Here is a 57,671-nt window from a genome sequence, read left to right as displayed (position 1 = left end):
CGGTATAGAAGTGGATGATTTTATTAATAAATTACAATTAGGGGCAATGAGCGGTGGCTCAAATGTTATGTTGGGTGGTGATGGACGTAATAATCAAATTTTAATTGCTTTATGGAAGGCACTGAGCGAATTTGAACACGATTCAAATGATGAAGTAGTGTTTTATGTTGTTGAGGAGCCAGAGGCACATTTACACCCACATCAACAAAGAAAATTAGCTAGTTATTTATCTTCAGAATTACAAAGTCAATGTTTAATAACAACACACTCTCCGCAAATAGCCTCAAGTTTTTCGCCAAGTTCTATTATTAGATTATTTAAGAAAGATTTCTCTACAATTGCGGCCAGTAATGGTTGTACAAAAGAACTAGAAAAAGCATGGGAAGAATTAGGTTATAGGATGAGCATTATCCCTGCAGAAGCATTTTTTTCAAGTGGTGTTTTTTTAGTTGAGGGCCCATCTGAAGAAATTCTATATAAGGAACTGTTGCTTAAAAATAAAGTTGATATTGATTACTACAATTTATCCGTTTTTGCAGTTGGAGGAATTCAATTTAAAGTATTTGCAGCCGTTTTAAGAGCTCTAGAAATACCTGTTTCATTAAGAACTGATAATGATATTAGTACTGTAGAAATGAATTGTAAGGTTTCTAGTTACACTAGAATTGATGGTGTAAATCCTTGCTATGTATATAAAAGGATTGAAATTAATTATAAAGAAGAAAAATGCAAAAAATGGCAGTATTTGGGGGTTAATAGATGCTATGGAGTTTTAAATGAAAATTCTGAAAAGTGGGAACATAGCCTTTATCCTTTAAATAGAGCTAAGATTCTAGGTGATAAAAGGTGGAAAGCTTTTGAAAAGATGATTAATTCTAAAGGCATATTTATGTCAAATAGGGATTTAGAGTTGGACTTAGTAAGTGTTGCTTCAGAAGAAATTAAAAAAGCTTTAAGTAAAAAAACTGATACTAGCTCGGTTGATTTTCTTAAAACCAATAAGGCACTAAATATGCAGATATTAGTATCAAAATTAGAAGATGAAGGGTTTAAGAAAATTTATGAAAGTTATTTTGGTGAGCCTATAAGATATTTAATAAAAATATTAATGAGTAAGCCTATATTAAAAACTGAATCGGAAATTGAATTAGAAACTGAATATGCTCAAGAAGAAGGTGCAGCATGAAACTTACTGATGATCAAATAAGAGCAATTCAAGATTTAGAAAATAATTCAGTAATCATGGCATGCCCTGGGAGTGGTAAGACCACCGTTCTTATCAATAAAATGAGTTTATGTTGTGAAAAGTTAAAAAGGCATAATGGAGTAATAGGATTATCTTTCACTAGGAAATCTAGTGCAGAGTTGAAAAGAAAATTTCAAAAAAAGATGCGAAATTCTAATCTTAACTTTCTAGGTACTATAGATAGTTTTTTAATCAATGAAATTATTCGACCATTTTTGCCAAAATTATGGGATATTGAAATAGATGATATTGAAATTATAAATATTTTGTCAGAAGAAGAATCTATTCCATTTGTTCAAGAGTATATTACAAGAGAAATATATTTAAGTGATATAGAAGGTGATATTGCTTTTCGAGGGTTATTTTTACAAGGAAAAGTTTGGCAAAAAACAGTAACACCTTTGGCTTTGTTTGTACTTAGAAATTCATCAATCTGTAGAAGATATATATCATCTAGATATAAATATTTATTTGTAGATGAATATCAAGATACTTCCTCAGGACATCATTTAATTTTTCTAGAAATTTTAAAACTAGGATTGAAATTTACAGCAGTAGGAGATATTGATCAGTCAATTTATAGATGGCGTGATGCTATTCCTGAAAATCTTACTTCACTCGTAAAAAATTACGAATTTAAAGAATATATTATTGATCAAAACCATAGGTGTGATCCATCTATTGATTTGTATGCGAGAGTTTTCTTAAAAGACCTAGATCTAGAAGAAAATGATGAAAAAAAAATATTTAGATTACATATAAATGATTCAGGAAAACACAGATATTCTAAATTAGATGATTTTATACAGAAAATTAAAGATGAGAATAATTTAGAATTCTCAGATTTTTTGATATTAGCAGCTAATAATGCAACACTTAAACATTATGCTATGAATACGCGGCATAGCTATAGAATTTATGAAGATGATCCTCTTGAGAGTATGAATCATTATATTGCACAATTATGTTCTGATTTGATTCAGTATAAATTTTGTAACAATTATTCAAGTTACTCAATATATGAAAATTATAAAGGTAAACTGATTAGTATTAAACTTAATGATTTCAAGGCTATAGCAAAAAAAATAAGGTGTCAAAATGATACTGATACGATTTGTGAAATAATTGAAGAGATGATTAGAAAAATTAAATATAAAGGTGACTATGAAAATTATATCTTAGCAGCAAGAAATATTTTGAATGATGAGTTTCTATTGAAAAAATATAAACCAAATAATAAGAATGAATTACAAATAATGTCAATCCATAAGTCAAAAGGTTTAGAGTTTAAAGCTGTTATCCATCTAGGTTTAGAAGCATGGGTATTCCCTAGAATGACTCGACGACACGGTCAATGGATTTTACAAGATTTAGATGGGGACAAAAATTTACATTATGTCGCGATCACAAGAGCTGAAAAATTATGCTATTTAGTAAACATGTCTATAAGAGTGAATTCACAATTTGAGGAAAGGACTGCGGAAAAGTCTGAGTTCTTATGCATCGAAAAACTAAACAAGCATATTGTTGATCTAGGAGTTATGTAGCTATTCTTAGATGTAATTTGGATTTAGAGATTTCTCTAGAACTATTAATCAGGAATCGGTGGACTATTCTTAATTGGAATCGGTGGACTACTCTTAATTGGAATTAGTGGACTACTATTGGTGATATATACAAACAAGCAAAAACACAGACTGATGCACTTGATGTAATTTCTTTCAAAGAAGTGAATAAGCCATGGGCTTTAGCAATGGCGCAACTTCAAAAAAAATCAGACTCTTTAAATCATTTAATTACATTGGCTGATATTGAAAGAATTCTGGAGCAAGAACCTCTACTAGACTATAACGGCTTTGGCCACTCTGACTCATACCATGAATCTTTTTATAAACGGTATACGTTTCAGGACTCTAAAGCTGAATATCTTCAAAATTTTAAAAAGAATAGAGAAAGTCTAAAAAAAGCGCTTGATGAATGCCAGCGATGTTGTATGTATCTACAACATCTGAAAAAAATAAAAGCTACTCGCTACAATCTAGGTAGTTATACATTTAAACATAGCGTTGAATACTATCACCGTCAATTGAACCACTTTGATAATGCATATGTGTCAAATGGAGCCTTTATTTGTGCAGCACTACATATGGGCTTTAAAGTAATTCGGAAAAATGACACTAGCCCTAATGCTTGGATCTGTGCCAGTATACAATCAGATATTGTTATGTGGGGTAGACTACTTGATCAACAAAATTCTTTAGAGCCTAAAGAACTAAAGCTTTTAGCAAAGTTGGAAAAGAAGATTGGTCTCTGATCAAGTAGGCATTTTTAGTTTACAACTATATTGTTAAATGGAAAATTAAAGTCTTAAACTTAGTTTAAGACTTTAATGTAAAAATTGAATGGTATAAAATTTTTAACTCATTGATTTTATTAAACCATAAGTTTACAACTTTATTGTTCAAACACAGTTTGTACGACCCTGACTATAAAAAAAGCGCCATAAAGAAATTCTTTATGGCGCTTTTTTTATGATTATGCTTGTTATGACTTCAGCCATTTCATAGGCTAGATCACATCTAGCGTCTCATGATCGATATAGCTTGTGTTCTGCAACAGTCAGGTTAATAGCAGAAATACGCATGCATCAAGCCACATAACGTGTGGTTTTATGATTTAATAAAATGATTGAATTCAAAATAATGACACCAAAAATCGAGATCAAAATCAGCTTCCAGTCCACAAACAACAATGAGGTTAATAAAATCACCACATCAATACCCATTTGCACTTTTCCTGCTGGAATTTTAAAGCGTTCCTGCAAATACAACGCCAGTAGGTTGATACCACCCAAGCTCGAACGATGTCTAAATAGAATCAAAAAACTCACACCCATCAAGACATTGGCAAAAATCGTAGCGTAGATTGGATTGACATCGGATAGATGAAAAAATTGTGGAATAATTTCAGTAAACCCTGCCAATAATGCAACGGCAATAAAGGTTTTCACCACCAGCGCGATGCCCATCTTTTTATAAGCAAAATAATAAAATGGAATATTGATCAGGAAAAATAACACGCCGAACTTCAGATCGGTAATGTAGTGAATCAGCAAAGATAGACCTGCTGTCCCTCCCGTCATAATGCCTGCCTGCTGCAATAAAGTCATTGCAAAAGACAGAATGAATGTTCCGATCAACATTGCCAATGCATCTTCAATTTTAGAGTGCTGCTCAATCACAGGCATGACTGGACTTACCAGAGATACATTTTGCTCGGTATTCATAACGGTACAACTCAAATAGGAGAACAGCTAAAGGGAGAGAGATCTTTCAAAGAAAGACATGGCATATTTGATCATTTTTATTAAAATTTCGCAATTTATTCTTATATTTTTGCCATAAATGCAATTTATATTCAAAATAATCCATTTCGAATAGTCTATGCGCTTCGATCAGCCTTGCTCTAACTTTGTCTCAGATCTAGTGACAATAAAAATCCTGTTTTTATTTAATCGCAATTCCATTTTCTTTTAATTTTTCCAGCACAATTGAAGTATTGAGATTACTGACACCAAAGTTCTTGGAAGACAAAATCCCAATGAGTTTGACCATCTCATCCAGATTCTTAACTGCCACTTTAAGAGCAAAATCATAACTGCCTGTCAGTTTATGAATATCTTTCACAGCAGGTTCGTGCATCAAGAATTCAACAAAACGATCATGGGTTGCATCACTATAGTTTTGCAGTTTCACTTCAATAATGCCCATGATTGGCGCAGGATCAGCACTCAATGCGATTTGGGCATAATAACCCGTGATAATTTTCTTCTGTTCAAGCTGAACCCGACGACGTGAACATTGCGAGGTCGATAAACCCACCAATTCAGCCAATTCCTGATTGGCCAAGCGTCCATTCATTTGTAAATGATGGATAATTTTTTGATCAAAATCATCAAGTTCGACGGTCATAAAACGCTCAGCTTAGGTTTAAGGCATAATTGAACTGATGCTGGTGCATCAACCTGAGAAGTGTAACGCCTTTAGATCAATCAGCTCAAGCTTATGCCAAAATTGCAGCAGACTGAATCCGCTGAATCCCATGTGCTGACATACTTTGCCATGCACTGTGTAATGAACCATTCAAATCAATCGCTTTACAGGCATCCTCAATCACATAGGTTTTAAAACCCATCTGCACGGCATCCAAGGCTGTCCATGCCACACAAAAATCAGTGGCAATGCCCACAATATAAACCGTATCAATTTGATGTTCTTGAAGATAGCCCTTTAATCCCGTCGGGGTTTTACGATCGGCTTCCATAAAGGCTGAATAGCTATCAATATTAACGTGAAAGCCTTTTCGAATAATCAATTGTGCCGTTGGAATATCCAAAGCAGGGTGAAATTCGGCATCCTGTGTCCCCTGTACACAATGCTTTGGCCACAATACCTGCGTGCCATAAGCTAACTCTATCGTTTCAAAAGGCACTTTATGCGCATGATTGTCAGCAAAAGAAATATGTTGATCAGGATGCCAGTCTTGAGTCAGCACCACCGTTTCGAACTGATGCGCCAATTGATTAATCACAGGAATAATCTGATCGGCACCTGTGACTGCCAAGTTTCCACCTGGGGTAAATCCATTTTGCACATCGACAACAATTAATGCGCTGTGTTTTGAATCGCTTTGCATCTCATCATTCAACCTAGATTGCTCCTTGTACAATACGCTGCCTCATTGTTTCTGACTAGCCAAACAGACACAAACTTTTCATAAGATGAAAATCATTCAAGTAAAAGATGAATTAAAGTTTTCGGCTGTTTGACTAAAGCATATTGTTCTTATGCCGCCGATCAGTCATAATTTGCATAATTGTCATTCAATCGAATTCATTATTGAACGACGAATCAAAATACTGCAACCATCCAATATTTCGTTTCAACTAATTCAATCTCGGATGGGAAAATAGGATAGTTTTTTAAAATGACTCAGCTAGCACAGAATATTCAAGGCTCAATTGTCGCACTCGTCACCCCTATGTTTGAAGATGGTCGCGTAGATTGGAAGAGTCTTGAGAAGCTCGTTGAGTGGCACATCCAACAAGGTACACATAGTATTGTTGCTGTTGGCACAACGGGCGAAGCGTCTACATTAAGCATGGAAGAACACACACAAGTCATCAAAGAAGTGATTCGTGTAGCCAATAAACGCATTCCAATTATCGCGGGTACAGGTGCAAACTCAACACGCGAAGCCATCGAATTAACCAAAGCCGCTAAAGAACTCGGTGCTGATGCGGCATTGCTCGTGACACCATATTATAATAAACCCACACAAGAAGGCTTATATCAACACTACAAAGCGATTGCTGAAGCAGTTGATATTCCACAAATTCTTTATAATGTCCCTGGTCGTACTGGCGTTGATATGCAAAACGAAACCGTGATTCGTCTTGCCGATGTTAAAAACATTGTTGGGATTAAAGATGCAACAGGCGATGTGCCACGTGGTCAAGCCCTCATCGAAGGTCTAAATGATAAAATCGCAGTTTATTCAGGCGATGATGAAACTGCTTGGGAATTAATTTTGCTTGGTGCAAAAGGTAATATTTCGGTTACTGCTAACGTTGCACCAAAACAAATGAGCGAAGTTTGTGAAGCAGCTTTAGCTGGCGATCAAGCCAAAGCACAAAGTTTGAATCAACAAATTGCAAATCTACACAATATTTTGTTTTGCGAATCAAACCCAATTCCTGTGAAATGGGCGTTGCATGAGATGGGATACATTAGTACAGGTCTACGCCTGCCTTTAACCGCTCTCGCAGAACAATATCGTGAACCGCTCCGCACAGATTTAAAAACTGCGGGCATTATTTAATACGAGCAATTTATGATGCAATTACGTCTTGGTGTTGTCCTTGTCATTTCAGCTTTAAGTTTGGCTGGTTGTGGTCGTTTTGCCCTCAATAATCATTCTTTAGATTATAAAAAAGCGCAAGCGCTTGAACCACTCAAATTCCCTGAGAATGCAACGGTAAGACCATTCACGCCATTGTATCCAGCACCGACGGTTGATCCACTAGCGATTCAACATGCGCCAACATTTGAGAACACAACTGGCAACCGTTATGCATTGCCTCGTCCAGAGTCAATGAAAACTGCAAGCAATACCACTGAAGCAGCAGCAACGACTTTAGGCCGTCCACAATTGGTGATGGATGGGAATAAAAACCCATTACTGAAAGTGGAAGGTCCAACAGCAACTGCTTGGCAATATGCCTTTGCAACCGTGAGCAGCCTCAACTACAAAGTCATCTCTCAAGCAGATCATGGCTACGAAGCAACGATTAAGGTCGGTGAACAAAACTACCTGTTGAAGCTTTCTGCGGTTGGCTCAAGCAATACCATTGCCCTCTTCAAACTCGACACGACTTTTGCAGAACCAGCAGTTGCAACTGAAGTGTTAGCCCAGATTTACCAAAATTGGCCAGCCTAGTCGTTTACTAGGCATTTTTTTCAAAAGGTTCCTCCATGTTAAAACAAACCTTGCTCTATACTGGTAAAGCTAAATCTGTATACGAGACAGATAACGCTGATCACCTGATTTTGGTCTTTCGTGATGATGCTTCGGCATTCAATGGCGAAAAAATCGAGCAACTCGATCGTAAGGGCAAGGTCAACAACCGTTTTAACGCCTTTATCATGGACAAATTAGCTGCTGCAGGTATCGAAACGCATTTTGAAAAATTGCTTTCTCCAACTGAAGTGCTGGTTAAAAAACTCCAGATGATTCCTGTTGAATGTGTGATTCGTAACTATGCAGCGGGTTCATTGTGCCGTCGTTTAGGTGTTGAAGAAGGTAAGGAATTAACGCCGCCAACATTCGAATTGTTCTTCAAAGATGATGCGCTTGGCGATCCAATGGTCAACGAATCTCAAGCGATTGCTTTAGGTTGGGCAACTGCAGAACAGCTTGAAAAAATGAAAGAACTCACTTACCAAGTGAATGATGTACTTAAAGCATTATTCGATGCAGGTAATATGATTCTGGTTGATTTCAAGCTTGAATTCGGTGTGTTCCATAACCGTATCGTATTGGGTGATGAATTCTCTCCAGACGGTTGCCGTTTATGGGATAAAGATACCAAGAAAAAACTGGATAAAGACCGTTTCCGCCAAGGTTTAGGTGGTGTGGTTGAAGCTTATGAAGAAGTTGCTTCTCGTTTAGGTATTAACTTAGATGACATCTAAGTCTGACTAAACTTTTGTTTCTAAAAAACCAGCCCAATCAGGCTGGTTTTTTATTTTCTATTCAAAAAAACGAACATCATTTTAAATATCAATACCATATAAATCATTTACTTAAAAAGCACTACATCAGCTTTGCAACTTTAATTCTAACCTTATGTTTTTATATTGTTTTTGAAAATATTTTGATCCTCCTACCATGTTCACAAAACTTGAGTTAGAAGATCAAAATGAATTCTCCCCTTGTAAAAACTTTTCCTTTAAGTCTAAGTACTAGCCTGATTTTGCTGGCCCTGTATAGCAATGTACATGCCGCTGAGAACAATCCCGTAGAGCCCGAACAAGTCAAAACGCTCGCAACCATTGTCGTTACCGGAACTCGCGCCAACAATCGTTCGCAAACAGAGTCCTTACAACCCATTGATGTGATCAGTGCCAAAGAACTGACCGAACGCACCGGCTCCAATGAACTTGGCACAGCGCTCTCTCGAATTATTCCTTCAATTAATTTTCCACGTCCAACCGTGGTGGATGGAACTGAACTGGTTCGCCCTGCCCAACTGAAAGGACTTGCACCTGACCAAGTACTGGTTTTGGTTAATGGGAAACGTCGCCACACAGGCGCCTTTATTAACCTTGGCGGGACCATTGGTCGTGGTTCCGCCCCAACCGATTTAAATGCGATTCCGATCTCAGCGATTAGCCGTGTCGAAGTACTGCGTGAAGGCGCATCGGCTCGCTATGGTTCCGATGCGATTGCAGGCGTGATTAATATTATTCTGAAATCCAACCCGACACATGGCGAAGCTGGGATTAAATACGGGATTTATAACAAGGGGGATGGTGAACAGAAGCAATCCTTTGCTTCGGGTGGGACCAAACTGAATAATTATGGCTATGCGATCTTTTCAGGGGAATGGCAGGATAGTCAAGCCACCAATCGAGCAGGTGCTGACTTACGTGATCCCAAATCAACCACTTATGGACAGCGCACTTTCCGTTTTGGTGATCCAGATTCCGATGAAGTCAAAGCAGCAGTGAATCTGGGTTATGACCTCAGTGATCATACCGAGCTGTATTCTTTTGCGACCTATAGCCATCGTAATGCAAAAACTGCTGGATTCTATCGTTTAAGCAATGCCTCCAATAATATTCCTGCCCTGTTTCCCAATGGCTATCTGCCGATCATTCAGGGCCAACTCGATGATTTTGGCGCAGTTGCAGGGATCAAAGGTGATTGGTCTGCATGGCATTATGATGCCTCGGTGAATTATGGTTTAAATCGTTATGATGTCGATACCAAGACCATTAATGTCGATCTCTATAAAGATACCGCTACCACGCCTTTCGGCTTTCAAAATGGCACACTGAAAAATGCACAAACGGTAGTGAATTTTGATGTTTCTCGAGAGTTTAATCTTGCAGCACTCGCCAGCCCACTGAATGTTGCCTTTGGTACGCAATATTTGAATCAGAAGTATCAAATCCAAGCGGGTGATCCAGCATCTTATTATAAAAGTGGTTCTTCTGGTTTAGCGGGCTTTCGCTCTGCCGATGCTGGTGAATGGTCACGCGACAGTTATGCGGCTTATCTGGATTTAGAGGCCAATTTAACTGAAAAACTCTCAGCATCTACAGCCTATCGCCATGAATACTACAATGATTTTGGTCACACCGATAATGCATCATTGTCTTTGCGTTATGCCATTCACCCAGCGATTGCGGTACGTGGTAGCGCCTCTACAGGTTTCCGTGCCCCAAGTCTTGCCCAACAATATTTTGCCCAGACCTCTTCTCAGCTGATCAATGGTCAATTTGCTGAAGCAGGAACCTTCCCCACCACGTCATACGTTGCTCAACTGCTTGGTGCCGAACAACTTAAACCAGAGAAATCTAAAAACTATAGCGTGGGTTTGGTCTTGACGCCTACAGATCAACTATATGTGACTCTGGATGCTTATCAAATCGACATTGACAATCGAATTAGTCTGTCTTCCAATATCAATGCCAGCAGTGCAACCGTTCGCCAGTACCTGAATTCAAAAGGGATCACCGACACCAACTTCAACACAATTCGTTATTTCAACAATGCCAGCGATACCCGCACGCGTGGCGTTGACTTAGTTGCGACCTATAAATGGACTGATTTGCCTTATGGCGAACTGAATACCTCACTGGCCTACAACTACAATAAAAATAAAGTGACCCATGTGGATGGCAATCCAGCCATCTTAGATGCGCTGGGCATTAACCTCACGCGTCTGGATCGTCGTGAGCAATACGGTTTATTGGCTGGTAGTACCCCTGAACATAAATTCAGTTTAGCGAATGACTATAAGCTTGGAAACTTCACTGTGAATACCAATCTCACACGTTATGGCAGCTTTAAAACCTTTAGTAATTCAGGCGAAGCCAAAGACCAAAAATTCTCAGCCAAATGGTTACTCGATTTAGCGTTGTCTTACCAATATCAAAACTGGAACTTCACGGTTGGTGGCGACAATATTACCGATGTATATCCTGATAAAGATGTCTACGATATCAACCAACCCACAGGTGGTAGCTTGCCTTATAGTCAGTTCTCACCTTTTGGCTTTAATGGCGCGTTCTATTACGGCAAGATCAATTATCGTTGGTAATATAAAAAACCGAGCCAGATGGCTCGGTTTTCAGTTTAATTCTGCGCGTTCTGATAAATCAGTTTGCCTTCTTTATAGGTTGCCAGCACTTTAATGTTTTTAATCTCACGACTCGGTACAGTCAGCGGGTTCTGATTCAGAATCACCAAATCAGCCAATTTACCATGGCTTAAAGTACCCTTGTTTTGATCTTCAAAGTACTGATACGCAGCCCAATCTGTCATCGACTTTAATGCCAGATATGGGCTAATACGCTCATCTGCACCCAAAACATAATTGCTCCGTGTTACTCGGTTCACGGTCGCATCCAGCATCATCATGCTACTCGGTGGGACCACAGGAGCATCATGATGCTCCGTAAAGATCAGATGCTTTTTTAAAGCGGTTGCAGTTGGCGAAATATGGGCAGCTCGAGTTTCGCCTAAGGTTTGTTGACGATGCCAATCGCCCCAATAAAAGGTATGCAACGAGAAGAACGAAGGAATAATATCTAAGGCCTTAAGCTGATCCAGCTGATCATCGCGAATAGTTTGTGAGTGGATCAATACGCTACGACGATCTGCTATTCCTTGTTTTGCTGTGGCATCTTTCACTGCCCCAATAAACTGATCAATCGCCGCATCCCCATTGGCATGGGCAAGCACCTGCCAACCATGCTTAAAGGCTAAATTGATATAGTCCTTGACCTGCTGATCATTACTCATGGCAGGATAGCCCTTATACGTCTTATCTTTACCTTCAGGCGGCACAAGATAAGGCTGGGTCAGCCAAGCCGTTTTCCCTTGAGGTGAACCATCTAAACTGATTTTCACTCCACCAATCCGAAAATGATGATCATACTGTCGCTGGCTGCCTTGCTTGAGCATATAGTCTTGGCTGGTGGTGATATCGGGATAAGAAACAACATCAATTGGCAGTCGATTTTGCTTGGCTAAAGCATGCCACATTTCAGTGGTCCCTTGATCCGCCCGCCCTTCTTGTACCGTGGTAAAACCATTTTTTACATAGGCATCAATGCCTTTTTCTGCAATTTGGAACATCACCGCAGGGGGTACATCTTTAAAAATTGAGCCAATTGCGGTAAATAAAGCAGATTCTTCTAACACACCGTTGGGCACATTTGAGCCTGCTTCACGGCGAATCACGCCACCTGCTGGATTCGGGGTATCTTGATTGATCTTCAGTAATTCCAGTGCCTTATGATTCACAGAGGCCAAATGCCCCGATTGATGCAAAATCATCACCGGTTGGTCTAGAGACACCCGATCTAGATCGGTTGCCGTCGGATGACGCTGCTCATTCAGTTGTGCGTCATCATAGCCATTTCCCAAAATCCAGCCGCCCATGGTTTTAATTACGGATGGATTTTGGACTTTCCAATTATTCAGCACGTTCACCAAAGAGTTAATATCTGAGACCTGACCATCAGGCATTGGGTAGAGATTGGCGACCATTTGATGGAAACCGACCATATTCACATGACTATGCGCGTCAATAAAACTTGGCAATAAGGTTCTATTTTTTAGATCAATCGATTGAACTTTTTTATCGGCCAAGCGTTCAGCCTGCTGCTTTGAGCCGACAAAAACAATTTTTCCATCCCTTACCAACAGGGCTTCTGCATATTCAGGACTGTTGCCTGACATGGTCAGAATCGGGCCACCATAAAACAGTTGTTCTGTTGCAGTGACAGGCACTGCCGTTGTTGCACAGCCCACTACAGCCAGTGAAATAGAAGTGAATAAGGCGCAACGTTTGAGATAAGTACGGTTCATGAATTAAAACCCATATTTTTATTATGTCTTTTTTGATTAAAGCGGATTCCGCTTGTAATAGAAAGCATTCACTGATTATTTTTGTAATGTTTGGTCAAGTTCCGAGCAGCCCTACATAGGCTCTGCACACGACCTAGTACGAGGTTCAAAACATTTTTGCCAGTTTATTGGAGATTTTAATCGCAAGATCATCGACATAATGACTATACGGCTGTGCCAAAATAATGCTCAGCAGCACAATCAGTAAACTTGCCAATAATCCTGCATTTAAATAGGAGAATCCCCATTGCACATGCAATAGATTAAACAATGGAATCCCCAAAGCATAAAGCACAGCAAGATGAATTAAATAAATGGAAAATGAGATTTTACCTAGAAATACCAAAACAGACCGATCAAAAAACTGTGCTAACCATTTGCCTTTGAGTACTGCATAAACAATGCAAAAGCCGCCAATAAAGTTGAGGTAGTCATATGTTTGTTCACCGAGGAACTGGCTAAAAATCTGATAGCTTGAGCTACTGTTATGTGCGCCACAAAAATACAATCCCAACAAAAATAGCAGTACTGAAACTGCTGTACTCAGTTCTGCGGCATAGAGAAATAGTCCCATCCCCAAAACAAAACTGAGAAGACCCAACAACACGGTTTGCGAGATCATATACCCTGTCACAATGCTGATGATGAGAAATAGACCACATAGAATTGGCAGCTTGCCATAGAGATAGCAAGCCAGATAAATCACCAGTGACCCAAGCAACTCAATTTGCATGGTCCACAGCACCCAGTTATAACTGGAATCGCCAAATAAGAATGCGCCAATACTGCCTTCATATAAGGCGGTGCCCAGTTGCGGATGTGGGTTGGCGAGTGCTGCTCCCCATTCGGAAACATGCGACACATCTACAGGTACAAAACACACCAGATAAGCAACAATACAAGAGACGAAGGCTGGAATGGCCAAGCGTGGGTAACGTTTGACCAAGGAATTTTTCAATTGCGTTGCGGTATTGTGCTTTTTAAAACTGGATAATGTCAGTACAAAGCCACTTAAAACAAAGAATACAAAAACCGCGCCTGTACCTGAATAAAAGAAGGCCAAGGGCGAGTGATGTAACTGCGCAAAAAAATCATATTGCGGTACAGCACTCACATCAAAATTATGCAGTTGCGGAAAAAAGGTCAGTGATAGATGTGACAACACAACGGCGAGACATGCCAAGCCTCGGATACTTTCCGCAGCATTAATTTTGTTTGTGGTCATGGTGGAGCTTGATCATCCTTGATAAGCGGGATGATGCGACCTTTTATCTGTAGTGTCTAGAGGTCGCTTACAAAAATACCGTGACTGTTCAGCGCATCAGCAAGACCCAGCAAAATCAGACAATTTTTTAGTGTTTTTTCTGCGTTGCTAGCCAGCATAGAATCGAGCCTAAACACACCATAAATGCGCCATACCAGAAAGAAAGGCCTAATGGCGTACTGAGTAAAATTGCCGAGAAAAAGGCAGATAAAACTGGAATAAAATAGGATGCACCTGCCAATAACGTCACATTGCCATGCAAAATCCCAACATTCCAAGCGGCATAACCAAAGCCCATCGCTGCTGCCGCAAAAAATAGTGAAATTGAAGAAGGCCAATCAAAATCAAAACTACCGCCCCCCATCAATGCATATTTAATCCATAGCACCACCGAGACGAGGATAAAAAATAGGGTGATGCCATTGGTTCCCTGCGCAATTCTCGCTGTGAGCGTGCAGTAGGCAGCCCACAATAATGTTCCAATAAAGGCAAGCCCATAACTGAATGGGTTGTGCTGGATGTTTTGCAGCATCCCTGCCAAATCCAAGCCCTGCTCTCCACCGAGCACCCAACAGATCCCCAATATTGAAATGATAAAGCCAGGAATAATCAGGACATTGGCTTTTTGCTGATTAAAAACAATGGCCGCCACCATGGTAAAGGTCGGCCATAAATAATTGACCATTCCCACTTCAATCGCCTGTCGATTATTATGGCTATAGCCAATCGAAAGCGATAAACAAATTTCATAAGCAACAAATAAAATGCTGCCCCAGATCAAATAGGCTTTGGGAAAGCTTTTGAGGCTGGTCCAACCAACCGAGAAAAACAGGAAAATTGAGGCCAGTGTATAAATCAGTGCTGCACCGCCCACTGCGCCAAAATGACTACTGACATCCTTAATTAAGGCAACGATCAAACTCCAGAGTAAGATCGCGACCAATCCAATCAGTGTTGCTTTTTTTGCGTTCATTTTTATACAAATAGAATATTGAGGCCAAAGCAAAATCTATCGATGCGATTCGGAATCTTGCTCTGGACAATTTTAAAATGATCAGTGAATTCACCGAGTTTTGATTACTGCTGCTGTTGTTCCTGCTGCCAACGACGTTGCTGCAAACGTTCGCCTTCGACCTCACGTTTATTTAAGGCTCGTTCGTACAGTTTGGTACCGCGTAATTCTGGAGGCAAATAGTCCTGTAACACGAAATGTTCAGGATAGTTGTGCGGATACAGATAATCCACCCCATAGCCTTGCTGCTTCATCAACTTGGTTGGCGCATTGCGTAAGTGCAAAGGCACAGGCAGGTTTGCGGTTTTTTCTGCCAACTCTAAGGCTTTGTTAATCGCGAGATAGGTGCTATTACTTTTCGGGCTAGTGGCCAGATACACGGCACATTGGCCTAGAATAATACGCGCTTCAGGCATCCCCACCGCTTGGACTGAACGGAAACACTCCCCCGCCAATAACAAGGCATTTGGATTGGAATTGCCGATATCTTCCGATGCCGCAATCAACATACGACGTGCAATAAAGACTGGATCTTCGCCACCTTTTAGCATGCGTGCCATCCAGTACAGGGTTGCATCTGGATCACTGCCGCGAATCGATTTGATAAATGCCGAAACCAGATCGTAATGCTGCTCACCCGATTTGTCGTAACGCGCAATATTTTGCTGCGCAACTTTAACGACGATGGCATTGGTTACGAGATTTTCAACATCAGGTTCAAAAGTACTGGCAATCAAATCAATCAGATTGAGTGCCTTACGTGCATCACCTGCCGCAAATTGAATCAGCGCATCATATTCTTCAATCTGGATAAAACGTTCTTTTAAGAACTTATCCGTTTGAATTGCTTTATTCAGTAGGGTTTGAATCGCTTCAGCACTCAGATTATTCAGGGTATACACCTGACAGCGGGACAACAAGGCACTATTCACTTCAAAGGAAGGATTCTCTGTAGTCGCCCCGATCAAGGTGATTTTGCCTTTCTCAACCGCATTGAGTAATGCATCTTGCTGCGATTTATTGAAGCGATGGATCTCGTCAATAAACACCACAGGGGTCAACAAGTCACCACTTTCCGCAATCACCTCACGGAGCTCTTTCACGCCTGTATTGAGTGCAGATAGGCTGATAAAAGGACGATCCACAGCCTGAGCCAATAACAATGCAATCGTGGTTTTTCCGACCCCTGGAGGCCCCCAGAAGATGATCGAAGGCAAATGCCCTTGATCAATCATCTGACGTAAAGGGGCATTTTCACCCAGCAAATGATCTTGTCCGATAATTTCGGACAAGTCACGAGGACGTAAACGTTCAGGTAAAGGAATATGCGTATCTGACATCATCACTGGCTTTATGATCTTTTACCCTAGTCTATTGTGTCTGGCTCAAATCTACAATTTGAATCTGCACTCACGCGACATTCTATTGCGCGCTGTTGTTCTGAACCAACTGTTGCATCACCCGATAGCTGGCTTTGATCCGCTCTTCATTGGGAAAATTGGTATTGGCTAACATCACGATTCCAATTTTTTGCTGCGGAATAAAGGCCACATAGGCACCAAAACCATTGGTTGCTCCTGTCTTATTAAAGAAGGTCGCAGGCGTGGCAAGCTTTGGTTGTTTAATCGCTGTGATTGCATGACTTTCTAACGCCATTTTGCTCGAGTTACCCTGTAACAGTGTTTCAAGTGATACTGGATAGGCATACTGTTCCCAGCCCAAGCCTTGGGTCATTGCACCCACTTTAAAATAGCCCACATGGGTATTTTCAATCGCTTGGCGAAGCGGTTGTTTGAACTGCTGCGGATTGATTTGCGCATCGAGGAATTTCAGCATATCCGCACTGCTACTTTTCAGCCCATAAGCTTCTGCATCAAACATACCTGGTGAAACACGCATGGCTTGATCGGCTTTGTATCCCCAAGCATATTGCGACATGTGCTGCTCAGGTACCCGAATAAAACTTTGTGTCATGCCTAGTTGTGGCAGTAAGGTTTTTTCAATCAATTCGCTATACGGTTTTTTCATTGCCAAGGCAGTGACATAGCCCATCAAACCAATACTTGGGTTGGAATATTGGCGGGCAGCACCGACTTTGGTTTTTGCTTGCCAAGTCTGAAAATACTTGATCATATCCTGTTGCTGCAGCACCTCATCAGGAAATTGCAGCGGAAAGCCACCTGCATTATAAGTTCCAAGATTCAATATCGTGGCACGATTGACCGCAGTATTTTTCAGTTCAGGGAAATATTTGGCAGGATGATCCGACAAAGACAGTTGCCCTTGTGCCTGTGCATAAGCCGCTAAAGTCGCATTAAAGGTCTTACTGACCGAACCAAGTTCAAATAAAGTACTATTGCTCACTGCTTGCTGGTTTTGCTTTGAAGCAAGCCCATAATTCACGAAATAATGTTGACCATTCAAGGTCACAGCAACAGCCATCCCCGGAATTTTATATTGCGCCAATAAAGGCTTAAATTGCTGGTCAACAATGGTTTGAACTTGTTGCTCGGTCAAATTTCCAGCCCAAAGCGCTGAACTGCAGGACAACAGTCCTGTCAATAAATATAGTTTTTTTAAAGTCATAGAAAAGGCTTTCGGTTGATTCATTATCTGTATCACTTGGAGTTAAAATTCAATTGGTATGCAGTTTAAGTAATTTGGCTCTTGGTCCATCTTCGATCACCCAGATTGAACCATCTTGCGCTTGATGTAGGCCACGAATTCGTTGTTTCATCTCAAGTCGTTGAACTTCTTGGACTGGTTTTGCAGCTAAATCCACCACCACAATAGCTTGAGAGGATAAACCACCAATCAACGCTTTGTGTTGCCACAGAGGAAACTGCTGAGCTGAATAAATGATTAAGCTAGACGGTGAGATCACAGGTGTCCAATCGATTTCAGGGGCTTTAAATTCTGGACGGGTCTCATGATCAGGAATCGGCAAGCCTGAATAATGGTCGCCATTCGAAACTGTTGGATAGCCATAGTTTTCTCCTTTCACAATACGGTTTAATTCATCACCACCTTTAGGGCCCATTTCAACCACCCACAGTTGCCCTTGCTGGTCGAAAGCCATACCCAATGGATTACGATGACCCAGTGACCAAATCTCTGCAGTGACACCGCCCTGCTGATAAAACGGATTATCTTCCGCAGCAGTTCCATCTGCATTTAAACGCAAAACCTTACCTAAATTACTTTTTAAATCCTGTGCAGGATCAAACTTCTGACGCTCACCTGAACTGACCCAAAGTTTGCCATCGGGACCAAACTGCATACGATGACCATAATGGCCTTGCCCTGACACTTTCGGCACTTGTTGCCAGATGGTTTTTAAATCCGTGAGCTTGGGTTGCTTGGGATCAGATAAATCCAGTTTTGCATGTGCAATCTCTGCACTATAGCCACCCTGACCTTTGCTGGCATAACTCAAATATAATTCATGATTTTGCTGAAAATCAGGATGCAAAATGACATCGCCTAAACCACCTTGCCCACCATAACTGACAGTAGGAACGCCAGCAATATTGATACTGCTCTTAGTTTTGGGATCAAATAATTTTAATTGCCCTTTGCGCTCAGTGATCAATAAACGTTGGTCTGGCAAACTTGCAATCGCCCACGGCTCATCAAATTCAGCAACGCTCTCAACCCGATACTTTTGTGCAATGCGCTGACTTGACGCTTGTTGTGCTGTATTTTGTTCTGGGGTTTTAGAGTTGCTTTCATTGGCACCACACGCAGCCAAAAATAAAATGCCACTGTAGAGCCAAGGTGTCATCAACAGTTTGTTCATGGCTTATCTCCCTCGTTTATTCTTCATCTTAGGGAACATCGCCAATAAAAATACTGCAAAAGTGTTGTTTTTATGATCATCATGTCTTATTGATTTGCTAGCCGCGATTACCGTATCCAACGCACAATATAATCTTCAATTTGTTCTTCATCGATTTCAGTTTCTGAAATACAACGCCCTGCAGCAGATTTCTTTGCCTTGATCACACTTTGACGTGAACCTGTATTGAGGTAATGCCATGAAGGTAAATTCTTACCTTCACTTAATCGACGGTAGGCACAGCTCGGTGGTAACCAAGAAATTGTGCTGAGTCGTTCAGGCGTCAGCTGGATACAATCCGGCACTTGCTGCTGACGGTTGGGATAATCAGAACAGCGTGCGGTTTTACAGTCCAGTAATTTGCATGCCACTTTGGTATAGGCAACCTCTGCGGTTTCTTCATCTTCTAACTTAACCAAACAACATAAACCACAGCCATCACACAATGCCTCCCACTCCGCATTGCTGAGCTGATCAAGCGGATAGTGTTTCCAAAAGTTGGGGCGCAGTTCGACGGACATACAGAGCTTTCAATATTAAAAAAAATGAACTTCTTATTATAGCATTCATCTTTGCTTTGCTGACTTCAACCTCTTTTAATTGATTGAGCACTTCTTTAAGTATTAAACATTTAAACCACATAAACACCACATTTTGTGCAAAAAACACACGTTATAGTGGACACATAACGAAAAATTAGGAGGACACGACATGTTCCGTTGGGCCATTATTTTTGCAGTCATCGCACTCATTGCCAGTTTATTAGGTTTTGGTGGTGTAGCAGGTTTATCCAAAGATTTCGCAGTAATCTTATTGGTTGTTGCCGTCATCTTAGCAATCGTTGGCTTCTTATCCAGAGGCAAAGTCTAGTCGTTTTGACCTACCCAAACATAAAAAGAAGAATCTTGGTATTCTTCTTTTTTCATTTTTGAGCATCGCTAAAACAAGCGTATTTATTATGTTTTTACGATGCCATCCATTTTCCTTTTTATGTTTTAATCAATGCATTCTAAAAATACAGATCAGGATTATAGAATGAGCTTCCCGATTAACACACGTGAAATTGAATATACCGCTCCCGATGGTCAACGCCTCATTGGTTATTTCGCTGCACCAGCAATTGATATGCCTGTTGCAGGTGTGATTGTGGCCCCTGAATGGTGGGGCCGCAATGCATACACAGAACAACGTGCACGTGAACTTGCAGAACATGGTTTTGCCGCTTTAGCCATTGATATGTATGGTGATAAGAAAGTTACAACCAATGTGCCCCAAGCCTCTGAATGGATGAATCAAACTTTTGAGCATGCCGATACCATTGTTGACCGTGCTCAAGCAGGCTTAAATGCTTTAGCAGCTCAAGCAGAAGTGAATGCCGACAAATTGGCAGCGGTTGGTTTCTGCTATGGCGGTAAAGTGGTGCTAGATTTGGCGCGTTCAGGTGCAGATATCAAAGCCGTTGCTACGTTCCATGCGATATTGAGTCCGAAAGCTCCTGCTGAGAAGGGCAAAGTTAAAGCCGAGATTTTAGTCCTGCATGGTGAACTCGACAGCATGGTGACCTTGGATAATGTGGCAAGCTTCCGTCAGGAAATGCATGATGCTGCTGTGGATCATGAGGTGATTATTTTTGAAGATGCCAAGCATGGTTTTAGTAACCCTCTTGCAGATGAGCGCGCCAAGGCCAACAATGTTGACTTAGGCTATAACGCGGAAGCAGAACGTCAAAGTCTTGACGCGATGTATGAGCTGTTAGATAAACATTTAAAGTGATTTGAAAAGACGATCTCTAAAAAAACCATCAACATGGAATTGAGCGAATATATCGTTTGTTTAAATCCTAGAAAATTTCTATTCGTGCAAGGCGACATGGATGTCGCCTTTGCAAAAGCCAATCTTAATCAGCATTTAATAACGAATTTGTTTGTATACATCAACTCCTCTCCCTATTTCCGCTATACTACGCCTCTGCTTTTTACTGTTCTGATTCATGTCTGACTTCTCATTTTCTGATGCACTACTTACATGGTTCGACCAACACGGTCGTCATGACCTACCATGGCAAGTGGCCGATGATCCGTACAAAGTTTGGGTCTCAGAAATCATGCTGCAACAGACGCAAGTCAAAACTGTACTGCAATATTTCGACCGTTTTATTGAACGCTTCCCGAGCGTAGAAACCCTAGGAACAGCCAGTTGGGATGATGTCGCTCCTTATTGGGCAGGCCTCGGCTACTATGCCCGCGCACGCAATCTGCATAAAGCGGCAGGCATCGTCAGTCAACAAGGGAAATTTCCAGAAACACTCGAACAATGGATTGAGCTGCCAGGCATTGGCCGCTCCACCGCTGGTGCGCTCATGTCACTCGGCTTACGTCAGTACGGCGTGATTATGGATGGTAACGTGAAACGTGTACTGGCACGTTTCCTCGCCATCGAAGATGATCTATCCAAGCCACAACATGAACGGGCACTCTGGCAAATTGCGGAAGATCTCTGCCCAGAAGAGCGCAATCATGATTATACCCAAGCAATCATGGATTTAGGGGCAACCGTTTGTACCCCGAAAAAACCGCTGTGCTTATACTGCCCAATGCAGCAGCATTGCCAAGCTTATCAACAAGGCATGGAACAGGAACTCCCTTTCAAAAAGGCTAAGAAACCCGTTCCAGTCAAAACAGCCAATGTGTTACTGATCCAATCTGGAGATGAATGGCTGTGGCAACAACGTGAAGCGCATGGCCTATGGGGAGGATTGTATTGTCTTCCAATCATTGAACAAGCAACCGAATTACAACAGATTGAGCAACACTTCAAACTACAAGCTCAAGTATCATCATTGCAGATTAGCCATAGCTTTACTCACTTTACTTGGTTACTGCATGAAAAACTGTTCCACGTGGAACACGATCAAAAAGAACAGTTGAGTATCGAATTAAATGGCATATGGCTAAGTCCAGAAAATGCGATTGCCAAAGGCATTCCAACAGCCATGAAAAAATTGATTACAGCCAAACAAAAGGCTTAACGCCCAAAACGCTGTATATCAAACGCAAGGAGTTTGTGTGCGTCATTCGATTTCCTATACGGTTCTAGGTATGCTGATGATTTTACTATCAGCATGTGCCACCACCCCAAAGAAACCTACCCCCTTACCCAATGCTCAGGTGAACAAGCTCAAGAGCATGCGTTTAGACAGCCGCCTCCCTGTGCCTGTCAAAGGTGTGAGTCGAAACGAATTACGGGATACTTGGGGCGCGGCACGAAGTCAGGGGCGTAGTCATGAAGGCATCGATATCATGGCAGAGCGTGGTACGAAAGTGTATAGTGCGACCGAAGGCTTAGTTGCTGATTTACGTAATAATAATTTAGGTGGCAAAGTGATCTGGATCATGGGTCCAGCAGGCTCTTGGCACTATTATGCGCATCTGGATGGTCATAAGCGCGGCCTCAATGTTGGCGACTATGTGCGTAAAGGTGATCTGATCGGTTATGTAGGAAATACCGGCAATGCTCGTTATACCTCTCCGCATTTACACTACGGAATTTATTTAAATGGCAAAGGGCGTGGTGCAGTCAATCCATACCCGTATTTACGTTAGGAATCTACAATGTCAGAAGCATTGATTGAACGTCTGGTTGAATTTGCAGAGTCTGGAAATCAGCAAAAAATCGTCATGGGTGGTACCAGCTATCAAGGTTGGATCATGGAAATTACCGAAGATGCTTTGTTAATTAGTACCGGCTTTGCCGATAAATCAGGTAAAGACTTTTGGCTTAAGTTTACTGATTTAAATAACGCAGAACTGTATTATTGGGATACTCGCCCAAATGAATGGGTGGCATTCCAACTTTAAATTATACTGTTCAAATAACAACAAGGAGCATCAAATATGTCGACTCAACGCTGTGGCTGGTGCTCCGATGATCCTCTCTATATTGCCTACCATGATCAGGAATGGGGCAAGCCGCAACATGATGAAACCCATTTGTTTGAGATGCTCTGTCTGGAAGGACAACAAGCAGGACTTTCTTGGATCACAGTACTGAAAAAACGCGAACACTACCGCTCACATTTCTTTCAACATTCCATCGCAGACGTCGCAGCACTCACAGATGATCAACTGGAACTCAAGCTCAGTGATGCAGGTTTAATTCGTCATATCGGTAAGCTGAAAGCCATCCGCGACAATGCAATTGCTTGGCTCAAGCTTAAGGATGAAGTCGAAGATGTCCCTGCTTGGTTATGGAGTTTTGTCGATCATCAAACCGAAAATAATGATGTGGCGAATTACCGCGAAGCACCTGCACAAACTGAACTTAGCCAAAAACTATCCAAAACCCTAAAAAAGCGTGGCTTTAAATTTGTGGGCCCGACCACCTGTTATGCTTTTATGCAAGCGGTTGGTATGGTCAATGATCACGAAAATCATTGCCAATTTAAATAACAAATCATCATCGATTTTCCTTGAATGGGAGTTCCAATGAGCAATAATCAAATTCGCGCTTATGCTGCAATGCAAGCAGGCGAGCAAGTGGTGCCATACCAATTTGATGCGGGAGAATTACAAGCCCATCAAGTTGAAGTCAAAGTTGAATATTGTGGTCTGTGCCACTCCGATCTATCCGTGATTAATAATGAGTGGCAATCATCGGTTTATCCTGCGGTGGCTGGACATGAAATCATTGGTACTATCATTGCATTGGGATCAGAAGCCAAAGGACTACGCGTCGGTCAACGTGTTGGCATTGGCTGGACAGCTGAAACCTGTCAAGCCTGTGATCCATGTATTGGGGGTAATCAGGTCCTATGTACTGGTGAAAAAAAAGCAACCATCATTGGCCATGCAGGCGGTTTTGCCGATAAAGTCCGTGCAGGTTGGCAATGGGTCATTCCCCTTCCAGACGATTTAGATCCTGAAAGTGCTGGCCCGCTACTGTGTGGTGGCATCACGGTATTTGATCCCTTACTGAAACACAAAATCCAAGCCACACATCATGTGGGTGTGATTGGTATTGGCGGTTTAGGTCATATCGCGATTAAATTACTCAAAGCATGGGGCTGTGAAATTACGGCTTTCAGTTCTAATCCAGATAAAACTGAAGAACTCAAAGCCATGGGAGCCGATCACGTGGTCAATAGCCGTGATGCTCAAGCCATCAAAGCACAACGTGGCAAGTTTGATTTATTACTCAGTACGGTCAATGTGACCCTAAACTGGCAAGCCTATCTCAATACTTTGGCGCCCAAAGGTAGTCTACATTTCCTAGGCGTGACTTTGGAACCCATCCCTGTTTCTGTCGGTGCCATCATGGGTGGTGCCAAATCTGTCACCTCATCACCAACGGGCTCACCGTTAGCCCTGCGCCAACTTTTACAATTCGCTGCGCGCAAAAATATCGCACCACAAGTTGAGTTATTTCCAATGTCACAGCTAAATGAGGCGATTGAACGACTGCATTCAGGCCAAGCACGTTATCGCATCGTACTCAAAGCAGACTTCGACTAATTCATACTCTGCCGTACCCAATCCGCCAACTGTTGAATCGCTTGGCGGATTTCTTCTGTTAAAGCATGACCTGCATTTAAACGCAAAAAGTGTTGATAACGGCGGTCTTCACCGAATACTTCCCCTGGTACGATGTTGATCCCTTTACCTTGCGCCAAATAATAGAGCTCCAAACCGGTAATACTATTGGGTAGTTGCATCCATAAAGCATAGCCACCTTGTAACTGACTTAATCCAATTGGAATCCCCTGAAACACGTCGAGAATATAAGCCCGATACTGTTCAACTTGCTGCATCAGTTTAGGTCTTAATTGATCCAAATGTTCTCGATAACCACGACTGTAAATAAAATCGGCTAAACCAAGTTGCAAAGGCGTATTCACCCCCACATTGTTGGCCAATAATTGTGGTCTTAAATATTGCAGCTGTTGACCTAAGCAAAACCAACCGACGCGATAGGCGGTTGATAATGACTTGGAGACCGAGCCACACCAAATCACATAGCCTTCCTGATCCCAATAGCGAATGGGTAAAGGTCGTTCCTTTTGAAAGCTACATTCGCCATAAATATCATCTTCCAAAATAAAACATTGATATTTTTGTGCCAGTTGAGCAATGTGCTGTTTCTGTTCATTGCTGAGACAATAGCCCAAAGGATTCTGAAAATTGGCAGTGAGCAAACACAGTTTGGCATCACCCTGTTGCATAAAAAATTCTAAACGCTCTAGATCAATGCCACGATGATCCGCTGGGATCTCAATAATTTTACGTTTCAGGCTAGCCAGCATTTGCAGCTGACCATTAAAAGTGGGCGTCGGCACTAGAATACTATCCCCCTCTTTGCTGATCTGTTGAATTAGTAGCGATAAGGCAGGCATACAGCCGTTGGTAATAAAAATATCATCGGTCGCAACATAGATACCATCCTCACGCCAATGATCAGATAAGGCTTTACGAAGTTGCTGATGTCCCTGTTTATTACAATATAAAAAATCTTCAGGCTGGCAATGTTTCAAAGCACGTTGTAAAGAACGACGCAATCCATCGACAGGAATCAAATGAGGAGACAGTTGGATTGCTCCCAACGGCGTTAAATGATGCTGAATTGAGGCCGTCTGAATCTGGTTTTGCAGGTCTAAATTTGAAACCTGCCGGGCTTTGGACTCAAAGTTCGGACTGTCTGGTACGGCACTTTGATATTGTCTTGAATTGACAAAATAGCCCGATTTAGCTTTTACATAGATCAGCCCTTTTGCTTCCAGCAATTCATAACATTGCTGTGCCGTACTTAAACTAATACTTTGCTGACGTGCAAATTCCCTTAAAGAACTCAACTTCTGTTGGGGCTGTAACTCATGCTGATAAATCTTGTGAGCCAATTGTTCTGCCAAGCGCTGATAGTGAAAAGTCATATCTGTACTGCTTTTTTATAAATTTCTGTATCTGTATTGGTTTATACAACACCTTTAAGCTATAAAAATCAACAGCCAAAGGATAAGACCATGAAAAATAATATCTTATTTATATTAAGCGCCGTTTTATTTACAGGCTGCAATCTGACTGACCAAGCCACCTACCAGCAACAACAAGTGTGTAAATCGCTTTCTCAGGGCTATCTGCAAATTCAGAACCAACCGACCTATGAGTTATGGAAAATGGAGAAAAGTGAGGCGCCAGAGCAGACTCGTATCATCAAAATGACCTATAAGAAACCCAATGAAAATGGTCTGATGCTCTCAAGCAACTTTCTGCCAACGGTCGAACTTGAATGCAAGTTACAACAGCAACATATTGTTGTTTCAGTGATACAAAAAACTGGACCATCAATTCCAGTGCTGAATGTACAACTGCAAAATGATGCTATTGGCAAACCGAGAAGCCCTGACTTAGTTGCTCAGTCAAAAACTCAATAAATAAACGGACACGTTTCGGCAAGTGCTCTTGTTGATAATAAACAGCATGGATGCTTTGATAAGAATGTTCTATCTGATCTTCAAATAGGGCTTCAAGACGCCCTTCTCGAATGTCCTGCCAGATTTCAAATTCAGAGAGCCGAGCAATACCCTGCCCACGTAAACACAGTTGTCGGACGGTTTCACCACTGGATGCTCTTACTTTAGGTTGTGCTTGAAAATACTCACCCTCAATTTTAATCGGCCAAGTATTGATATAGGTTGGACGGGTAAAACCAATCACATCATGTTCAGGCAATGCTTGAGGCTGTAAAGGCGTGCCCTTGCGTTTTAAATATTCAGGACTGGCAACAATATAGATACGACTTTTACACACCAATTTGGCGTGTAAGCTGGAATCATGTAATTCACCAAAACGAAACGCCACATCGGTTTTATGTTCGAGCAGGTCAATCACCAAATCATTACTATTCAACTCGATTTCAATATTGGGATAACACTGCCGAAACTTATGTACCAATGGCGTAATCACATGCAGAATAAAAGGTGTGGCTGAGTCAATCCGAATTACCCCTGAAGTATCTTGATCTGATTTTTGTAATGCTTCTTCGGCTGCATTCAAATCACTCAAAATTTTACGAGCCTGTTGTAAAAACTGCTGGCCTTCTTGGGTGAGCTTTAATTTTCGCGTGGTTCGTTCTAGTAAAGTTACTTCGAGCTTGGACTCTAAACGGCTAAGCGAGCGACTGAGCCCAGATGCCGTCTGTCCCAGTCGTTCAGCAGCGGCAATAAATGAACCTGTATCGACGATGGTCATAAAAGCAAGCAGTTCTTCTACCGTAGATTTCATTACCACCCTCTCAATTATTGATATTTAGTCAACTGTATTTTGCAAATTCATCTATGTTTTAGCAACAATAATCATCGCAAAATAACAGCCATCCACAAAACAGCTCTTTTGAGCATGAAAAAAGATTAGGTGAAAAATATGCGTATCCCACAATTTGGCTTAGGTACTTTCCGTCTTAAAGATCAAGCAGTCATTGACTCAGTTAAAACCGCCCTGGAAGTGGGTTATCGTGCCATTGATACCGCACAGGTTTATGAAAATGAAGCAGCAGTGGGTCAAGCCATTGCTGAAAGTGGTGTAGCTCGTCAAGACCTGTTCCTCACCACAAAAATCTGGGTCGACAATTTTGCTGAAGACAAATTCATTCCCAGCTTAAAAGACAGTCTGCAAAAACTACGTACTGATGCCGTTGATCTCACCTTGATCCACTGGCCAGCTCCAGCACTGGGTGTCTCCATCCCAAGCGTGATGCAATTGTTATTAGAGGCAAAACAACAGGGTTTGACTAAACAAATCGGGATTTCAAACTTTAATATCGCCTTGACCCAACAAGCGATTGATAGCATTGGTGTAGAACACATTGCCACCAACCAGATTGAACTCAGTCCTTATTTGCAGAACCGCACCTTGGTCAATTTTTTACGTGAGCAAAATATTGATGTGACTTCATACATGACTTTGGCTTATGGCAAAGTACTGCAGGATCCAACCTTAGTTGAGATTGCTGCACAACATCAGGCAACGACTGCACAAGTCGCTTTGGCTTGGGCCTTACAAAATGGTTTTGCGGTGATCCCATCATCAACCAAACGTGAAAACCTGATCAGCAACTTAAAAGCACAAGACTTAACTTTAAGTGCAGAGGAAATGCAGCTGATCGCTCAACTTGAACGTAATGGTCGAGAAGTGAGTCCTGAACCATTTGCGCCTGAATGGGACAAATAACATGAGCAGCCGCATCAACCTTCCTTTGCTGGCGCTGGCAATTGGTGCCTTTGCAATTGGCACAACAGAGTTCTCTCCAATGGGTCTGTTGCCCAATATTGCCAATGATCTTGGGGTGTCGATTCCAAGTGCGGGCATGTTGATTACAGGTTATGCACTGGGCGTGATGCTCGGTGCGCCAATCATGACCTTATGGTTTGGTGGCTTTGCCCGTCGTAATGCCCTGATTTTACTGATGGCTATTTTTACCATTGGTAACCTGATCGCAGCCTTTGCACCCAATTACATGAGTTTAATGGGTGCCCGATTAATTACCAGCTTAAACCACGGTGCTTTCTTCGGGATTGGTTCTGTGGTGGCAGCCAGTGTTGTTCCAGCAAATAAACAGGCCAGTGCGGTGGCCACCATGTTTATGGGCCTCACCATCGCCAATATTGGTGGTGTACCACTCGCAACATGGGTGGGACAAAACATTGGTTGGAGAATGTCTTTCCTCGCGATTTCAGCCCTCGGTGTCATCACCATGTTGTCACTTTGGAAGGCCCTTCCTGTCGGCTCTGTTGGACAAAAGCCAAATGTAAAAATGGAGTTAAGTGTTCTTACTCGCCTACCCGTGGTATTGGCATTGCTTACAACTGTGTTTGGTGCCTCAGCGATGTTTACCTTGTACACCTATATCGCACCAAGTCTGGTTGAGTTCACCCATGCCTCTCCGACCTTTATCACCATGATGCTGGTCTTGATCGGAATTGGTTTCTCAATCGGGAACCATTTCGGAGGGAAGTTTGCAGACTTATCGATTGATAAAACCTTGATTGGTTTCTTGGTCTTGTTGATCGCGTTGATGGTCATCTTCCCAATCCTTGCTCAAAGCCAATTGGGTGCAGCCATCGGTTTGGTGATCTGGGGTGCAGCAGCCTTTGCGATCGTTCCGCCATTACAAATGCGCGTGATGTCGGTGGCACATGAAGCCTCGGGCCTTGCTTCTTCCGTGAATATTGGCGCATTTAACTTAGGCAATGCCATTGGAGCTGCAGCAGGCGGTGCCGTCTTAAGCCTTGGCTTAAACTATGCGGCAGTCTCCATGATTGGTGCCGTACTGGCAGCTATTGGTTTAATCTTGGTTTTCATTCAAATGAAATTAGCAAGCAAACCAGAGACGCCATTACAACAATGTCCTCAAGCTTAAGCTCAAATAAAAAAGCCTGATTTAAATCAGGCTTTTTTATTATTTCAATAAATCTGGTAACTTCGGTTGCGCATATAAAGGATTATTCACTTCTTTTTTCATTTTCATCAGCATTTGATAAGGTTGTTGCTGCACAAACATATTCACAAAGCTCAATGGAATTGCCCCTGCTGGATCGGCATAGCCACTGGTCGTCACTTTAACTTTGTTATTTGCCAGTCGCTGGAACGTCCAATCACCCGCGTATTTACTTAACCGTACCACATCAGGCTGCTCAGGGTAATTATTTTGAATGGCATTGTTTTTAATACTGATGCTGCCATCCGCATTTTTAGTCATTTTGCCTTTAATCACCACATCACGGTCTTTTAAAGGAAATGGGAAATCCAAAACCATATACAGGGTGAATTCACCTTTCTTATCATCACGTGACAGCATTTGTGCCTTTCCCACATACGGCACCCATTGCGGTGTTCGTTCTACATCCAGTACTACTGCTACAGCACGTTCTAAAGGCACATCAAATGTGGTTTCAGCTTTATATTGGATAATCGGATTGTTTTCTGTTTGGTACGTCCAAACCTTAATATTGTTCCGATGCAAACTGAGTTTGGCTGTATCTGTTGCTGCAGTCACCGCAAAGCTGCTGAGACTGAGCAACGTGGCAAGAACGATATGTTTTTTATTCATGTCATGCTCAATTGTTGTAATAAGGGCGAGAGAGGTGGTCCCACATGTTTGAACAACTAAAAGCTTATTTATAAGTGATACTCTGCTCTAGTTAAGCTACCTTATTTTGTTGTGGTAGCTGGTCATAGTAAAACTCATCTGGAGTCATTTTGTCCAGACTCGAATGAGGTCGTTTCAAATTATAAAATTCAAAATATGCGTTTAATTGCTTCTTCGCATCCAAAACATTGCTGTAGGCTTTGAGATACACCTCTTCATATTTAACGCTCCGCCATAATCGTTCAACCATCACATTATCAACCCATCGACCTTTACCATCCATGCTGATTTGGATGTCATTTGATTTCAATACATCAATAAATGCATCACTGGTAAACTGACTGCCTTGGTCTGTATTAAATATTTCAGGTCGACCATATTTTTCAATAGCTTCATTTAATGTTTCTATGCAAAATGTAACCTCCATACTAATCGATACTCTATGCGCAAGTACCTTGCGGCTATGCCAATCAATCACAGCACATAAATAAACAAAGCCTTTTGCCATAGGGATATACGTTATATCCGTAGACCACACTTGATTACTGCGCTGAATAGCCAATCCTTTGAGCAGATATGGATATTTGCGGTGAGCTTGATTAGCCTGGCTTAAATTTGGTTTGCAATATAACGCATTAATGCCCATTTTCTTCATTAAAGTACGTGTATGACGTCGTCCTATATGATGTCCTTGACGATTCAACAAATCACGCATCATACGGCTACCTGCAAAAGGGTATTGCATATGTAACTCATCCATACACCGCATCAGCTTCAGATCTGATGCACTCACAGGTTTTGGGCGATAGTAATAACAACCACGGGAGACTTTCAGCAGCTGAGCTTGCTTAGATACTGAAATCTGAAGTGAGTCATCGATTAACTTTTGTGGTTGAAGCGGCCCAGTTTCTTCAACACACCTTCTAAAAAATCAATTTCTAATGCCTGCTCACCGATTTTTGCATGTAGTTTTTTTAGATCGATGGGTGGTTCTGTTGGAGCTTTTGATTGATCGAAAGCTTGCGAGGAAGCTGAAATCAGTTGATTTTTCCAGTCGATAATTTGGTTTTGATGAACATCAAATTCAGCACTCAATTCAGCAAGTGTTTTTTCTGCTTTAATCGCAGCAAGTGCTACCTTAGCTTTAAAATCATTTGAATGATTTCTTCTTGGTCTACGTGCCATAAAATACTCCATATATTGATGTTTATAACATCATTTGGGGAGCAAAATATCACTTATAAGTGTTGTTCAAATTTCCTGATCCACCTCTGAGAGCTTGTTTCACTCCTCTCGGAAAGAAAGCTCAACAAGCTCTTTTATAGTACAAAAAAAGAACGTTTTAAACTTCAATCTCGTTAAAGCCTAAAACATCTTTCATATCATATTTACGCGCTTCACGGCCAACCACCCACGCCGCGGCACGGACTGCACCTGAAGCGAAGTTCATACGGTTGGTGGCTTTGTGTGTCACTTCCACACGCTCACCTTCACCAATAAACATCACTGTATGTTCACCGACGATATCGCCACCACGAATGGTTTCAAAACCAATGGTCTGGCGATCACGAGGACCGGTATAACCTTCACGTCCATAAACCGCCACCTCTTTCAAGTTACGACCTAAGGTATCTGCAATCGCCTCACCCATCATAAAGGCAGTACCTGATGGTGCATCCACTTTATGGCGGTGATGCGCTTCAATGATTTCGATATCCACCGTATCGCCAAATACTTTCGCTGCGAGTTCCAGTAATTTGATCGAAACGTTCACCCCAACAGAATAATTGGCAGCGTACACCACAGGTGTCTGTGTTGCTGTTTCATCAAGGAATGCCTTTTGCTCATCTGACATTCCCGTGGTTCCAATCACCATGGCCACACCCGCTTCACGGCATAACTTTAAGTGCTGTTCAGTTGCAACCGGTGCAGTAAAATCAATCAGCACATCACAGTCTTTCAGCACTTCACTCAAACTTCCCACGATCTTGACACCGATGTTGCCAATGCCTGCAAGCTCCCCTGCATCTGCACCCACCAAACTGCTTTCAGGACGCTCAACAGCCGCTGCCAGTTGGTAGCCTGCTTGTTGTACCGCTTGAATCAGAATACGCCCCATGCGTCCGCCTGCACCCAAGATTCCAATGCGTGGAGAAGATGACATAATTTTTCCCAGTCTTTTATTTAAACAATTCAGCTACTATAGCAAAACTCTGTGCTTGCGCTAAAAATTTCCAATAAAAAAACCTGCCGCAGCAGGTTTTTTTATTGGTGTCTAATTAATCAAATAGACGATCAAAGAACGATTTTTTCTTTGGAGAGGCAGCATGTCCATCACCATCAAAAGACGCTTGTAATTCTTTCAATAATTCGCGCTGACGACTGTTTAAATTCACAGGTGTTTCAACCACAATACGGCAGAGTAAATCACCGACCATACTGCTACGTACAGGACGAACACCCTTAGCACGCAAGCGGAATAATTTACCGGTTTGTGTACCTTCTGGAATTTTTAAGCTGACACGACCATCAAGCGTCGGGATTTCAATTTCTTTACCTAAAGCTGCATCTGCAATGCTGACAGGTACATCCATATAAAGATCTGCGCCATCACGTTGGAAGATTTCGTGTTCACGAACCACGACTTCAACGTATAAATCGCCAGCTTGACCATCACGAATCGCTTCACCTTTACCAGTTAAGCGTACGCGATCACCATTGTCCACACCTGCTGGAATAGTAACTTCAAGGGTTTGCTGACGATCTGCAACACCTGAACCATGACAGCTATTACATGGATTCTTGATGATTTTACCTTGACCACGACAGGTGCTACAGGTTTGCTGAACGGAGAAGAAACCTTGTTGCATGCGCACTTGACCCGCACCATGACAGGTACGACAAGTTTCTACATCGTTTGGATTTTTTGATCCTTTTCCATCACAGGTTTCACATGGCGCTGGCGCAGTGAAGGTAATGGTTTTTTTCACGCCTTTTACAGCTTCTTCTAGTGTGAGTTCCATGACATAACGAAGGTCTGAACCACGGCGTTGACGTTGTTGACGGCCACCGCCACCAAACGCACCACCAAAGATATCGCCAAACTGACTAAAAATATCTTCTGCACTAAAGCCGCCGAAACCGCCACCTGCACCACCAAAGCCACCTTCAAAAGCACTATGTCCAGCACGATCATACATGCTGCGCTTTTCTTCATCAGAAAGGACTTCATAGGCTTCTGCAGCTTCTTTGAACTTTTCTTCTGCTTCAGCGTTGTCAGGGTTACGGTCTGGATGATACTTCATCGCCAACTTACGATAGGCTTTTTTGATCTCATCATCACTTGCGGTTTTCGAAACGCCTAAAACCTCATAATAATCACGTTTAGCCATGGTTGGCGATGCTCCTCACGGAATTTATTTAAATCTAAAAAAACAAATAGGCTCTGCCGACTTTCAAAATAAAAAGTCAACAGAGCCTTAATAGGGACTGTACGATAAATTTACAAGGGTTATTGCAATAAAAAAGCGATAATTTTAGAAAACGGCTTTATTCTTGAAGTACTTCGCAATACCTTTCAACCAAGCATTCAATAAAAATAACCATGCAATTGAACTAAATACCACACCTGCGACCGTCATTGCAGTCACCCAGAGTGCACTATCCCAAGCAAAAAAGAACAGTGGAATAAACCATAACGCTGCAAAGAAAGCCATCAGTACAAACAACATCACATTACGCATAATCCAGAGCGCATGCGCATGTATCCATACTTCGGCATTATCCACAATCGCAACTTTTCGTGCTAATAGGTACGCAAATACAGCAAACACTATCGTAAATAATGCAAGAAACATGAACACATAAGAAATCGCCACATAGCGGCGATGCTGCTCAATACCGTCTTGCCCCATGCTCTCTATCACCTCATTCACAGCATTATGCAAAATTTGTCATGCTATGAAATTCAATTATTTTTTGGTCTTAAAATATAGGTGCTACTATATTGAAATTTTCAATCTTTCGCACCTTTATTCACAAAATAATTACGATAGTTGTGTTGTTTTCTTCACCTTAAACCATGCCGCATACAGTGCAGGCAGGAAAAATAAGGTTAATAAGGTGGCAACAATCAAGCCACCCATGATCGCAACCGCCATCGGACCAAAGAAAATACTGCGTGATAAAGGGATCATCGCCAGCACCGCCGCCAGTGCGGTCAACACAATTGGACGGAAACGACGCATGGTTGCACCAATCACTGCATCCCAAGGTGTATGCCCCGCATCAATATCTTGCTCAATCTGATCAATCAGAATCAGCGAGTTACGCATAATCATCCCAGACAGGGCAATGGTGCCAAGCATCGCCACAAAACCGAAGGGTTTATTGAATAACAGTAGGAACGCAACGACACCAATCAAACCCAATGGTGCTGTCAGTAACACAATGGTTGCCCGTGACATGCTACGCAGCTGGATCATCAATAAGGTCATCACCACAGCCAAGAACAATGGCATACCTGCATTCACCGAATTTTGCCCCTTAGCCGATTCCTCAACCGTACCCCCTACTTCCAGTAGATAACCACTTGGTAGATCTGCGCGTAAGCTCTGCATCTGATCAGCCAGCTGTTGCACCACAGTTGCAGGTTGTAAGTGTGTGCGGATATCGGCACGAACGGTAATGGTAGGTAAACGATTACGATGCCAAATTAAACCTTCTTCAAAGCGGGATTCAATATTGGCAATTTGCGCCAACGGAACTGTTGTCCCTTTACTGGTTGGCACCGCCAAACTTGCTAAAGATGCGACTTCAACACGTTCAGATTTATCACCACGTAACCGAATTTCAATCAATTCACGTTTTTCGCGATATTGATTCATGACCGCACCCGTTACAGAAGCATTCAGGAAATTGGCTAAATCCACACTGGAAACGCCCATTTGACGTGCGCGATCTTGGTCAATTTCGATTGCAATGATTTTACTCGGTTCGCCCCAATCCAAATGCACATTGGTGGTATTTGGATCTTCGCTCAGGACTTTGGCCACTTTCTGTGCCCATTGACGTACTGTGCCGAGGTCTTCACCCGATACACGATACTGCAATGGATAACCCACAGGTGGACCATTTTCCAATAACGATACCCTTGTGCGCACTTGAGGCAATAACTGCTTAATCTGCTTGTCTAAAGAGCGACGGATTTCATCCCGATCATCAAGGGAGGAAGCCAACACAACGAATTGAGCAAAACTGGCTTGCGGTAATTGTTGATCTAGCGGTAAGTAGAAACGCGGTGAACCTGTTCCCACATAGGCCACATAGTTATCAATGCCCTTTTGCTTGGACAGGAACTGCTCCACCTTGTGTACCGCCTGTTCAGTTGCGGTCAGTGACGCCCCTTCTTCAAGTTTTAAATCCACCAGAATTTCTGCACGATTCGATGGCGGGAAGAATTGTTGCGGCACTAACTTAAACATCGCCACCGACAACACAAAGATGCCTACCGTCACCGCAATCACGGTTTTACGATAGGTAATACAGATTTCAACCACACGACCGAAGGCCTGATAAAACTTAGATTGGTATGGATCGTGATGCTGACCATGTGCTTCTACCACAGGTGCAGGTTGCTTACGCAGTCGCGCCCATAAACGTAGGTACCATGCCGCCTGCTGATTCTGTTTGCTAAAATCGGGTAATAGCTTTTCACCTAAATAAGGCACAAACAACACTGCTGCGATCCATGACACAATCAGCGCAATAGTCACCACTTGGAAAATAGAACGGGTGTATTCACCTGTTCCTGATTGAGCGGTCGCAATCGGCAAAAAGCCTGCTGCGGTAATCAAGGTTCCCGTCAACATTGGAAAGGCTGTGGTTTGCCACGCAAAACCTGCCGCTTTCAATCTGCTATAGCCCTGCTCCATTTTAATCGCCATCATTTCAACGGCGATAATCGCATCATCGACCAGCAACCCTAAAGCCAGAATCAATGCCCCCAAGGAAATCTTATGCAGTCCCACATCAAATAGATTCATACCTGCAAAAGTCATTGCCAATACCAGTGGAATAGACAGCGCCACCACCAAACCGGTACGGAAACCCAGCGAGAAGAAGCTCACCAATAATACGATGATCACGGCTTCGGCCAAGACTTTTAAAAACTCTTGAATACTGCGTTGTACCGCCACAGGCTGATCAGAAACTTTTTGCAGTTTCATCCCCAAAGGTAAGGTTTTTTGTAGACGATTGAATTCAGTTTCCAGATTTTTACCCAGCGCAATGATGTCGCCACCTTTACGCATCGAAACCGAAATACCAATACCATTTTCGCCCATAAAACGCATACGTGGCTGGGCAGGTTCACTAAAGCCTCGATAGACCTCAGCCACATCACCCAGTTGAATGGTTTTATCACCGACCAACAACGGCATTTTTTTCAGGTCTTCGACACTATGCAAATGCCCACTGACACGAATTTGAATACGGTCTGTACCGGTTTCAAAGAACCCCGCACCGGCCATGTCATTTTGTTTTTGAATGGCTTCCTGAATGGCTGTGACAGGGACACCCAGTTGTACCGCTTTGGTATTTGATAATTCAATCCAGATTTTTTGATCTTGCAGACCCACCAGATTGACCTTGTTGACATCTTTGACCCGTTGCAACTGCAGCTGCAGGCGGTCGGCATATTCTTTCATTACCGCATAGTCAAAGTCTTTGCCTGTCAGTACATAGATATTGCCGAAAGTGTCCCCAAACTCATCATTGAAAAAGGGTCCTTGTACACCGCTCGGCAACTGCGAACGGATGTCGTTGACCTTCTTACGCACGTTATACCAAACATCAGGAATAGCGCTGGATGGCAAACTGTCTTTCGCCACAAAGGTCACCAAAGACTCACCTGGCCGTGAATAGGCCATGATGCGGTCATACTGCCCCGTGGTCATCAATTCCTTTTCGATTCGGTCCGTCACCAGAGTCGACACTTCTTTCGCCGTTGCCCCAGGCCAATAAGTCTGTACCACCATCACCTTAAAGGTAAACGGCGGATCTTCACTTTGCGAAAGTTTGGAATAAGACATGATGCCGACGATGCCGAGCAACAGCATAAAATAAAGGATAATCCCTTTATTTTTGAGTGCCCATTCTGAAAGGTTAAATTTCATGTTTAACCTCCCGCTTTTACAGTGACTTCACGATTATCACAATCAACTGGATGAATTTTTTGCTGGTCACGCAGTAAATGTACACCACCGACCACAACCCAATCCGTTGCTTTTAAACCTGACACAACTGGCACACTATCTCGACCATAAGTGCCTAAAGTCACAGGGACTTTACGAATGCTTTGATTGGCATTCACCACCCAAACATAGGCTTGTTGATCATTGGCGGTCACACTGGATAGCGGTACACTCAACACGTTATTTTCATTTGCGACAAAGAATACTCGTGCACTCTGCCCGAGTTGAATCGTCGACTGCCCTTCAAGTAAAGAAACTTTCACAGTAAAGGTTCGAGATTGGTCAGCCGCAGGTGAAACTTCGCGGACTTTGGCTGCAAAACGCGCATCTGGTTGCGACCATAAAGTGACCCATACCGGTTGCCCGACCTTGATAGTACTGACTGCCTGTTCTGGTACACCAAATACCACTTCACGTTCACCATCAATCGCCAACTGATAAACAGCTTGCCCTGCTGCAATCACCTGTCCAATCTCAATTTGACGTTGGGTAATCACCCCATTTTTATTGGAAACTAACTGGTTATAGCCTGTTTGATTAGATGACACCTCATAGTTTGAACGGGCTTGTTGCAGGCTTGCTTGTGCAGATTCATATTGATTCTTCACTGCATCAAATTGCGAACGGCTCACTGCATTGACTGGTAAAAGTTGCTGATAACGCTGATATTCTTCAGCCGCAATCTTTGCTGCTGCCTGTGCGCTGTCTAATTGGGCCTTGGCTGCATTCATCTGCAATTGCGCATCTTTAACATCCAATTTCGCCAGTACCTGTCCCACTTTGACCCGATCACCAACATCAACATAACGTTCGGTAATCTGTCCCCCGACACGGAAGGCCAAAGCAGTTTGCTGTCTCGCCTGCACATCCCCTGCATAGCTTTTTTGATCGACATGATTACTGCTCGGTTGCGTCACCATGACATAGGGAATTTCCTCAGTCTTTGGCACCTCTTTTTGACATGCGCTGAGGAGTACACTACTGACAATGAGTAACCCCAATATGATACGATTGATCTGATTCATCTCTTTGCGCTCTTATTCAAATTGATTTTTAAGGCGTGATATGAGCATTATCATAGATTGTTTATTTTTTAATTAATATACCCATGAGTACACTAATTAAAAATTAAAGCTAGAATTTTGATTTTTAAATTAATTAAAAGAGAACGGTAACGTGCAAATCAATAGTGGTCGCCCTAAAGATTTAGAAAAAAGAGCCAAGATTTTACAGGCTGCAAAATCTATATTTTTAAAAATGGGCTATCACGCCACCAATATGAATCAGATTGCCAAAGAAGCAGGTGTGACCAAACTCACGCTGTATAACCACTTCCAAGATAAGGGCAATCTGTTTATCTGCGCGATTGAAGAAAGCTGTGAAGAATCAATTCGAACCAAACAGATTGAACTGACCGCAGACGCTGATTTTAAACAGGCATTGGTGCTCATGTGTCAGCGTGCATTAAGTATTATTTATCTGCCTGAAGCACTGAAATTAGATTGTCTGCTATTTGAATTAGCCGCAGAACAAAGTCCCTTAACCAAGCAATTTTTTGATGCATCACATACCCGCATGTGCAATGTCTGGTGTGATTTTTTTGAACAGGCCATCGCCTTTAAATTTATTCAGGCAGATGCGCCACTCAAGCAAACGGAGCTGATCATCTCGCTGATGTTGGGTATCCGTCATCAACAAGTGTTACTGGGTTTAGCCCCTGTGCCCAGCGCAACTGAAATCAATCAGATGATTGAACAGGCAATCGAAATTTTTATGCTTAAATATCAACCAATAATTTAGAGAATATTCACATTTTTTTACGTTCTGCTCTTGGAATGTCTCTCAATCGCGCTATAGTCGAGTGAGAACAACAGGAGAATTAGAATGATTCAGCAAATCACTGCTCCACTACGTGAAGATGTCCGCTTACTCGGCAATTTACTTGGAGAGACCTTAAAGCAACATGCTGGGCAAGATTTGTTTAATCAGATTGAGCAAATTCGCGCATTAGCCAAAGGTGCACGTGACGGCCAGATCGAAGCAGAAAAACAGCTCGAACAATTGTTTCTCGGTTTAAAAGATGAAGAGATTTTGCCGCTGACCCGCGCATTCTCACATTTTCTCAATTTCGCCAATATTGCTGAACAATATCATGTGGTGCGTAGCCGTCGTCAGGCCGAGTTCGATGAACAAGCCCCAAGCCCAAACCCGCTGCCACATTTATTCGAAAAATTCAAAACCCAACAAATCAATGCACAGCAATTATTCCAACAGATCTGTGATTTAAAAATTGAATTGGTGCTGACTGCACATCCAACCGAGGTCAGCCGCCGTACCCTGATTCAAAAATATGATGATATTACCGACTGTCTTTCACAGTTAGATCAACAAAAACTGACACCAAGAGAACGCCAACAGACCATCGCGACACTGAAGCAATTGGTCAGCTCAGCATGGCAAACCGATGAGATTCGTCAACATCGCCCAACTCCTGTCGATGAAGCCAAATGGGGCTTTGCCACCATCGAGCAGTCGCTCTGGAATGCAGTACCGAAATTCGTACGTGAACTGAATGAACTCACGCAGCAGCATTGTGAGCATGCCTTACCTTTGAGCATTGCACCGATCCGTTTTGCGTCATGGATGGGCGGTGACCGCGATGGCAATCCGAATGTCACCCATCAAGTCACCCAAGAAGTGTTGTGGCTATCACGTTGGCAAGCTGCTGATTTATATTTGCGTGATATTGAAAATCTGCGTTGGGAACTGTCGATTCAAAGCTGCTCTGAGGAACTGACCCAAGCATTGGGCTATGAACACCCTGAACCCTATCGTGAATATCTACGAGACACCCGTGAACGTTTAAAAGCCACCCGTTATTGGTTGGGGCAACGCTTACAAGGTGCTGAAGCCGATGACAGCAATATCATCAAAGATAAAGATGAACTATTAGCGCCACTGCTCCTCTGCTATCGCTCGTTGATTGACAGTAACTTAGCCGAAATCGCCAATGGACAATTGCTGGATTTCATTTATCGGGTCAACTGTTTCGGCATTGAACTGCTCAAGCTGGATATTCGTCAAGAATCGGGCCGTCACCGTCAGGCCATTTCTGCGATTACCGAATATCTAGGTCTAGGCAATTTTGAATCGTGGACCGAACAGGCTCGTCAAAACTTCCTAATTCAAGAGCTGCAAAGCAAACGTCCATTATTACCAAAGTTCTTCAATGAACCTGAAGGCAGCCTGATTCAACACCCTGATGTACTTGAAGTATTTGCGACCATGCGTACTTTGGCAGAACAGCCGCCCGAGAGCTTGGGTGCCTATATCATTTCGATGGCAGAATATCCAAGTGATGTGCTCGCAGTTTTATTGCTGCAAAAGGAAGCTGGGATTCAACATCCGCTACGCGTGGTGCCGCTGTTTGAAACCTTGAAAGATCTGGATGGTGCAGCCAAAACCATGACGACCTTGTTCAATATGCATTGGTATAAACAGCATATTCAGGGCAAACATGAGGTGATGATTGGCTATTCAGATTCTGCCAAAGATGCAGGCTTTATGTCCGCCAACTGGGCACAATATCGCGCTCAAGAGGAATTGACTGCTATTGCCAAACAGCATGGTGTGCAATTGACCTTATTCCATGGTCGTGGTGGTTCAATCAGCCGTGGTGGTGCACCAACACAACAAGCCCTGTTCTCGCAGCCACCAGGTTCAATTTCAGGTGCGATTCGAGTCACTGAACAAGGTGAGATGATTCGCTTCAAATTCGGTTTAGAAGGTATTGCGCTGCAAAATCTGGAAATCTATACCGCTGCAACTTTAGAAGCGACCTTGCTACCACCACCTGAACCGAAAAAACAATGGCGTGACTTGATGAATCAAATGACCGATTTATCCGTCAAAGTCTATCGTCAAACGGTGCGTGAAAATCCAAATTTTGTCAGCTACCTACGGACGGTTACACCAGAACTGGAACTGCAAATGCTGCCATTGGGTTCACGCCCAGCCAAACGTAAAGTCAGTGGTGGTATTGAATCACTGCGTGCCATTCCATGGGTGTTTGCATGGACCCAAATCCGTTTGATGCTGCCTGCTTGGTTGGGTACAGGTACGGCGATTAATCAGGTGCATGAACAGCATAAAAACACCTTGAATGAGATGTTGGAACAATGGCCTTATTTCCAGACCCTGATTGATATGTTGGAAATGGTATTGTCTAAATCTGATGCCGATATTGCCCTGTACTATGAGTCACATCTGACCCAAGATCAGGACTTAAAGGTGCTTGGCGTGGAATTACGCCAGCGTCTGCAAAATGCGGTGGATACCCTGCTGAGTTTAAAGGGTGAATCTAAACTGCTCAGCAACAATGAGGTTTTAGATCAATCCATGCAGGTGCGTAAACCGTATTTATTGCCACTGCATTTATTACAAGCTGAGTTGATGAAACGTCGCCGTTTATATCTGGCTGAACACCAAACCGAACACAGCCCTGTCGATCATGCCTTAATGGTCAGTATTGCGGGGATTGCCGCAGGTCTGCGTAATACAGGTTAAGCACTAAACTCGACTTTGCCATCAATAGGAACTCTGCCTATTGATGGCAAGACTGGCAAAATATGCCATCTAAATTTTAAAAAGAGAAAAAATTCAAAAAATATTTTGAAAATAAAAGAGTTAACTTTTCAAAGCATCAGCACAAAAATAAATAATAAAACCGCTAGCTTATTTTGAAACAAATTTTACCAAAAGGTAAAAATACAAACCCGTAATGCCTGTTCTGGCAATATTCTCAATGGCTTATAGGTGAAAGCTCGTTTTAAGACAGGGTATCATACGCGCTGATATCACATAATGAGTCTAATTTATGTCAAGTTGGTTTCCAAAATGGCAGCCGTATCAGGGGAAGATCGATCATCGCCCTGTTGCGACAAATGAATATTTACCGCCCTTACAAAGTGCGGTGCTCGGGGTTCAACACGCATTTGCAATGTTTGGTGCAACGGTTCTTGCACCCTTATTAATGGGTTTTAGCCCAAACCTTGCCATCTTAATGTCAGGGATTTGTACCATTATTTTCTTCCTGATCACTGGTGGACGCGTACCAAGTTATTTAGGTTCAAGTTTTGCCTTTATCGGTGTAGTTGCTGCGGCAACAGGACATATCACGGGCTCTGGGGCCAATCCTAACCTTTCGGTTGCACTTGGCGGGATCGTCGCCTGTGGTATTTTTTATGCCTTGATCGGTTTTGTGGTCATGCTCACAGGTACACGCTGGATCGAAAAACTAATGCCACCCGTCGTCACCGGCGCGATCGTGATGATCATTGGTCTCAACCTTGCACCTGTCACCATTAAAGGGGTTGCCGGTCAACCGTTTGAGATGTGGATGGCTCTCATCACTGTACTGAGTATGGGCATCATTGCGGTCTTTACCAAAGGGCTATTACAGCGTTTATTGTTACTCGTTGGCCTACTGATTGCCTATGCGCTTTATGCCATTGCAACCAATGTTTTAGGCTATGGCAAACCGATTGATTTCTCCCAAATCGCTGCGGCACCATGGTTCGGTATTCCAAGCTTTTCACATCCAACTTTTGATTTAAATGCGATTCTGATCATTGCACCAGTTGCACTGATTTTAGTGGCAGAGAACTTAGGTCATATCAAAGCGGTGGGAGCAATGACAGGTGAAAACCTGACTCCGCAATTGGGCAAAGCTTTTGTTGCCGATGGTTTAGCCACCACGTTATCAGGTAGTGTTGGTGCACCGGGTATGACCACTTATGGTGAAAACATCGGGGTAATGGCAGTGACCCGCGTGTATTCCACCATTGTGTTTGTGATCGCAGGTGTGTTTGCTATTTTCTTGGGTCTTTCACCTAAGTTTGGTGCAGTGATTAGTACCATTCCAACCGCAGTTTTGACAGGTGCTTCGATTGTAGTGTTTGGCTTGATTACCATTGCCGGTGCAAAAATCTGGATCGAAAACAAAGTCGATTTCTCTAATAATAAAAATCTGATCATTGCCTCTGTCACCATTATTTTAGGTGCAGGCAACTTTGAATTGTTATTTGGTAGCTTTAATTTAGGTGGTATTGGAACCGCAACTTTTGCTGCGATTTTCCTGAACCTGTTATTCAGTTTAAAAGATAAAAACTAAAACATTGAAGGCAGCGTAAGCTGCCTTTTTTATTTTGGGAAAGATGCCACGACTAGATAATGCCACCATTGGCTCTAATCACCTGTGCATTGATCCAGTTACTGGCATCACTCACGGCAAAATCAAGCACCGCAGCAATATCTTCCACTGTGCCTAAACGTTCTAACGGGGCTGCTTTGGCCAACTGTGCAATCAATGCCTCACTCTTACCCTCAAAAAATAGCTCCGTCGCTGTTGGCCCAGGTGCAATTGCATTGACGGTAATATTTTTGCCTCTTAACTCCTTGGCAAGGATTGCGGTCAAAGCTTCGATGGCTGCTTTAGAAGCGGTATAAATGCCATACCCTTCCAGCTTCATACCAATCACGCTACTAGAGAGATTGATAATTTTCCCACCCTGTTCAAGTCGTTTCGCCGCCTCTCGCATACTATATAAGCTGCCTTTTAAATTAATCGCTAAAACCTTTTCAATGGTTTCATCATCTAAAGCTTCAATTTTTTGCAAGCACATGATGCCCGCATTATTAATCAGAATATCCACTCGCCCGTAGTGTTGAATGACATATTCAAATAGTTGCTTAACCTGATGCGACTGGCTGATATCTGCTTTAAAGGCACTTGCTGTCCCACCCGCAGCTTTAATTTTTTCGACCAACTGATTCGCTTCTAAATCATTGCGTGCATAATTAATCACGATTTGATGGCCTTGCTGTGCCAATAAAGCCGCGGTAAAAGCACCAATACCTCGGGATGCGCCTGTAATCAAAATCACTTTTTTATCATTTGCTGGCGTATTCATTTTTAACCTCGTCCAACTCAACTTATCACGGAATACGATCTATGATACTGTTCAGTGAGAACAAGATAATCCATCAAATTTCGGCTTCTTTATACGGATAGGCCGAACAAAAGAATCAAGCCTATGGACAAGTTAAATGCAATGTCGACATTTGTACATGTGGTTGAGCAGCGAAGTTTTACCAAAGCAGCACAGATCCTGAATTTACCGCGCTCGACCCTCACAGATGCGATTAAACAATTAGAAACGCAGCTGAATACCCGCCTACTGTTTCGGACCACACGACAAGTGAATCCGACCGACGAAGGCCACCTGTATTATCAACGCTGTAAATATATTCTGGCTTATATTGATGAATCAGATCATGATTTTTTACATGCTAAACCGCAAGGTAGCTTAAAGGTCGAAGTCCACGGTATCTTTGCTGCGCATTTTATTCTGCCCAAACTACATCAGTTTCTCGACGAATACCCACAAATCCAATTACAACTGACTGAAAGTGATCGCTATGTTGATCTGATTAAAGAAGGCATCGACTGTGTGATTCGGATTGGTCATTTAAATAATAGTGAACTGGTGGTCAGACCCTTGGGGCTGATCCCGCAAGTCACCCTCGCAAGTCCTGAATACCTCAAAAAATATGGTACTCCAAATACACTGAGTGAATTAAAACAGCATTTTATGGTGGGCTTTCATTCCACAGCACGGCAAAAAACGCTTCCCTTAGAGTTTCTGATTCACGATAAAGTTGAGTTTTATGACCTCACCTCCTTAATTCAAGTCAATGGGGCGCAGACCTACTCTGCTGCTGCAGAACAAGGCTTTGGTATTATTCAGGTGCCACGTTATGGTCATTTAAAGCAAATCGAAAATGGTCAGCTGTGCCCTGTGTTAACCCAATACGCCGTTCCTTCTTTACCCGTTTCTTTGCTTTACCCCTCAAAAACACGGGTTTCACCTCGACAACGGGTATTTATTGAATGGATGGTACAGTTGTTTAAAGATCATCCTTTGGATCAGGCTTAACCGTTTCGCTGCTCATCAAAAACAATTTTTGCTGCACTTAAGTCCACTATCTTTATTTAAGTGATGTTTAGTATGATGATTTTTTGCATTTCAATGCGTTGCCATCATGCGTTTTGATTTTTTTGATTTACAGCTATTTCTGCATATCGTCACTACAGGCAGTCTGACCAAAGGGGCGGAACGTTCTGCAATTTCCTTGCAAGCAGCCAGTGAACGCATCAAAAAACTTGAACAATATTTCGATACGCCTTTATTCATTCGACACACCACGGGTGTTGAGCTCACCAGTGCAGGCCATGCCTTAGCCGAACATGCACGACGTTTGCTCCGACAAAAAGACCAACTTGAACAAGAGATGCAACGCTTTCGGCAACAACAACCCGAATCCATAACCCTGTGGTGCAACTCCTCTGCACAAAGTGAATATCTGCCACCGCTGTTACCGCAATATCTGATGCGTCATCCTGACATCAATATCGATCTGCATGAAGCTGAAAGTTCAGAGATTATTGCGGCGCTCGGCAAAGGCATGGCCAAGCTCGGCTTGGTTTCCAGTTTCTTTGATATTCGCCCATTGCAAACCCAAGAATTTGCCAGTGATCCCTTGGTGCTAATTTGCCCAGCCTCACATGCTCTCACCCAACACACACAATTGAATTTGGTCGAGGCCCTAAACTATGGTTTTATTGGATTGATGCCGCATCATTCTTTGCAGCAATCCATCGAAACCCAAGCCAAGCAACTTGGCTTTAATATCCAATACCGTTTGCGTTTGCCCAATTTCGCTGCAATTGCTGAAGTGGTGGCAAAAGGCGTCGGCATCGCGATTATGCCTGCTCGTGCTGCACAGCGTTTAGAGCCAGACTATCATTTCAACACGGTACAGCTGCTGGGTGCATGGGCCAATCGGAAACTGCTGTTGGCAACGCAGGATTTCAGTCAACTGCCCGAGACTTATCAAAAGTTTGCAGATTTTTTATTGCAACATCGTCCTTAGTTCAGACCCAAATTAATGCGATAGCATATACGCACCTAATGCGACCAAGCCCATAAAAAACAGGCGGCGGAAGCGTTGCTCATTCAATTGATAGCGAATTTTTTTACCCAACCACATACCCATTAAAGCCGCAATCAAAGCCACGATGGATAGGCGATAATCCAGAGTGATGCCTGCCATCGGGTTATGCTGTAAAAATACGGCGAGGCAAATGGTGGACACGGTAAAGGTCAAACCCAAAGCCTGAACCAGCTCATCCCGTTTTAAATGCAAAGACTGTAAATAAGGCACTACGGGAATAATCACCACACCTGTTGCCACAGTCACCGCCCCACCGATATAACCGACCACAGGTGAGAGCCAACGCTCATATTTGCCCAAGTGAGGCAGATTCTTAACGCATAAACCATAAAGCCCGTACAGTATCAACATCGTACCCAATAAAATTTCACTGCTTTGGCCATGGCTTTGGCTTAAAGTGGGCAAAAAACTCCAGACCGATCCAACCACAATTCCAAGCAACAAAGACCAAAAGCGGCGTACAAAAGTCCAGACCCGCCCTTCAGCAAACAGCTGCCAGATATTGGTAATCATTGAGGGAACAATCAGTAAAGATGCAGCTTGAAAAGGACTCATGGCAATCGTGAGCAGTCCCATGGAGACCGCAGGTAAACCCAAGCCGATCATGCCTTTAATCATGCCCGCAAAGACAAATACCATCACAATAATTGCTAAAAAAGTCACGCCCGAATCTCCGATATTGCATCGGAATTATGCTACGAAAAAAAGCCAAGTTTGCCCTATTCTTATTTTTGGGAGCGGGCCTCAGGCAGAGCTTGAGGCGGTTCTATATTTGTCTTCCAACACATTGCTGATAATGCTTTCAATCATCCAGACCCGATACAGGCTGTTAAAGACATAACTTTGCCCGTCAATGCGCAATTCTAGGACTGGAAAATCAGGCTGATGCTTTTGCTGACACAGTTCATCATTCTGTTTCAGTAATGCCTCCACATCTTGCTCAGTGATTTGTCCAATCTCTAAACGCTTTTGCATGCGCTGAAAATGGGCCTTAAACGACAAGTCTTTACCACGCGTCCATACCCCTTCAAAAATCTGATGGATACAATCCACCTGCTGTTCTTCAGGCACACTATAAAACAGTCGTGCCATTTCATAAGTCGCTTCTTTGGTTGGACGGCAGAATGGGGTAAATGCCACTTGGGTACGCTTGGAAACACGAGTCGCCAAGCTCCAGTCAAACCAGTCTCGCCCGTGATAACTCAAGGGATAAACCTTCAACTGGATATTATAATAATTGGCCAGTTCTTCTTTGATATAGGCCAATAATAACCAGCTCATTGGATCTTCAAGCGCGATATATAAATCTAGCTCGGGATGCATGGCCTGCACTTCATTGAGCGCCTCACCATCATTAATCAAATGCTCGCGCCATTCGATATGATTGATCAGGAAAATAGGATTTCCCGTCAGCAATTTTTGCTGTTTTAGACGGCGGGTTAAACGTAATAAATCATCGACCGCTTGATATTTCCGCTCACCAAATTCGAAATAACTGGCAGCAACAGGCACATCTTTAAAAATGCGTTCAGGATAATCTTGAGGGCTTTGATGCCGACTGGCCATGGCATATAGGGTACGTAATTTGCCGTATTGTTGTTGCCACAGCATATGGAACACATCTTCCAGTAAATGTAAGAAGTTCTGTTCTCGTAAGGGGGTGTTTCGAAGAATGGTTTCAGCTTGTTGTAATGCTTCCGCGCTGGGAATTTCTGGGGTGTCATCAAAGCCAAAACGATGTTGCTTGGCAAGAATCTTGGCATCATTTAAACAGTAACTGAGCCATTCCTGCTTGGACATGCCATTCGGAGGCTCTGCGTCCTGCCTCGAAATAATCACTTTTAGAGGTTTCAACTCATCACTCAGGATTTCATTGAGCTGATCCAGTTGTTGTACCGCAAGATAGCTATAAACATCGTCTAGACGCAGGTAAATGCTTAAACCCTGTTCCGTGGGTAACACCGCCTGACGTGAAGGTTTCTGATAGAACCAACTCGATCGGATGGGATCAAACCAACGACGTAACAAAGACATGTCGATCGCCTCTAATGGTCATAAAGTGAAATATGAATCGATATACTCAAACTTGGGTTGGAACAAGTGAGTCAATAAGTCTGTTCAGTATCTTATAAAATAACAAAAAAGTCCCCCTTAATTGAAAGAGGGACTAAACGGGATTACAAAACTCGTACTGCGCCTTTGGCTGCGCTGGTCGAATGCATTGCGTAAATCTTCAATGACTTAGACACTTTACGTTTACGCTCTTCTGCAGGATGCCAACCCTTTGCTTCCTGAACGGTACGGCGATGTGCCATAGTCGCATCATCAACATTCAAATGAATGGTACGGTTTGGAATATCGATTTGAATGGTATCACCATCTTCAACCAGACCAATTGCACCACCTTCTGCTGCTTCAGGAGACACGTGACCAATCGACAAACCTGACGAACCACCGGAGAAACGACCATCGGTAATCAAGGCACAGTCCTTACCTAAGCCTTTCGACTTCAGGTAACTGGTTGGGTACAACATTTCCTGCATCCCTGGTCCACCACGTGGGCCTTCGTAACGAATCACTACGATATCGCCCGCAACGATTTTATGATCCAGAATCGCTTCAACCGCTGCGTCTTGGCTTTCAAAAACGCGTGCTGTACCGGTAAATTTAAGAATTGACTCATCCACACCCGCAGTTTTGACGATACAGCCATCTAGAGCGATGTTGCCGTAAAGAACTGCTAAACCGCCATCTTGAGAGAAGGCATGTTCAGCATTACGAATCACACCTTTTTCACGGTCACCATCAAGGGTTGAATAATAACGGTTTTGCGAGAATGCCACTTGGGTTGGAATGCCACCCGGAGATGAACGATAGAACTCATAAACGTCTGCATCTTCAGTACGGATAATATCCCACTTGTCTAATGCATCTTTCAACGTAGGCTCGTGCACGGTTGGACATGAGGTATTCAGTAAATTCGCACGATCCAGCTCGCCCAAGATCGCCATGATCCCACCCGCACGGTGCACATCTTCCATATGCACGTCTTGTTTTGCAGGTGCAACTTTTGACAATACTGGTACTTGGCGAGACAGACGGTCGATATCATCCATGGTGAAATCAACTTCAGCTTCATGTGCGGCCGCAAGTAAATGCAATACGGTATTGGTTGAACCACCCATTGCGATATCAAGCGTCATGGCATTTTCAAATGCAGCTTTAGTTGCAATTGAACGTGGCAAAATGCTGTCATCATTCTGTTCATAATAACGTTTCGCCAGTTCAACCACTAAACGACCTGCTCTTAAGAACAATTTTTCACGGTTGGCATGGGTTGCCACGATCGAACCGTTGCCCGGTAGAGACAAACCTAAAGCTTCGGTTAAGCAGTTCATTGAGTTGGCTGTGAACATCCCTGAACATGAACCACAGGTTGGACATGCCGAGCGTTCAAACGCAGCCACTTCTTCATCGGTATAGCTTTCGTCTGCTGCAACCACCATGGCATCAACTAGGTCAATTGCCTTTTCATCACCACGGAATTTGACTTTACCTGCTTCCATTGGACCACCAGACACGAATACCACGGGGATATTCAAGCGCATTGCCGCCATCAACATTCCCGGTGTGATCTTGTCACAGTTCGAGATACAGACCATGGCATCGGCACAATGGGCATTGACCATGTATTCCACAGAATCGGCAATCAAATCACGTGATGGCAGTGAATACAGCATCCCGTCATGGCCCATGGCAATCCCGTCATCGACGGCAATGGTATTAAATTCTTTTGCCACACCACCAGAAGCTTCAATTTCTCTCGCAACAAGTTGACCTAAATCTTTAAGATGCACGTGACCGGGAACAAATTGGGTAAATGAGTTGACCACCGCAATAATTGGTTTGCCAAAATCTTCATCTTTCATACCGGTCGCACGCCATAAACCACGCGCGCCCGCCATATTTCTTCCATGTGTTGATGTTTTCGAACGATAATCAGGCATTTTGTATTCCCAACAAGTGTGTGCTCGAGAAAAATAAGACTTTCTCTCTGGCGAAATGATACTGAGCTCTTTGCATCATACTACAAGTTATCGTTTAACAGATGACCAACAGGCCTATCTTTTTTGCACAAAAGCAATTCAGTCCGTGAATTAGGGACTCGCCGCGTTTTCGCTTATAATTTGAGATAAGTTTTATTTGGATTCCATTTGTGAAAATCATTTTTGCTGGTACGCCTGAATTTGCGGCAACCGCATTGGCGGCATTATTAAAAACATCCCACCAGATCATTGCGGTTTATACCCAACCTGACCGTAAATCAGGACGTGGGCAAAAATTAACGCCATCGCCTGTAAAACAATTAGCACTTGAGCACGGTTTAGCTGTTTATCAACCTTTAAATTTTAAAGCATCTACGGAAGAAGGCTTGGCCGCGCGACAAGAGCTTACTGCACTTGGCGCAGATGTGATGGTGGTTGCAGCCTATGGCTTGATTTTACCGCAAGCGGTTTTGGATACCCCGAAATATGGTTGTTTAAATATTCATGGTTCATTGCTACCACGCTGGCGTGGTGCTGCCCCGATTCAACGCGCCATTGCCACAGGGGATGCTGAAACGGGCATTACCATCATGCAAATGGCTGCAGGTTTAGATACTGGCGATATGATGTATAAAACCTATTGCCCAATTACTGCGGAAGATACCACGGCCAGCTTGCATGACAAATTGGCTGTTCAAGGTGCAGAAGCGATTTGTACCGTGCTTGAATCAGAACAAAGCTTGCAGGATTTTATTGAAAAACGTGAAGTACAAGATGAAGCACTGACCGTTTATGCGCACAAATTAGTGAAAGCAGAAGCGCGTATCGATTGGACTGTAAATGCAGTTCAAATCGATCGTAATATTCGTGCCTTTAACCCTTGGCCAGTCGCGTTTATTCAGCTCGATGAAAACAATGCCTTACGTGTTTGGGGTTCTACACTTTCACAACTGAGCAAAACCGATGCACAAGCTGGTGAAATCCTTGCCATTGATAAACAAGGTGTTCACGTTGCTTGTGGCGAAAATACTGCAGTGTGCTTAACCAGCTTACAATGGCCAGGTGCTAAAGCCCTCAATCCAGTACAAATTACTCAAACTCAAAAATTGCATATTGGACAAATTCTCCCATGAGCCAATCGAATCAATCATCTACAAAAAATTTGAATCTGCGTGCGCAAGTGGTCAAAACACTTTTGGCGGTTCAAAATGGGCAATCTTTGTCTTCCGTTTTGAATCAACATATCAATATCGTTTCTGAACGTGACCGTGGTTTATATCACGAGCTTACTTTAGGTTGTTTGCGCCAATGGTATTCGTTAAAAGCCATTACCTTACCCCTGCTCACAAAACCATTAGACAATGAAGCCCTAGAAAGTTGTTTATATCTAGGTTTATATCAAATTTTATGTACGCGTATTCCAGTACATGCTGCGATTTCAGAAACTGTAAATGCGGCTAAGCAACTCGGTTTCGAGCCAATGAGTGGTTTGGTGAATGCGATTCTGCGTCGTGTTTCACGTGAAACAGCTGAATTTGAAACAGCGTTGAATAATACCCATGGCTTACCAAGCTGGTTATTCAAACGACTCAAGAAAGATTGGCCTGAGCAAGCAGAGTCTCTATGCCAAGCCTTAAAACAAGTCGCACCACTGACGTTGCGCATCAATGAACGCCAAGTCAGTCGTAACGAATATTTAGAGATTTTGGACGAAGAGCAGATTGATGCTCGTCCTTGCACGCTTTCAGATGTTGGTATTGTTCTAGAGCAAACGGGCAATATTACCCATTTACCGGGTTTTGAAGAAGGTGGTTTTTCTGTTCAAGATGAACATGCACAATTGTGTGCGACGCTTTTACCAAACTTAGATAACAAAGTTGTTGTCGATGCATGTGCTGCACCAGGGGGTAAAACTGCACACATCCTTGAGCGCTTTGATCCTAAAAAGCTGATTGCGCTTGATCATGATGCAAAACGTTTACTACGTGTTTCTGAAAATTTAGAACGTCTTGCCTTAAATGAGAACAATGTTGAGATTATTACCGCTGATGCCACCACGTGGCAGGCACCTGAACCCGTCGATTGTATCTTGCTGGATGCGCCTTGTTCTGCAACAGGTGTGATTCGTCGCCACCCCGATATTCGCCTGCTCAGACAATCAACCGATATCGCACAAACCGTTGCGTTACAACAACAGATTTTGCAGCAGATGTGGCAACAGCTTAAAGTCGGCGGCACTTTGCTATATATCACCTGCTCGATTCTAAAAGCTGAAAACGAGCAGCAAATGGCGGCATTCTTTGCAGAACACACGGATGCAGAAGAAATCAAAATCGAAGCCGATTGGGGCATTGAACAGACCCATGGTCGTCAGCTGTTTCCTTCTGCCCACGCTGGTGATGGTTTCTATTATTGCCTGATTAAAAAATTGGCATAATAAAAAAGCAGGCTTAAAGCCTGCTTTTTTTAAATCTATTTTTAAAGCGTATGCTGATCTTTCACTTCTTCCAGAACCTCATCGAGTTCTTCTGGATGCTTCATTAAGTGCAGAATAGACAGCGCCAATCCACCCCATACAAATAGCATAGAAATAATCATCATGATGATTGCTGAAGTATTCATCTCTACTCTCCTAGCGATCTTTGATTCGGCTGAGTACAACAGCAACGACAGCACAGAAAATCACGCTGCCCCATCCAAAGATTCCTTGTAAGCTCATGCTATAACTATCGTAACCGTTTTTCACCAAGTTAAACACGGTCATGCTTAAGGTTGTTAACAAGATGAGTGAAGTAATCACGGTTAATGTAAATGACCAACCCTTGCCGAGCTGAATCGTCGAAATACGGTTGACATGATCCCGAAGCTCAATTAATGCAGAACGTTTTAGCCAAGCAATCGAGATAATCGAAACCAATGCACCACCAATAATACCGATGTTATTGATGAAATGGTCAATAATATCAACGAGCTTAATCGCATTTACACTTGAGAATAAAATCACTGAAACCAGTGCACTACCACCACCAATAATAGTTACAGCTTTGGTACGGCCCCATTTCAATTTATCTTGCATTGCCGCAATTGGCACTTCCAAAATACTCACCATTGAAGAAATACCGGCAACAAACAGTGAAGAGAAGAATAAGAGGCCAAATATGTCTGAACCAGTACCTAAACTTGAAATGATTTTCGGGAAGGCAATGAATGCCAAACCAATACCACCACTCACAACATCGTGTACTTCTTTACCAGCGGTATGTGCCATAAAGCCCAATGCCGCAAAGATTCCAATACCCGCTAAAATTTCAGTCGATGCATTGGCAAAACCAACAATCAAGCCTGAACCTGTTAAATCAGTTTTTGGTTTAAGATAAGAAGCATAGGTCACCATGATCCCGAAGCCAACCGACAATGAGAAGAAGGTGTGGCCGTACGCCGCTAACCAAACTTTATAATCCATCATTGCCGACCAGTTTGGGGTAAAGAATGCATTTAAGCCTTCAGCCGCACCAGGTAAACGTAATGACTGAACCACCAGAATCGTGAACAAGACGAATAATAATGGCATGAAAATCTTATTGGATAATTCAACGCCCTTTTTCACCCCACCATATAAAATGATTAAAGTCAGTGCCCAAATCCCAACGATAGGCCAGAACAAATGGCTGACGAAGTTCAGGTCAAAGCCAGTCGCTTTTGAGGTCTGCAAATAAGTATTGAAGAAGAAGCTTTCCGGGTCACTGCCCCACGCCTGACCAATCGAGAAGTAGACATAACTTCCCGCCCAAGTCAGTACACTGGCGTAGTACAAACCAATGATGATACAGACACAGACTTGCCACCAACCCAGTGTCTCACCGCCTTTAAATAGCGCCCGATACGCTTTTGGTGGTGAATTACGCGCACGATGACCGGTTGCATAATCCAAGAATAAAAGAGGTAAACCAGCGGTAATCAACGCAAGTAAATAAGGGATAAGAAACGCCCCGCCGCCATTTTCATAAGCAACATAAGGGAAACGCCAAATGTTACCTAAACCTACAGCTGAACCAACAGCTGCAATAATAAAACCAGATCGTGATGTCCAGTTTTCACGAGAATCTGCCATAAAACACCTAAGTTGTCCTGCTGGCTATTCCATGCTGTGTTAGGTTTTTATTATCCAACAGACATGAAAAGTGCCATAAAAAATCTTGTTTTGCTTGCATGAAATTTCAACCTTGTGGGTCTCCGTTTACATGGACAAACAAAGCAAAAACCAAACCATCTTCCTTAAAGATTGGGCTTTGTTTTTCTGCTTTTAATAGCCGAACAATACCTGTTTTTATTTCTTTTTACTGTAAATTCTGAAAGAAAAAGTCATCTTTTTTGAACAACTGATTATTTTTCAACAGACTGTAATTTTGACCTTGCAGTCAACTTATAAAAATCAAGTACATAAAACAATCAAGCGAAGCTAAAACTCCGCTTGGGCCACAATCTTTTTTATTGTTTGATGGCTAATAACCTTTCCTCTTGCATATCCCGAATTGCAGAATGAATCCCTTCCCGACCAAGGCCAGAATCCTTCACCCCGCCATAAGGCATATTATCGACACGGAAAGTTGGGACATCGTTAATAATCACACCTCCGACATGTAAATGATCCCATGCGTACAGCATCTTATTTAGATTCTGCGTATATACACCCGCCTGTAAGCCAAAACGACTTTGATTAATGGTGGCAATACCCTGCTCAAAATCCTTAAATTTTTCAAGGATCGCCACAGGACCAAAGGCTTCATCTTTATAGATTTCCAGCTTGGCATCTACATTTTCCAACAAAGCAGGTTCAAACAACATGCCTTGTAAACTTCCTCCTGTCAGTATTTTTGCTCCTTTTTTCTCAGCTTTATCTAGCCACTTTTTTAGGCGAACAGCCTCAGCTTCCTTAATCATGGGCCCAACCAATGTCGTTGCTAAAGCTGGATCATCCACTTTGATTTTTTTCAATTTTGCGACCAGTTTCTTTTTCACTTCTGCATAAATATCAGCATGAACTAAAATCCGCTGCACACTGATACAGACCTGCCCCGCATGCCCATAAGCGGCACTAATCAAACGATCTATAAGTGCCTCATCAATCACGGTATCTGCATCGATCAGAACCGCAGCATTACCGCCCAGTTCTAAGGTGACTTTCTTTCGGCCTGCACGCGCTTTCATATCCCAACCGACCTGATCTGAACCTGTAAAGCTGAGTAATTTAAAGCGATCATCGGTCACCAAAATATCTGCTGCTTGACGGTCACACGGCAAGATCGACCATGAACCTTTAGGTAGATCTGTTTCAGCTAATACCTTGGCTATCATTAATGCACTGATTGGAGTCAAACTGGCAGGTTTTAAAACAAAAGGACAGCCTGCTGCAATCGCAGGCGCAATCTTATGTGCCACCAGATTCAGAGGGAAATTAAACGGACTGATTAAGGAAATCGCACCAATTGGCACATGTTTAACCATACCTCGAAAACGGGCTGCTGCAGGTGTCACCGCCAAGGGCAACATGCGGCCATCGTCCAGCTGCGTCACTGCATCTGCTGCCAATTGGAAGGTATTAATCAGACGTTCAACTTCTGCACTTGCTGCACCTCGCGGCTTGCCCCCTTCGGCAATCAGGATTTCAGTCAATTCTTCACGCAGTTCATTAAAGCGCTTTACACAATGCAATAAGATCTGTTGTTTTTGAAAGGGCTTTAATGCTGCCATTTCCTGTTCTGCTTTTACTGAAGCAGAAATGGCTTTTTCAAGCACTTTGGCATCGGCCAGAGCAACACGAGCATAGACGGTATTTCGATACTTATCATGTACTTCAAGCCATTGCCCCGTGCTCACCGCTTTTCCCGCGACATACAGTGGATAATCCCGCACGCTTGTTGTATCTGTCATTATTCTTGATCCCGTTATAAAAATTTAAAATTAGACTACTGCATATTTTCCAAGATCACTATATGATTCGCCCATTCGCTGATGAATTCACAACAATTCATTACGGTTTTTGATACTGATTAGGACAATGCAATGAAAATATTAAAAATATCAATGCTTGCTTTAGGGACAAGCTTTTGTGGTCTGGCACAAGCAGATATGATTGGTGTAAAAGGTGATCTTAGCTATTGGAATTACAATGGTGAAGCCAATATGGCCGCACAAACTTCAGCACCAGATCAAGACCTTGATCGTAAAGGTTCTGCACAAGTCTCGCTTGCATTTGAACACCCGATTCCACTGATTCCAAATGCAAAAATTCGCTATGTGAATTTAAAATCACAAACTGAAAATGAAGTTGCAGGTCAGCCAGTTTATGATCTAAATATCGATCATACCGATTTCATTTTGTATTATGAAATTTTAGACACCATCGTAAATGCAGATGTTGGTCTAGGTGCCACTAACTTGAATGGTGATGTAAAAACACTAGGCTTAAGCAAAACTGATATCGATAAAACGGTTCCTGTGATTTATGGATCAGCTGGGGTAAAACTACCTTTCACAGGCTTAAGCGCTAAAGCTGAGTTGTTATATAGCAACTTTAACGACGCTAAAATCACCGATGCACAAGCCGAACTACAATACAACTTTATTGACAATCTCTTGGTCGATGTTGGCTTAAAAGCGGGCTATCGTATCCTCGATGTCAAACTAGATGATTACGAAAAAAATGACCTTAAATTTAACTTTAAAGGTCCTTATATCGGCTTAGATATCCATTTCTAAATCGTAATAACGTGAGAAACGGAATCTTTAGATTCCGTTTTTTATATCCAATCATTAAGCTCTCCTCCTTAATGTAAGCCAAAACCTACAACAATCGTAGTGATTAGCGAATACCCCAATACAAACTTTTCACCTATCATATAAATCATAGAGAGACAGGAAGTCTCATTGAGAATAAGAACACACACAGGACGTGGTCGTTAATAGGATATCAACGACATAAACTGAATATGAAGAAGCCCCGTCAGGATGATGGGGCTTCTTTTTATCTATCATTTTTATAGGTGATTTAAAGACTTTTAAGATACGCAACCACTTCGCTATGCTCTGCCATTTCAG

General features: G+C 42.7%; 51 protein-coding genes (1 of these 51 running past the window's edge). 25 read left to right on the top strand and 26 right to left on the bottom strand.

All coding sequences use genetic code 11. The annotated features are described in order from the left end of the window. From F885_RS09350 to F885_RS09360, 3 genes are all read left to right on the top strand, one after another. Positions 1-1,186, top strand: partial view of an ATP-dependent nuclease gene (locus F885_RS09350; protein ID WP_005317189.1) — the 3' portion only. The gene continues 680 nt to the left of window position 1, outside the view; only the last 1,186 of its 1,866 coding nucleotides appear in the window; its start codon lies off the left edge, out of view; its stop codon occupies positions 1,184-1,186. Beyond that, entirely contained in the window at positions 1,183-2,793 is a 1,611-nt protein-coding gene (locus F885_RS09355) for a UvrD-helicase domain-containing protein (protein ID WP_005142264.1), read from the top strand. The genes F885_RS09350 and F885_RS09355 overlap by 4 nt, the downstream gene beginning before the upstream one ends. A gap of 206 nt (positions 2,794-2,999) precedes the next feature. Beyond that, entirely contained in the window at positions 3,000-3,560 is a 561-nt protein-coding gene (locus F885_RS09360; RefSeq protein ID WP_005142271.1) for a hypothetical protein, read from the top strand. A 333-nt stretch (positions 3,561-3,893) separates the two neighbouring features. Here the strand turns inward: F885_RS09360 and F885_RS09365 are convergent, their stop codons facing one another. The 3 genes from F885_RS09365 to pncA all read right to left on the bottom strand — a co-directional run bounded on the left by F885_RS09365 (position 3,894) and on the right by pncA (position 5,941). Then, on the bottom strand, positions 3,894-4,532 hold the full coding sequence (locus tag F885_RS09365) for a YitT family protein (protein WP_004656984.1): 639 nt from the start codon (positions 4,530-4,532) through the stop codon (positions 3,894-3,896). Positions 4,533-4,752: 220 nt separating this feature from the next. Continuing rightward, the gene (locus F885_RS09370; RefSeq protein ID WP_004803451.1) at positions 4,753-5,217 is read right to left on the bottom strand and encodes an Lrp/AsnC family transcriptional regulator; all 465 of its coding nucleotides are present in this window, start codon (positions 5,215-5,217) and stop codon (positions 4,753-4,755) included. Positions 5,218-5,308: 91 nt separating this feature from the next. Next, positions 5,309-5,941, bottom strand: a complete 633-nt coding sequence (gene pncA, locus F885_RS09375) for a bifunctional nicotinamidase/pyrazinamidase (RefSeq protein ID WP_005317186.1) — start codon at positions 5,939-5,941, stop codon at positions 5,309-5,311. Positions 5,942-6,232: 291 nt separating this feature from the next. Between pncA and dapA the strand changes: the two genes are divergently transcribed. From dapA to F885_RS09395, 4 genes are all read left to right on the top strand, one after another. Further along, entirely contained in the window at positions 6,233-7,126 is an 894-nt protein-coding gene (gene dapA / locus F885_RS09380) for a 4-hydroxy-tetrahydrodipicolinate synthase (RefSeq protein WP_005317184.1), read from the top strand. 15 nt (positions 7,127-7,141) lie between these two features. Then, positions 7,142-7,744, top strand: coding sequence for a hypothetical protein (locus F885_RS09385; protein WP_005317183.1), 603 nt, complete (start codon positions 7,142-7,144; stop codon positions 7,742-7,744). 35 nt (positions 7,745-7,779) lie between these two features. Further along, entirely contained in the window at positions 7,780-8,499 is a 720-nt protein-coding gene (gene purC / locus F885_RS09390) for a phosphoribosylaminoimidazolesuccinocarboxamide synthase (protein WP_005317175.1), read from the top strand. A gap of 227 nt (positions 8,500-8,726) precedes the next feature. Next, positions 8,727-11,135, top strand: a complete 2,409-nt coding sequence (locus tag F885_RS09395; RefSeq protein ID WP_005317173.1) for a TonB-dependent receptor plug domain-containing protein — start codon at positions 8,727-8,729, stop codon at positions 11,133-11,135. A 35-nt stretch (positions 11,136-11,170) separates the two neighbouring features. On the opposite strand, the gene F885_RS09400 is transcribed toward F885_RS09395, so the two are convergent. The 7 genes from F885_RS09400 to F885_RS09430 all read right to left on the bottom strand — a co-directional run bounded on the left by F885_RS09400 (position 11,171) and on the right by F885_RS09430 (position 19,584). Further along, positions 11,171-12,910 (bottom strand): amidohydrolase, encoded by a 1,740-nt coding sequence (locus F885_RS09400; protein WP_005317171.1) that lies wholly within the window; start codon positions 12,908-12,910, stop codon positions 11,171-11,173. Between the two features lie 145 nt (positions 12,911-13,055). Then, entirely contained in the window at positions 13,056-14,174 is a 1,119-nt protein-coding gene (locus F885_RS09405) for an acyltransferase family protein (RefSeq protein ID WP_005317169.1), read from the bottom strand. A gap of 127 nt (positions 14,175-14,301) precedes the next feature. Beyond that, positions 14,302-15,186: an aromatic amino acid DMT transporter YddG gene (gene yddG / locus F885_RS09410; RefSeq protein ID WP_005317166.1), complete on the bottom strand. Its 885-nt coding sequence runs from the start codon at positions 15,184-15,186 to the stop codon at positions 14,302-14,304. Positions 15,187-15,290: 104 nt separating this feature from the next. Continuing rightward, the gene (locus F885_RS09415; protein ID WP_032859417.1) at positions 15,291-16,565 is read right to left on the bottom strand and encodes a replication-associated recombination protein A; all 1,275 of its coding nucleotides are present in this window, start codon (positions 16,563-16,565) and stop codon (positions 15,291-15,293) included. Positions 16,566-16,647: 82 nt separating this feature from the next. After that, complete coding sequence (gene ampC / locus F885_RS09420; RefSeq protein WP_005317155.1) at positions 16,648-17,835, bottom strand: class C beta-lactamase; 1,188 nt, start codon at positions 17,833-17,835, stop codon at positions 16,648-16,650. A 25-nt stretch (positions 17,836-17,860) separates the two neighbouring features. Beyond that, positions 17,861-19,024 (bottom strand): PQQ-dependent sugar dehydrogenase, encoded by a 1,164-nt coding sequence (locus tag F885_RS09425; RefSeq protein ID WP_005317153.1) that lies wholly within the window; start codon positions 19,022-19,024, stop codon positions 17,861-17,863. A 107-nt stretch (positions 19,025-19,131) separates the two neighbouring features. Then, positions 19,132-19,584, bottom strand: a complete 453-nt coding sequence (locus F885_RS09430) for a YcgN family cysteine cluster protein (RefSeq protein ID WP_005317151.1) — start codon at positions 19,582-19,584, stop codon at positions 19,132-19,134. 190 nt (positions 19,585-19,774) lie between these two features. Between F885_RS09430 and F885_RS20685 the strand changes: the two genes are divergently transcribed. From F885_RS20685 to ahr, 7 genes are all read left to right on the top strand, one after another. After that, positions 19,775-19,933, top strand: coding sequence for a DUF1328 domain-containing protein (locus F885_RS20685; protein ID WP_004656956.1), 159 nt, complete (start codon positions 19,775-19,777; stop codon positions 19,931-19,933). Positions 19,934-20,098: 165 nt separating this feature from the next. Next, positions 20,099-20,836 (top strand): dienelactone hydrolase family protein, encoded by a 738-nt coding sequence (locus F885_RS09440; protein WP_005317150.1) that lies wholly within the window; start codon positions 20,099-20,101, stop codon positions 20,834-20,836. Between the two features lie 217 nt (positions 20,837-21,053). Then, the gene (gene mutY, locus F885_RS09445; RefSeq protein ID WP_005317149.1) at positions 21,054-22,091 is read left to right on the top strand and encodes an A/G-specific adenine glycosylase; all 1,038 of its coding nucleotides are present in this window, start codon (positions 21,054-21,056) and stop codon (positions 22,089-22,091) included. A 70-nt stretch (positions 22,092-22,161) separates the two neighbouring features. Continuing rightward, a complete protein-coding gene (locus tag F885_RS09450; RefSeq protein WP_216077127.1) occupies positions 22,162-22,665 on the top strand; it encodes a M23 family metallopeptidase in 504 nt (167 codons plus the stop codon). Between the two features lie 9 nt (positions 22,666-22,674). Beyond that, complete coding sequence (locus F885_RS09455) at positions 22,675-22,920, top strand: hypothetical protein (RefSeq protein ID WP_005317147.1); 246 nt, start codon at positions 22,675-22,677, stop codon at positions 22,918-22,920. Between the two features lie 36 nt (positions 22,921-22,956). Next, positions 22,957-23,511, top strand: a complete 555-nt coding sequence (locus F885_RS09460) for a DNA-3-methyladenine glycosylase I (RefSeq protein ID WP_005317146.1) — start codon at positions 22,957-22,959, stop codon at positions 23,509-23,511. A 36-nt stretch (positions 23,512-23,547) separates the two neighbouring features. Beyond that, positions 23,548-24,573, top strand: coding sequence for an NADPH-dependent aldehyde reductase Ahr (ahr, locus tag F885_RS09465; protein WP_005186139.1), 1,026 nt, complete (start codon positions 23,548-23,550; stop codon positions 24,571-24,573). Here the strand turns inward: ahr and F885_RS09470 are convergent. Next, complete coding sequence (locus F885_RS09470) at positions 24,570-25,985, bottom strand: aminotransferase-like domain-containing protein (RefSeq protein WP_005317145.1); 1,416 nt, start codon at positions 25,983-25,985, stop codon at positions 24,570-24,572. The genes ahr and F885_RS09470 overlap by 4 nt on opposite strands. A gap of 90 nt (positions 25,986-26,075) precedes the next feature. On the opposite strand from F885_RS09470, the gene F885_RS09475 reads away from it, so the two are divergent. Then, positions 26,076-26,486 (top strand): hypothetical protein, encoded by a 411-nt coding sequence (locus tag F885_RS09475; RefSeq protein ID WP_005209633.1) that lies wholly within the window; start codon positions 26,076-26,078, stop codon positions 26,484-26,486. On the opposite strand, the gene F885_RS09480 is transcribed toward F885_RS09475, so the two are convergent. Beyond that, positions 26,434-27,336, bottom strand: a complete 903-nt coding sequence (locus tag F885_RS09480; protein WP_005317144.1) for a LysR family transcriptional regulator — start codon at positions 27,334-27,336, stop codon at positions 26,434-26,436. The genes F885_RS09475 and F885_RS09480 overlap by 53 nt on opposite strands. A gap of 138 nt (positions 27,337-27,474) precedes the next feature. On the opposite strand from F885_RS09480, the gene dkgB reads away from it, so the two are divergent. Then, positions 27,475-28,281 (top strand): 2,5-didehydrogluconate reductase DkgB, encoded by an 807-nt coding sequence (gene dkgB, locus F885_RS09485; protein ID WP_005209635.1) that lies wholly within the window; start codon positions 27,475-27,477, stop codon positions 28,279-28,281. Position 28,282: 1 nt separating this feature from the next. Beyond that, a complete protein-coding gene (locus F885_RS09490; RefSeq protein WP_005317132.1) occupies positions 28,283-29,470 on the top strand; it encodes an MFS transporter in 1,188 nt (395 codons plus the stop codon). A gap of 39 nt (positions 29,471-29,509) precedes the next feature. Here F885_RS09490 and F885_RS09495 read toward each other — a convergent pair whose 3' ends face one another. The 7 genes from F885_RS09495 to F885_RS09530 form a co-directional block, all read right to left on the bottom strand. Continuing rightward, entirely contained in the window at positions 29,510-30,160 is a 651-nt protein-coding gene (locus F885_RS09495; RefSeq protein ID WP_004803420.1) for an START domain-containing protein, read from the bottom strand. A gap of 91 nt (positions 30,161-30,251) precedes the next feature. Next, positions 30,252-31,396, bottom strand: a protein-coding gene (locus F885_RS20680) for an IS3 family transposase (RefSeq protein WP_085944219.1) whose coding sequence is annotated in 2 segments (ribosomal slippage) — positions 30,252-31,132 and positions 31,132-31,396 — 1,146 coding nt in all. Because the reading frame shifts where the segments join, the coding sequence is not laid out codon by codon here. Between the two features lie 145 nt (positions 31,397-31,541). Beyond that, the gene (dapB, locus tag F885_RS09510; RefSeq protein WP_005317127.1) at positions 31,542-32,363 is read right to left on the bottom strand and encodes a 4-hydroxy-tetrahydrodipicolinate reductase; all 822 of its coding nucleotides are present in this window, start codon (positions 32,361-32,363) and stop codon (positions 31,542-31,544) included. Positions 32,364-32,478: 115 nt separating this feature from the next. Then, on the bottom strand, positions 32,479-33,591 hold the full coding sequence (gene dnaJ / locus F885_RS09515; RefSeq protein WP_004803417.1) for a molecular chaperone DnaJ: 1,113 nt from the start codon (positions 33,589-33,591) through the stop codon (positions 32,479-32,481). 144 nt (positions 33,592-33,735) lie between these two features. Then, on the bottom strand, positions 33,736-34,113 hold the full coding sequence (locus F885_RS09520; RefSeq protein ID WP_004803416.1) for a hypothetical protein: 378 nt from the start codon (positions 34,111-34,113) through the stop codon (positions 33,736-33,738). A 132-nt stretch (positions 34,114-34,245) separates the two neighbouring features. Beyond that, positions 34,246-37,374 carry an efflux RND transporter permease subunit gene (locus tag F885_RS09525; protein WP_005186167.1) on the bottom strand — a complete coding sequence of 1,043 codons (3,129 nt, stop codon included), beginning with the start codon at positions 37,372-37,374 and terminating at the stop codon, positions 34,246-34,248. 2 nt (positions 37,375-37,376) lie between these two features. Beyond that, complete coding sequence (locus F885_RS09530; RefSeq protein WP_005317122.1) at positions 37,377-38,477, bottom strand: efflux RND transporter periplasmic adaptor subunit; 1,101 nt, start codon at positions 38,475-38,477, stop codon at positions 37,377-37,379. A 151-nt stretch (positions 38,478-38,628) separates the two neighbouring features. Between F885_RS09530 and F885_RS09535 the strand changes: the two genes are divergently transcribed. The 3 genes from F885_RS09535 (at position 38,629) to F885_RS09545 (ending at position 43,624) form a co-directional block, all read left to right on the top strand. Further along, complete coding sequence (locus F885_RS09535; RefSeq protein ID WP_005317119.1) at positions 38,629-39,252, top strand: TetR/AcrR family transcriptional regulator; 624 nt, start codon at positions 38,629-38,631, stop codon at positions 39,250-39,252. A gap of 84 nt (positions 39,253-39,336) precedes the next feature. Beyond that, a complete protein-coding gene (gene ppc, locus F885_RS09540; protein ID WP_005317115.1) occupies positions 39,337-42,018 on the top strand; it encodes a phosphoenolpyruvate carboxylase in 2,682 nt (893 codons plus the stop codon). 310 nt (positions 42,019-42,328) lie between these two features. Further along, positions 42,329-43,624, top strand: coding sequence for a solute carrier family 23 protein (locus F885_RS09545; protein ID WP_005317098.1), 1,296 nt, complete (start codon positions 42,329-42,331; stop codon positions 43,622-43,624). Between the two features lie 52 nt (positions 43,625-43,676). Here the strand turns inward: F885_RS09545 and F885_RS09550 are convergent, their stop codons facing one another. After that, positions 43,677-44,423: an SDR family oxidoreductase gene (locus F885_RS09550; RefSeq protein WP_005317095.1), complete on the bottom strand. Its 747-nt coding sequence runs from the start codon at positions 44,421-44,423 to the stop codon at positions 43,677-43,679. Between the two features lie 123 nt (positions 44,424-44,546). Between F885_RS09550 and F885_RS09555 the strand changes: the two genes are divergently transcribed. Together F885_RS09555 and F885_RS09560 are read left to right on the top strand one after the other, a co-directional pair. After that, positions 44,547-45,449 carry a LysR family transcriptional regulator gene (locus F885_RS09555; RefSeq protein ID WP_005317092.1) on the top strand — a complete coding sequence of 301 codons (903 nt, stop codon included), beginning with the start codon at positions 44,547-44,549 and terminating at the stop codon, positions 45,447-45,449. 106 nt (positions 45,450-45,555) lie between these two features. Continuing rightward, positions 45,556-46,446 (top strand): LysR family transcriptional regulator, encoded by an 891-nt coding sequence (locus tag F885_RS09560; RefSeq protein WP_005317088.1) that lies wholly within the window; start codon positions 45,556-45,558, stop codon positions 46,444-46,446. Between the two features lie 12 nt (positions 46,447-46,458). Here the strand turns inward: F885_RS09560 and F885_RS09565 are convergent, their stop codons facing one another. The 3 genes from F885_RS09565 to ilvD form a co-directional block, all read right to left on the bottom strand. Further along, complete coding sequence (locus tag F885_RS09565; protein WP_005317085.1) at positions 46,459-47,190, bottom strand: sulfite exporter TauE/SafE family protein; 732 nt, start codon at positions 47,188-47,190, stop codon at positions 46,459-46,461. An 81-nt stretch (positions 47,191-47,271) separates the two neighbouring features. Then, entirely contained in the window at positions 47,272-48,561 is a 1,290-nt protein-coding gene (locus F885_RS09570) for a hypothetical protein (RefSeq protein ID WP_005317082.1), read from the bottom strand. A 143-nt stretch (positions 48,562-48,704) separates the two neighbouring features. Continuing rightward, positions 48,705-50,534: a dihydroxy-acid dehydratase gene (gene ilvD / locus F885_RS09575; RefSeq protein WP_032859414.1), complete on the bottom strand. Its 1,830-nt coding sequence runs from the start codon at positions 50,532-50,534 to the stop codon at positions 48,705-48,707. Positions 50,535-50,743: 209 nt separating this feature from the next. On the opposite strand from ilvD, the gene fmt reads away from it, so the two are divergent. Together fmt and rsmB are read left to right on the top strand one after the other, a co-directional pair. Further along, positions 50,744-51,706 (top strand): methionyl-tRNA formyltransferase, encoded by a 963-nt coding sequence (gene fmt, locus F885_RS09580; RefSeq protein ID WP_005317077.1) that lies wholly within the window; start codon positions 50,744-50,746, stop codon positions 51,704-51,706. Then, positions 51,703-53,010 carry a 16S rRNA (cytosine(967)-C(5))-methyltransferase RsmB gene (gene rsmB, locus F885_RS09585; RefSeq protein ID WP_005317074.1) on the top strand — a complete coding sequence of 436 codons (1,308 nt, stop codon included), beginning with the start codon at positions 51,703-51,705 and terminating at the stop codon, positions 53,008-53,010. The genes fmt and rsmB overlap by 4 nt, the downstream gene beginning before the upstream one ends. 41 nt (positions 53,011-53,051) lie before the next feature. On the opposite strand, the gene F885_RS20675 is transcribed toward rsmB, so the two are convergent. The 3 genes from F885_RS20675 to F885_RS09595 form a co-directional block, all read right to left on the bottom strand. Continuing rightward, on the bottom strand, positions 53,052-53,195 hold the full coding sequence (locus F885_RS20675) for a methionine/alanine import family NSS transporter small subunit (RefSeq protein WP_004803397.1): 144 nt from the start codon (positions 53,193-53,195) through the stop codon (positions 53,052-53,054). Positions 53,196-53,205: 10 nt separating this feature from the next. Further along, on the bottom strand, positions 53,206-54,684 hold the full coding sequence (locus tag F885_RS09590; RefSeq protein ID WP_004803394.1) for a sodium-dependent transporter: 1,479 nt from the start codon (positions 54,682-54,684) through the stop codon (positions 53,206-53,208). Between the two features lie 377 nt (positions 54,685-55,061). Beyond that, on the bottom strand, positions 55,062-56,504 hold the full coding sequence (locus tag F885_RS09595; RefSeq protein ID WP_005317070.1) for an aldehyde dehydrogenase family protein: 1,443 nt from the start codon (positions 56,502-56,504) through the stop codon (positions 55,062-55,064). A gap of 132 nt (positions 56,505-56,636) precedes the next feature. On the opposite strand from F885_RS09595, the gene F885_RS09600 reads away from it, so the two are divergent. Continuing rightward, positions 56,637-57,332: a TIGR04219 family outer membrane beta-barrel protein gene (locus F885_RS09600; protein WP_004803376.1), complete on the top strand. Its 696-nt coding sequence runs from the start codon at positions 56,637-56,639 to the stop codon at positions 57,330-57,332. Positions 57,333-57,671: the final 339 nt, after the last annotated feature.

Source organism: Acinetobacter higginsii (assembly GCF_000369845.1).
GTDB classification, from domain to species: domain Bacteria; phylum Pseudomonadota; class Gammaproteobacteria; order Pseudomonadales; family Moraxellaceae; genus Acinetobacter; species Acinetobacter higginsii.
This window is presented reverse-complemented; position numbering and strand designations above follow the sequence as displayed.

What these genes read in the sequence shown, in the direction of transcription:
- dapA (WP_005317184.1), top strand. Translation starts at nt 6,233, where the DNA reads ATGACTCAGCTAGCACAGAATATTCAAGGCTCAATTGTCGCACTCGTC.
- F885_RS09440 (WP_005317150.1), top strand. Translation starts at nt 20,099, where the DNA reads ATGAGCTTCCCGATTAACACACGTGAAATTGAATATACCGCTCCCGAT.
- ilvD (WP_032859414.1), bottom strand. Translation starts at nt 50,534, where the DNA reads ATGCCTGATTATCGTTCGAAAACATCAACACATGGAAGAAATATGGCG.
- purC (WP_005317175.1), top strand. Translation starts at nt 7,780, where the DNA reads ATGTTAAAACAAACCTTGCTCTATACTGGTAAAGCTAAATCTGTATAC.
- F885_RS09405 (WP_005317169.1), bottom strand. Translation starts at nt 14,174, where the DNA reads ATGACCACAAACAAAATTAATGCTGCGGAAAGTATCCGAGGCTTGGCA.
- F885_RS09395 (WP_005317173.1), top strand. Translation starts at nt 8,727, where the DNA reads ATGAATTCTCCCCTTGTAAAAACTTTTCCTTTAAGTCTAAGTACTAGC.
- F885_RS09355 (WP_005142264.1), top strand. Translation starts at nt 1,183, where the DNA reads ATGAAACTTACTGATGATCAAATAAGAGCAATTCAAGATTTAGAAAAT.
- F885_RS09475 (WP_005209633.1), top strand. Translation starts at nt 26,076, where the DNA reads ATGAAAAATAATATCTTATTTATATTAAGCGCCGTTTTATTTACAGGC.
- F885_RS09400 (WP_005317171.1), bottom strand. Translation starts at nt 12,910, where the DNA reads ATGAACCGTACTTATCTCAAACGTTGCGCCTTATTCACTTCTATTTCA.
- F885_RS09520 (WP_004803416.1), bottom strand. Translation starts at nt 34,113, where the DNA reads ATGGGGCAAGACGGTATTGAGCAGCATCGCCGCTATGTGGCGATTTCT.
- ahr (WP_005186139.1), top strand. Translation starts at nt 23,548, where the DNA reads ATGAGCAATAATCAAATTCGCGCTTATGCTGCAATGCAAGCAGGCGAG.
- F885_RS09470 (WP_005317145.1), bottom strand. Translation starts at nt 25,985, where the DNA reads ATGACTTTTCACTATCAGCGCTTGGCAGAACAATTGGCTCACAAGATT.
- F885_RS09570 (WP_005317082.1), bottom strand. Translation starts at nt 48,561, where the DNA reads ATGTCTTTGTTACGTCGTTGGTTTGATCCCATCCGATCGAGTTGGTTC.
- F885_RS09495 (WP_004803420.1), bottom strand. Translation starts at nt 30,160, where the DNA reads ATGAATAAAAAACATATCGTTCTTGCCACGTTGCTCAGTCTCAGCAGC.
- F885_RS09455 (WP_005317147.1), top strand. Translation starts at nt 22,675, where the DNA reads ATGTCAGAAGCATTGATTGAACGTCTGGTTGAATTTGCAGAGTCTGGA.
- F885_RS09555 (WP_005317092.1), top strand. Translation starts at nt 44,547, where the DNA reads ATGGACAAGTTAAATGCAATGTCGACATTTGTACATGTGGTTGAGCAG.
- F885_RS09450 (WP_216077127.1), top strand. Translation starts at nt 22,162, where the DNA reads ATGCTGATGATTTTACTATCAGCATGTGCCACCACCCCAAAGAAACCT.
- F885_RS09490 (WP_005317132.1), top strand. Translation starts at nt 28,283, where the DNA reads ATGAGCAGCCGCATCAACCTTCCTTTGCTGGCGCTGGCAATTGGTGCC.
- F885_RS09595 (WP_005317070.1), bottom strand. Translation starts at nt 56,504, where the DNA reads ATGACAGATACAACAAGCGTGCGGGATTATCCACTGTATGTCGCGGGA.
- F885_RS09530 (WP_005317122.1), bottom strand. Translation starts at nt 38,477, where the DNA reads ATGAATCAGATCAATCGTATCATATTGGGGTTACTCATTGTCAGTAGT.
- rsmB (WP_005317074.1), top strand. Translation starts at nt 51,703, where the DNA reads ATGAGCCAATCGAATCAATCATCTACAAAAAATTTGAATCTGCGTGCG.
- F885_RS09360 (WP_005142271.1), top strand. Translation starts at nt 3,000, where the DNA reads ATGGCGCAACTTCAAAAAAAATCAGACTCTTTAAATCATTTAATTACA.
- F885_RS09525 (WP_005186167.1), bottom strand. Translation starts at nt 37,374, where the DNA reads ATGAAATTTAACCTTTCAGAATGGGCACTCAAAAATAAAGGGATTATC.
- F885_RS09545 (WP_005317098.1), top strand. Translation starts at nt 42,329, where the DNA reads ATGTCAAGTTGGTTTCCAAAATGGCAGCCGTATCAGGGGAAGATCGAT.
- dkgB (WP_005209635.1), top strand. Translation starts at nt 27,475, where the DNA reads ATGCGTATCCCACAATTTGGCTTAGGTACTTTCCGTCTTAAAGATCAA.
- pncA (WP_005317186.1), bottom strand. Translation starts at nt 5,941, where the DNA reads ATGCAAAGCGATTCAAAACACAGCGCATTAATTGTTGTCGATGTGCAA.
- F885_RS09480 (WP_005317144.1), bottom strand. Translation starts at nt 27,336, where the DNA reads ATGAAATCTACGGTAGAAGAACTGCTTGCTTTTATGACCATCGTCGAT.
- F885_RS09560 (WP_005317088.1), top strand. Translation starts at nt 45,556, where the DNA reads ATGCGTTTTGATTTTTTTGATTTACAGCTATTTCTGCATATCGTCACT.
- ampC (WP_005317155.1), bottom strand. Translation starts at nt 17,835, where the DNA reads ATGAATCAACCGAAAGCCTTTTCTATGACTTTAAAAAAACTATATTTA.
- F885_RS09600 (WP_004803376.1), top strand. Translation starts at nt 56,637, where the DNA reads ATGAAAATATTAAAAATATCAATGCTTGCTTTAGGGACAAGCTTTTGT.
- F885_RS20685 (WP_004656956.1), top strand. Translation starts at nt 19,775, where the DNA reads ATGTTCCGTTGGGCCATTATTTTTGCAGTCATCGCACTCATTGCCAGT.
- dnaJ (WP_004803417.1), bottom strand. Translation starts at nt 33,591, where the DNA reads ATGGCTAAACGTGATTATTATGAGGTTTTAGGCGTTTCGAAAACCGCA.
- dapB (WP_005317127.1), bottom strand. Translation starts at nt 32,363, where the DNA reads ATGTCATCTTCTCCACGCATTGGAATCTTGGGTGCAGGCGGACGCATG.
- F885_RS09425 (WP_005317153.1), bottom strand. Translation starts at nt 19,024, where the DNA reads ATGAACAAACTGTTGATGACACCTTGGCTCTACAGTGGCATTTTATTT.
- F885_RS09365 (WP_004656984.1), bottom strand. Translation starts at nt 4,532, where the DNA reads ATGAATACCGAGCAAAATGTATCTCTGGTAAGTCCAGTCATGCCTGTG.
- F885_RS09415 (WP_032859417.1), bottom strand. Translation starts at nt 16,565, where the DNA reads ATGTCAGATACGCATATTCCTTTACCTGAACGTTTACGTCCTCGTGAC.
- F885_RS20675 (WP_004803397.1), bottom strand. Translation starts at nt 53,195, where the DNA reads ATGAATACTTCAGCAATCATCATGATGATTATTTCTATGCTATTTGTA.
- F885_RS09460 (WP_005317146.1), top strand. Translation starts at nt 22,957, where the DNA reads ATGTCGACTCAACGCTGTGGCTGGTGCTCCGATGATCCTCTCTATATT.
- F885_RS09385 (WP_005317183.1), top strand. Translation starts at nt 7,142, where the DNA reads ATGCAATTACGTCTTGGTGTTGTCCTTGTCATTTCAGCTTTAAGTTTG.
- F885_RS09370 (WP_004803451.1), bottom strand. Translation starts at nt 5,217, where the DNA reads ATGACCGTCGAACTTGATGATTTTGATCAAAAAATTATCCATCATTTA.
- F885_RS09430 (WP_005317151.1), bottom strand. Translation starts at nt 19,584, where the DNA reads ATGTCCGTCGAACTGCGCCCCAACTTTTGGAAACACTATCCGCTTGAT.
- mutY (WP_005317149.1), top strand. Translation starts at nt 21,054, where the DNA reads ATGTCTGACTTCTCATTTTCTGATGCACTACTTACATGGTTCGACCAA.
- F885_RS09550 (WP_005317095.1), bottom strand. Translation starts at nt 44,423, where the DNA reads ATGAATACGCCAGCAAATGATAAAAAAGTGATTTTGATTACAGGCGCA.
- ppc (WP_005317115.1), top strand. Translation starts at nt 39,337, where the DNA reads ATGATTCAGCAAATCACTGCTCCACTACGTGAAGATGTCCGCTTACTC.
- yddG (WP_005317166.1), bottom strand. Translation starts at nt 15,186, where the DNA reads ATGAACGCAAAAAAAGCAACACTGATTGGATTGGTCGCGATCTTACTC.
- F885_RS09590 (WP_004803394.1), bottom strand. Translation starts at nt 54,684, where the DNA reads ATGGCAGATTCTCGTGAAAACTGGACATCACGATCTGGTTTTATTATT.